The following is a 57671-nucleotide window of genomic DNA, read 5'->3' on the forward strand; positions in this document are numbered from 1 at the left end:
AAAAAATCATCAACCAAGAGATTGCTAAGATTGAAAAAGAAAACAGCGAAAACGGTAAATACATCGTTTCCGTCAAATCATTTTATAACGGTAACGAATATTACTACTTTGTCTATCAAGACTACGAAGATGTACGTCTAGTAGGTACACCTCCAAACAGTATTGGTAAATTCGGTGGTGACACTGACAACTGGGAGTGGCCGCGTCACACTGGCGATTTCTCCGTTTTCAGAGTCTATGCAGATAAAGACGGAAATCCAGCTCCTTACTCCAAAGAAAACGTACCGTTGAAGCCTAAATACCATTTACCGATCAGTCTAAAAGGTATTAAAGAAGGTGACTTCTCTATGATTTTAGGATACCCTGGCCGTACCAATCGCTGGATGCCAGCTGCCGGAATTGACCAAAATGTCAAATACGCATACCCTGCTTGGGTAGAAGCTTCCAAAACAGGTATGGATGCCATGAAAAGACACATGGAAAAAGACCAAGCTGTAAATATCAACTACGCTTCTCAATACTCAGGTGTTGCCAACTATTGGAAAAACCGTCAAGGTATGATCGATGCTTTGTCTAAACACAATACTGCCAATGCCAAACGCACGTTGGAAAGCAACTTTGAAAAGTGGGCCAATAAAAAAGAAAACAAAGAAAAGTACGGTGATGTTATCAAAACAATCAACGACTACTACACTGCTACCAACGAAAAAGCACGCCATGACAACTACCTAACTGGTATGATTCGTTCATCTACGTTTGCTTCGTTTCCTTATAGCATCGGTAGTGCATTAAAACAATATGCTGAAGCGAATGAGGCCGCACGCAAGCAAATGCGTCCACGCTTTGAAGCTGGTATCCAAGAAACTTACGAAAAGGCTTACATTCCACTAGAAATAGACGTATTAGCAGACGAGTTGAATCTCTACAGCGCAAAAGCTGGACAGATTGCACCGTATATCGCCGAATTAGCAAAACAAAACAATAGTAACTTCACTGCGACCATAAAATCTGCATTCGAGAATAGCGTTTTCGGTTCACAGTCAAAACTAGAAGCATTCTTGGACAACCCTTCCGCTTCTGTCATCAGCCAAGACCCGTTATTCAAAATATCGGACGCTTTAATGACTAAATACAGAGAGCGTACAGCTGAACAAGAGCAACGTGAAGATAATTTTCAAGCAGCTTTCCGCAAATATATTGCAGGTTTCTTAGAAATGAATCCAAAAGGCAAGTACTATCCAGATGCAAATAGCACCTTACGCCTTACTTACGGTACGATCAGAGCACTTCCTAGCGACCCTCGCAACGACGCTAAAGTAAACAATTACACCACTTTAAAAGGCACGATAGCGAAATACAAGCCAAATGATGAAGAGTTTGATTTGCCAAAAAGACTCATCGATTTGTACGAACAAAAAGACTATGGCCGCTATGCTGATAAAGATGGTTATATGCCTGTAAACTTCCTAAGTGACCAAGATATTACAGGTGGAAACTCAGGTTCTCCAGTATTAAATGCAAAAGGTGAATTAATTGGCTTGGCTTTTGATGGTAATATTGAAGCCATGGCTGGCGACGTGATCTTTGACCCTAAACTACAACGGACTATTTCGGTAGACATCAGATATGTCCTGTTTGTCATTGATAAATTCGCCGGTGCAAAAAATATCATAGACGAACTTACAATTGTAGAATAATCGCTATCAAATTGTTTTTTTCGACAAAAAAATAGGATTTAATTACTTTTGTATTTGTTGTTTTTGTATATTTATTACATCTTAGTGCAAATATTTAGAAACTAAATTATATTAATTAAAATGGAAAACTACACTAAATTAAAAGAACTAGTTGCTTCAATCGAAGCTGATGCTGAAAAATTCTTCAACAATGGTAACTCTGCTGCAGGTACTCGCGTACGTAAAGGCTTACAAGACATTAAGACTTTAGCACAAGACATCCGTAACGAAGTAACTGCAAAGAAAAACGACGGAAAAAAATAATCTATCTTAGATTATACAATAAAAAATCCCGTTCTGAACAACTCAGAACGGGATTTTTTATACCTAAACACTAGACTATCGCTACATCAGTGCCAACTTGATTACATAATCTACCGTCGCTTTATTTAGAAAGCTACCGAAAGTATCGGTCATCATTTTAGCGATTTCAGCCCTATTCATCCGCTTTGCCTTCGCATTATTAAACAGCTTCTTATCCAACACTAAATTATCCGTAACGTCTACTTTAGTCGCAAAGTAAGAGACATGTTGACTGGGCACTACCAAACCTAAGATCAGCCCTGGTAGACCGCTAATAGATTCTGGACCTCCATTGGTCAAAAGCTCATTGCTATAATAACCGATCACATATGTCGAATCAGGTGTAAAACCATTGGCACGTCGGCAGTTATATCCAGCGATCTCACGATACTCATCCGTAATCTTCCAATCAATCGCCTTGACCGTGTCTTCTACAATTATTTTTTGCCCTATGATATCATTATAACGCTTGTATTCTTTAGTTTTCAAGTCTGACAGGGTACTCGCGTCAAAATCCAAAGCCAGCATCATAATAAACTGCTTGATTTCCGCATCCAGATCCTGTTTAACAGGTTCGAACAAAGTCTCATCCCCATTAAACTTCAAGGTCTTTTTCAACACGAGATTCTCAGGGGCACTGGGTATCATCGACTCAAACTGAGCTCTAGAGCGATCATCCGATTTCTCTAGGTACTGCTTACGCATGATGTTCTTAATGTACATGGTTTTATCATAAGTCACCACTCCTGATTTTCCAAACATGGCAAACTGCGCTGTCGCTGTATGCCCCAATACAAAAAGAGTTAACAGCATCATTATATTCTTCATACTAATCATTATTTCACAAACATTTTATTAAAATCCCACGACAACTTCAACATGTAGTACCGTCTTATTGTATCAAAGCGTCTTTGTGTAAACACGGAATTTGATTGGGTTCTAGAGTAACCTAAGTTCTGATTAAACACGTCATTGATTGTAAAATCCAACATAAGCGATTCATTCTTAAAGAACTTCTTACTGACTCCTGGGTGCACCAAAAACCTTTCCAACTTCTGGTCAAATGCGTCCGTAGGTGCCTCGTACGAATAGTCATAATTAGTATATATTTTGAATGAGCTTGACAAGAAATACTCAATACCTCCAGATATGGCAAATACAAAACCGCTATTATCCCGTTCAGGACTCAAGTTGGATGTCATCTGTCTATACTGAGGACTTAGTTTCGTCACGAAATTCAAGCCTGTCTTTGTCTCCCTTTTTATCTCATAGCTTAGCGTATAGTTCTGCGATTTCACCAGATTCGCTTCACTATTAAAGAAGTTATTATTTCTATTGACTCCCAAAACCAAGCTAACTGAATTCTCCAACATCAATGCCTTGTTCAATCTAAAGTGATAGCCACCATACATCGACGCAGAAAAATCCTGCTTACCATTCATATTATCCCAACGATAATAATTGACACCATTATTGGTCGTGATATTCTGTGTGATTGGATCTTTCGTCAACGTAACAGTACCGCCCAAATACCTGAATTGATTTGACAATAGATTAAAACTATGATAAAACCCTTCAAATGTATTCGTAAAAGCCGGATTCAAGTCCTCGTTACCATTATAGATGTTCAATTGGTCCGAGTTATTCATAATCGGCTGTATCTGATTGAGAGATGGCAGTTGGTTTTGTCCTGAATACGACAATCGCAACGCTTTAGCCACAGAGAACTTATAGGTCGTTGTCAATCTAGGGTTATAGGTAAAGAAATTCCTATTCAGCGACCTATTGTCATAATTATTGATTTGTTTCAATCGGTCGTCATTAAACGTATTTGTTAGATTAGCCTCCCACTTCTCTCCCTGGTAAGCCACAGAGACATCGTAATTATTACTCAATCTATTAAAGTCATAACTACTACTATACTTCGGATCCAGAACATCATATTTCCCACTAGTCCCCTTGTTAAGAGACTCCAATAGCGAAGCATTCTTCACGCTGACGATACCATAAGCCACCGATAGGTTCAATTCCGATGTAAGAGGCTCTGTATAGGTAACCCTCCCCTCTACTTTATTTAAATCCTGTTTCGTGTTTTTGAATTGGTCTGTAGTCGGCAGTTTCCCTCCAGGCTCCTTACTCAATTCTGAAAATAAGGTACCTGTTCCAACAGTTTCACTCTTACTACCTACTGCATTCAAAGAGAACACCCGTCCTTTTTTCAGGAACTTCTTAGTGTATAAGACATCGAAGTCATAACTGTTGACTTTATTGTCTATATCTTCTTCACTATAGTTCTTCGTAACAGTGTCCGCATAGTTTTTAGAATTCGTGATTGTATTACTCCACAACTTCTTCCGGCTAGCCGATCCCGTAATTAATATCTCGTTCAGTGAATCGATCTTTGTTTCCAAACGCAGGTTGATACGATGTTGATCATTATCCGTGTCGACTTTCTTCGTAGTCTCACTATTGATGATACCGGACATTATCGTATTTTCCTCTCCATCGACGGCAATCTTTCCATACTTATAGTTTAGATTCAGACGGTATCTATCGCCCTTCCATCTATCCGTAAAGTTCACTCCTGTATTTATCACACGTGGTATCCCAGTCACTCCCTCTCCAGAAAATGGATCATTCACTTTCATCACTCCGCCTTCAAAAGAAGCATCGACCTCTACCCCAAACTTCTGTGCATCTTCCCAATTCATCGTGGTAGTCCCATTATTTCCCAGCAAACCATACACCGATATTTTTTGAGGGCCTTTGAATTTATTGAACATCAGTTGCCCCATATAGTACTTATCCGTACCACCACCGGCCAAGGCCTTTCCAAAGAAGCCATTTTTGGCACCGTCTTTCAGTTTTACATTGATAGTCTGCTCGCGCACCCCATCATCTACACCAGTGCGCTCTGTCCGATCAGATTTTTTCTCGTAGACCTGCACTTTGTCCACCATATCCGAACGGAGATTGCGGGTTACCAGTGTTGGATCATTACCAAAAAACTCCTCTCCATCCACGAGAACCTTTTTGACCGTCTTACCCTGGGCTGTAATCTTGCCCGAAGCGTCTACTGTAATACCAGGCAGTGCCTTAAAAAGGTCTTCTACTTTCGCATTTGCCTCCATCTTGAACTGGGATGCATCGTATTCTGTCGTATCCCCTTTGATCGTTATAGCGGCTCTTCGCTTTACTACAACCTCTTCAATCAGGTGAGCAACACTTGTCAACCCCAACTCACCGAGGTTCGAACTTGCGGTCCCACCCGTTACCGTCTCATAGAAATCGGCATACTTTGGATAGGAAACAATAACTAGGTACGAACCACTTGCGGGTCTTTTCAGTTGGAACTTACCCCCAACATCCGCCCGTCCATAGTCGACCAATGTGGAATCTTGCGTTTTCAGCAACATAATAGTTGCATTCTCTAGGCTTTTCTTATCTGTCGCATCGACGACCTTACCTGTAACTACATTTTGGGAATATCCTTTAAAATACAACCCGGACATGAACATAAAACAAAGAAGTATACTTCTCATAAAAGGATCTAATAAAACTAACTGTCAACTATTTTTCAGTATTAGTTGCACAAAAATGGAAAATGTTACACTTTTTCACTAAAAAGGTAGAAAAAGTCACCTTTTTATTACCGTTTAAAGAGCCTTCCAAAAAAGCAGGAATACCGTTTCAAAATACTTACCTTTGTAGTAAATCATTTTTTGACATGCAAAACATCAAAGATTATGTAGAAGCTAATAAAGAACGCTTCTTAAACGAACTATTTGAATTATTGCGCTTCCCTTCCGTAAGTGCTGACCCTCAATACAAAGAGGGTGTATTGAATACCGCAGAATTCGTGGCTAAAAAACTTCAGGATGCTGGCGCTGAAAATGTAGAAATATGCCCTACAGCTGGATATCCCATTGTATATGGTGAAAAAATATTTGACCCATCTTTACCAACAGTGTTAGTATATGGTCACTATGACGTACAACCTGCGGATCCTTTAGAGCTTTGGGATACTCCTCCATTCGAACCTACAGTCCGTGATGGAAAAATCTATGCTCGTGGTGCGGCAGATGACAAAGGTCAGTTCTACATGCACGTAAAAGCATTCGAATACATGGTTACAAATAACCAATTGGCATGTAACATCAAGTTTATGATTGAGGGTGAAGAAGAAGTAGGTTCTGAGAATCTAGGCATCTTCGTTGCAGCTAACAAAGAGCGTTTAAAAGCAGACGTTATTGTTATCTCTGACACCTCTATGATTAGCCTAGAAAACCCATCGATAGAGACAGGATTACGTGGTCTTTCTTACGTTGAGGTTGAAGTAACTGGACCAAACCGTGACTTACACTCCGGGGTATACGGTGGAGCAGTAGCAAACCCTGCAACTATTTTATCCAAAATGATTGCTTCTCTACATGATGAGAACAACCATATCACTATTCCTGGTTTTTACGATGATGTCTTAGAATTGACAGCAGAAGAGCGTAAAGCATTGAACGAAGCACCGTTTGACGTTGAGGAATACAAAACAGACCTAGGCGTGAGCGAATTGTGGGGAGAGAATGGCTATACTGCTATCGAGCATACAGGTATCCGTCCTACACTTGAAGTAAACGGTATCTGGGGTGGTTATATTGGCGAAGGAGCAAAAACAGTATTACCTTCTAAAGCCTATGCTAAAATCTCGATGCGTTTGGTTCCTAACCAAAACTCAGATAGAGTTACAAAGCTATTCAAAGACCACTTTGAAGCTATCGCTCCAAAATCTGTAAAAGTTGAGGTAAAACCACACCACGGTGGCGAGCCTGTAGTAACTCCAACAGATAGCATCGCTTATAAAGCTGCTGAAAAAGCGTTAGAAGTAACATTCAACAAAAAACCTATTCCTACGCGCGGTGGTGGTTCGATTCCAATCGTTGCTCTTTTCGAAAAAGAATTAGGTATCAAAACGGTATTGTTAGGATTCGGATTAGACAGTGACAACTTACACTCTCCAAACGAAAAATACGGTATCGAAAACTACTTAAAAGGTATCGAAACAATTCCTTTGTTTCACAAATATTACGCTGAATTAAGCAAGTAATTCGGTATAAAAAAATAAAAGGGTTATTTTTAAAAAAATAACCCTTTTTCTATGGATTTTGATTTTCGACTTAAGGTCTTTCATACTGCGGCTCAGCAACTCAATTTTACCAAAACAGCAGCAGTGCTCTACATATCTCAACCCGCAGTCAGCAAAAACATTATCGAACTAGAAAAGAAACTCGGTGTTTCCCTTTTTGAGCGCAAGGGCAACAACCTAATCTTGACGAAAGCAGGAGAAATCTTATTTCGTTATGCTGCACAGATCATACAACTGTACAACAAAGCAGATCAAGAAATATTCGATCTACAGTCCAACATGAAGGGACACCTGATACTGGGGGCTAGTACCACCATATCCCAGTACATCATTCCCTCACTATTAGCCAAATTCCTAAACGAACACCCCAATAGCCATATTGAAGTCTCTCAATACAATAGTCGCGCTATTGAAGAACTACTCATTGAAAACAAAATCGATCTTGGCATCACCGAAGGGGCTACAGACAATCGGGCACTGAAATATATCCCTTTCATGAAAGATGAACTCGTATTAGTAACCAATAGTCAAAACGCACTACTGAAACAGCTCAAAAAACCGGATGTCCTAGACCTCTACAGACTCCCATTGGTGGTGCGCGAATTAGGCTCCGGCACACGTTCCGTTATCGAAAATAAAGTGAGATGCCTCGGTATTGATTTTTCCAAACTCCATATCGAAATGGTATTGGCTTCGACGGAGAGTATAAAGCGTTATATTCAAGAACGCGATTGCTTCGCTTTCCTCTCCATTCATTCTATCCAAAAAGAAATCTTAGAAAACAGATTGACTATACTGGATATACCTGACTTACAGATCGAACGTTATTTCCATTTCACCCATGTATACGGAGGTCTTACGGGTATACCTAATCAATTTTTACAATTCTGTATGAGGTAATTAACTTTTGCAAATAACTTTTGGTTATGCCTTATAATATTTCCTTTCTTTTTGAATAATTCAAAAGCAAGTTTATTTGTACAAACAATTATTCTAAAAAATGGAGTATAAAAAACTAACCAATTATGTAAAAGCACTCGGCGGGATAGCCTTACTCTCTTTAGTACTATGCGTATTTCTTTTCCTATTTGCTTACCAACAGGGTACCTCAGCCAATACAGTCTCCGCTGCAGAAGCACAAAATGACAGCATCATCAATCATGTAGCAGACTATATCCCTGTTACTTTTAAAGACGATAACGAAGGTCAGCTGGCTAGCTATGGCGAGAAATTAATAAAAAACACATACGATTACTTCTACGAAGACGGCAAAAAAATCGGCAACAATCTAGCCTGTAGCAATTGTCACCTCAATGGAGGCACAAAAGCCTTTGCCGCTCCATACGTAGGCCTACATCAAGTTTTTCCGATGTATATCGGACGCGAAGACAAAATAGAGTCATTAGAAGAACGTATCAACGGTTGCTTCGAACGCAGTATGAATGGCCGGGCAATTGCCGAAAATGGCAAAGAGATGCGTGCTATCATCACCTATATCAAACAGGTCAGCGCCCGAACCCGCAATGACAAACGCTTAGAAGGCCAAGGTTTTGTCAAGTTAGAACTTCCAGACCGCGCCGCAGATCTCAAGCAAGGTCAGTTAATCTATACCAATAAATGCCTGAGCTGCCACGGTGAGCACGGACAAGGGCAGAAAAATCCAAATGCCGGAGGTTATCTATACCCACCGTTATGGGGCCCAGACAGCTACAACGATGGTGCAGGCATGGCACGTATGCTTACTGCAGCTCGCTTTATAAAGGGCAATATGCCACTAGGTGCAACCTACGAAGAGCCACTACTGAGCGACGCTGAAGCCTATGATGTAGCAGCTTATATCAATTCCTTCGATAGACCCAAGAAAGCAGACAAAGACAAGGATTATCCTAATCTCGCAAAAAAACCAAAAGACTGTGCTTACCCTCCTTATTCGGATCATATCAGTGCAGAACAACATAAATACGGACCATTTAATTTTTAAAAACAATAACATCCATATGAACAACAGCATCATTACAGCCTGCTTAATCCTATTTACGATAGCTTTTCAGGGACAGACTTACGCTCAAGAGAATGCACTTATCACAAAAAACAAAACATTCCAGGGCGCAGTAGCTAAAAAGAAAAGTTATAAAGCAATCTATCAGCTAGATAGCGACGATCCCAAGACAATTGCCAAAGCTTTCCGGAATATCAACAACGCCCTGAAAGATCCCCGTTTGCAAGGAAAACTAGAAATCGAACTGATTGCTTTCTCCGGCGGAACAGAGGCTTTCAAAAAATCGAATAGCCAGTATGAGGCTCCATTAAGGGACCTTATCGAAAAAGGTGTCCATGTCGTACAGTGCCTCAATACACTGGAGGAAAGAAAGATCGCTAAAAGCGAACTCTATGATTTTCTTGCTTATGTCCCTAGTGGCAATGGCGAGCTCATCTTACGAGCCAGTGAAGGTTGGATTATTGTAAAACCATAAAACATCAATACTATGAAATACTCGTTAGCGAATTACAAACACGAGTCCGCCAGCTGGCGGAGGACAGATAAAAAATTATACACATATGAATTGTAAGAACCTACTGATCTATCTTTTCTTGGCCATGGCTACCGTAGCGAAGGCACAAGACCACCGATTTGATCCACCTTGGAATACACCTCCTGAATCGGCCGTACATTTCACCGTACCTGGCATCAACAATGTACCCGACCTTTATGGTGACATTGTAAATCCACAGCTTACCATATTCTTTGCGGGCAATCAATTTATGGTTGTAGATGACCTTTTGGCCGCATTTAAAAAAGAATATCCACAGTACCAACGCATATTTGTCGAGACATTACCTCCCGGGATATTGGCCAAACAGATAAAAGGAGGATCATTGACACTTGGCAATCTTCGTATTGACCATCAGCCCGACGTCTACACCGCCGGCAAGCGCACTATTGAAGAGATGAAGGACTATTTCAGCCATACCCAGATTTATTGCTACAACAACATCTGCCTTATGGTACCCAAAGACAATCCTGCAAAAATCACATCACTCAATGACCTTAGTCAGGACCATGTACGCATCGCTATGCCCAACCCACTTTGGGAAGGTATAGGCGAACAAATACAGGCTTCCTATAAGAAAGCCGGAGGTGATGCCCTACTGGACAAAATAATGAAAGATAAAGTAGCAACAGGCCTCACCTATCTCACCAAGATACACCACCGCGAGAGCCCTATGCGCATCCTATATGGCGATGCAGATGTTGCCCCTGTATGGACTTCAGAAGTGGTCTATCAAAAACTAAAAGGACACCCTGTAGATGGTATAGAAATACCTGATAATCTCAATACCACTGCTACCTATATGGCGGCAAAGCTAAAGAAAGCCCCTCATCCAAAGGCTGCTGACGACTTTCTACGATTTATGGAAACCGAAACTGCCCAGAAAATCTACATGAAATATGGATTCAGCATAAAATAGAACTTTCTAAAAAAGGATACCGAGGTATCCTTTTTTCTTTTTAAATTCGATTTTCATTAATGTAAATCGTATGGTGCAACTCCTTAGAAAGATACACAGACTATGGTATTTCCTTTGTCTATTAACCTTTTTCATTCTATTATTCCCGTTCTTATATCTATTGACCCGCCGTCCTGAAAAAAACTATGCAGCTATTGCCCGAGTAAGGCGCGCCATAGCGCTATTAGCTTCCACTTTTTCAGGTATCTTTTTTAAGGTAGAATTTGAATCCGAAATCGACTGGTCTGTCCCTTATATTATCTGCCCCAACCATACCTCGATTTTAGATATTACCGCGATCATCTTTATGTGCCCACAGCCGTTTTCCTTTATGGGCAAGGTAGAGTTATTACGCAACCCTGTAACACGGATTTTCTTCAAAACCATAGATATTACCGTGGACCGAAAGAGCAAAATATCCGCATTCAGAGCGTTCAAAAAAGCTGACAGTTTAGTAAAAGAGGGAAAATCCGTCGTAATCTTTCCAGAAGGGAAAATCGATGACGAATACCCACCTCGGCTTCATGAGTTTAAATCAGGCTCATTTAAGCTTGCTATAGACAACCAGATCCAGATACTTCCTGTTGTCATACAGAATGCATGGCAGATCTTATTTGACAGCGGTGATACATTTGGTTCTAGACCTGGTATCATTCGAATCCTTGTTCTCTCTCCTATCCTCCCACAGATGAACCCCAACCAGCTATCAGAAGACATACAGCCCGACGACATACAGAAACTCGTCTACAACCGCATGAAATCTCATTGGGACAACGTCAACGATAGTCGGCAAAATGTCAAAAAAACAGAAACACAAAAAACAGATATAACTATCAATCAGCAAAATAACAAACACAAAAGCATTTAATATACAATTAACTTGCTTTTTTAAAATATAATACTATTTTTGCGGAAAAAGTAGAACTTAAATTGTAATACTATGTATTGGACTCTAGAATTAGCATCACACTTAGAAGATGCGCCATGGCCTGCAACTAAAGATGAATTAATTGATTACGCAATTCGTTCTGGTGCTCCAGTAGAAGTAATCGAGAATCTTCAAGCTTTGGAAGATGATGGCGAACCTTATGAAAACATTGAAGAGATTTGGCCGGATTATCCTACAAAAGATGATTTCTTTTTCAATGAAGACGAGTATTAATCCATTATAAAAATCGCACTTTTCTAAGTGCGATTTTTATTTTATCCTCCTATTCATCTTCTTAGCAACCTTTTCTATAAGTTGATGGTCATTAAAAATTAAATACAGATGAAAGTATTAATTAGTTTCTTATTGCTTATTCTATCCACTAGCTTACGCGCTCAGGAGTCCATCCCTAAAGATTATAATAAGGATATTAGGTACATTCAATCTTTTATACGGGATCTCGCCAATGAGAACAAGGCTGTAGACATTATACTGAGCCAATACCTGATTGTCGAAAATCCATCAGACGAAATCTACGATTACCTGGAAGTTTCGCTAGAGGAGGTGCGAATCAACCTCATGACAAAGAACTTAGAAGAAATCGACTATATACCGTATAGCAAAATGCCTAAAAAAGAAATTCGGGATATTGACCCCGAAGGGTTAGATACCGACAATATGTATTTTCTGCACTACCGCAAACGGCAAATGCTGGCGGTGTATCTGGAGAATGGCAAAATCGGCTCTTTTACATTAGTCTCTAAGGGCAACAACCTTGCACATTTTGTACTTTATTAAAATTTCAAAAAAAACTTGACATTTTTAAAAACTTATTTGATATTTGTACGTAACGACTAAGAAATGAACATTTTTGTAATCAATAACGCATGGTGGTGGCACGACAGTTAATGTTGTGGCAGACGTCTATTGCTTAAATTTGATACAATCAAAGAATAGTGAGGCTTGCCATATCGGCGAGCCTTTTTTTTGTGCTTTTTTTTCAACTACAATTTTTGACTTTTTACCTTAACAAATGAAAGAGATATTAACTCACCTATTCGAATACAAATCATTCAGCCGGCAAGAGGCTTATGATATCCTGACCCACATTGCTACAGGAAAGTACGACAGTCATCAGATTGCGGCTTTTATGACCACCTACGGCATGCGTAGTATTCGTGTCGAGGAACTGATGGGCTTTCGTGATGCCATGTATGACCTCTGTCTGAAAGTAGACTTCCAGGGCTACGACCTTATTGATATGTGTGGTACAGGCGGGGATGGTAAGAATACCTTTAATATTTCGACATTAGCGTCTTTCATCGTTGCAGGAGCAGGATATCATGTCGCCAAGCACGGGAATGTCGGCGTTTCCTCGGGCTGTGGCTCTTCCAATATCATGGAGCACCTAGGATATCAGTTTACCAATGACAAAGACAGCCTACAGCGTCAATTGGACGAAGCAAACATCTGTTTTCTCCACGCCCCTTTATTCCATCCGGCGATGAAAACAGTTGCCCCAATCCGCAAAGCATTAGGGGTCAAAACATTCTTCAACATGCTAGGGCCACTGACCAATCCAGCAAATCCAAAGTATCAATCTGTAGGTGTATTTAGTCTAGAGCTAGCCCGTCTATATACCTATCTCAGTCAAAATACAGACAAACAATACAGCATTATCCACGCACTGGATGGCTACGATGAGATATCTTTAACAGGTGATTTCAAACTGATAAACAATACCGGCGAGCATTACTACACCGTCGAAGAACTAGGTTTTGAACCTGTGACAGCAGAAGAATTGGCAGGAGGAGACACCGTAGAAGAAGCGTCAACTATTTTCAAAAACATCATCCAAGGTGAAGGTAACCGTACTCAAAACAATGTCGTGCTGACTAATGCGGCTTTTGCCATAAAGACATTCCATCCTGAAAAAAGCTTCGGCGACTGTTATTACGAAGCTGAAGAGTCATTAATGGGATTAAAAGCATTGAATAGTCTGAAGAAGTTAGTAGGAAATTAAGTGAATGTGTTAACAAGTGAACGAGTTAACAAGTTAACAAGACACTAGATAACTGGATAACTAGATCACATGATAACAAAAGAACAAACATGAACAACATTAAAATAAAGGTTTGTGGCATGCGGGATGCAGAAAATATAAAGCAGCTTATCGAGTTACCGATTGCTTATATTGGCTTTATCTTTTATTCCAAATCCCCACGTTTTGTACAAGAAGGCATCCCTCCCATTGTCCCAGACGGCATTGAAAAAGTCGGAGTATTTGTCAATGAGACATTCACAGGTATAATGGACAAAGTCAAATCTTACCAGCTCCAGGCCATACAGTTGCACGGTAGCGAACCTGCAACACTGTGCGCTACGTTAAAAGCAGAAGGGCTCACCATAATCAAAGCCTTTGGAATCGATGAAACGTTTGACTGGACCTCTTTAGAGAGCTACCTCGATGATGTAGATTTCTTTCTGTTCGACACCAAAAGTACACAACATGGTGGTACAGGCCAATCATTCTCTTGGTCAGAATTAGCACATTATCCCTATGCCACACCTTATTTCCTAAGTGGTGGCTTAGGCCTAGACAATATAAAAGACGCATTTAACATAAATGACAGCCGGCTTTACGCTTTAGATTTAAATTCAAGATTTGAAGAGCAACCTGCTGTAAAGAATATACACGCATTAACACAAGCATTATCAATCATACAACATGAGCAAGTATCAGGTAGACAATAGAGGATATTACGGACCATTTGGTGGCGCTTATATTCCGGAGATGCTGTTTCCTAACGTTGAGCAATTAGAACAGCAATATTTAGAAATCATGAATGACCCTTCGTTCCGCGCTGAATTTGACCAGCTACTCAAGGATTACGTAGGCCGTCCTTCACCGTTATACCATGCCAAGCGACTATCCGAGCGTTATGGAGCTACCATATTTTTGAAAAGAGAAGATCTGAACCATACCGGTGCACATAAAATCAATAACACCATAGGTCAGATATTATTGGCCGAGCGCTTGGGCAAGAAAAGAATTATTGCAGAGACTGGGGCTGGGCAGCATGGAGTTGCTACAGCTACCGTATGTGCCTTAAAAGGCCTAGAGTGTGTGGTATACATGGGCGAGATAGATATCGAGCGTCAAGCCCCCAATGTGGCCCGTATGAAGATGATGGGAGCTACTGTCGTACCTGCGACATCTGGCAGCAAAACACTTAAAGATGCGACCAATGAAGCATTGCGCGATTGGATAAACAACCCATTGGACACCCATTACATCATCGGGTCGGTAGTAGGGCCACATCCCTACCCCGACATGGTTGCACGCTTCCAGTCTATCATATCCGCTGAGACCAAAATACAATTGTTAGAAAAAACAGGAAAAGAGACACCCGATATTGCGATGGCCTGTGTAGGTGGAGGCTCCAACGCGGCCGGTATGTTCTACAATTTCGTAGATGATGACGTACGCCTTATCGCTGTAGAAGCGGCTGGACATGGTGTTGACTCCGGCGAGACAGCAGCCACAACAGTATTAGGCAAGGAAGGCGTACTGCACGGCAGCCGTTCTATCTTGATGCAGACCGAAGATGGACAGGTTATCGAGCCTTATTCCATCTCCGCAGGGTTAGATTACCCAGGTATAGGTCCCCAGCATGCTTGGTTATTCCAATCTGGCCGTGGCGAGTACGTATCAGCGACCGACGACGAAGCTATGCAGGCCGGCTTACGCCTGACACAGCTCGAAGGGATCATACCTGCCATCGAAAGTTCACATGCATTGGCACACCTCGAAAAGATGACATTCAAAGGGGACGAAGTCGTTGTAGTCTGTCTATCTGGTCGTGGCGACAAAGACCTGGACAACTATATGAAGTATTTTAATCTATAGTATTAGTTATCCAGTGAACAAGTTATCGAGTTAACAAGTTCCGAACACTCCTCGATAACAAGATCACTTGATAACCTGTTAACAAAACATAACATGCAACTCAACAAACACGCAAACGGACTATTGTCCATATATTTTACAGCGGGCTATCCGACTTTGGACAGTACGGTTACCATTGCCAAGGCATTGGAAGAAGCTGGCGCTGATTTCTTAGAAATTGGCTTTCCCTATTCAGATCCTGTTGCTGATGGACCTACCATACAGCGTAGTTCTGAAGAGGCACTCAAAAATGGAATGACCCTTCACGTTCTATTCGAACAGCTCAAAGACCTCCGCAAACACGTCTCTATTCCCGTATTTCTAATGGGCTATGTCAATCCGGTAATTCGTTTTGGGGTAGAGAATTTCTGTAAAGCCTGCAAAGAAGTGGGTGTCAATGGAACCATTATTCCAGACTTACCGATGTATGAGTACGAAGAACTCTATCAACATATTTTCGAGGAAAACGGTATCAGCAATATTTTCCTGGTAACCCCACAGACCTCAGAAGAACGGATACGCAAGATCGACAAGCTATCGAGTAGCTTTATCTATCTGCTCTCTTCTAATGCCACTACCGGTAAAAATCTGGAAGTAAAAGACCAAGCTGAGGCCTACTTCAAACGAATCAAGGATATGGATCTTGACAATCCCTTTATCATTGGATTTGGCATCTCCAATCAAGAGACATTTCGTAAAGCGACCACCTATGCCAATGGCGCTATAGTAGGCACTGCATTTGTCAAACTATTGGATGAGGCAGATTATTTGGCAAAAATCCCGCAGTTCATACAGAATCTGCGTTAAATAAGTATCAAAATGAATAACATTTTGTGCTTTTGTTGACGATTAGCAAATAATATAGCGTATTTTTGTAGTATTAGAAAAAGAAAAAATTCCCTTAACTAAAAATGGAACATACACGAATTAAAGAATTATTACAATCGGAAGATTTTGGAAAAGAAGTTATCGTAAAAGGCTGGGTTAGAACATTTCGTAATAACCAATTTATAGCTATCAATGACGGTTCTTCCATCAATAATATCCAAGCCGTAGTTGATTTTGAAAACACGCCTGATGCGATTCTAAAAAGAATCACTACGGGTGCTGCCGTTCGTGTAAAAGGTAATTTAATCGAGTCGCAAGGAAAAGGTCAACGTGTAGAGGTAAAAGCAACAGAGGTTTCTATTATCGGTGACTCCGATCCAGAAAAGTATCCTTTACAGCCCAAAAAACACAGTTTGGAATTTCTTCGTGAAATTGCACACTTGCGGGTACGTACGGGTACATTCAATGCGATATTCAAGGTACGCAATGCCTTATCATTCGCTATTCACAAGTTCTTTCAAGAACGCGACTTCCTCTATTTCCACTCGCCTATCATCACAGGTTCTGATGCCGAGGGCGCTGGAGAGATGTTTAGAGTTACTACGCTAGACCCTATCAATCCACCTTTGACTGAAGATGGAAAAGTAGATTTCAAGGAAGACTTTTTTGGTAAAGCGACAAATTTAACCGTTTCCGGACAGCTAGAAGGCGAACTTGCGGCTTTAGCTTTTAGCAACATCTATACTTTTGGACCTACTTTCCGTGCCGAAAACTCCAACACGACCCGTCACTTGGCCGAGTTCTGGATGATTGAGCCGGAGATGGCATTCTATGAATTGGAGGACAACATGGATTTGGCCGAAGACCTACTGAAATATGTCATCAAGTATGCGCTAGAGCAATGCCCTGAAGAAATTGAATTCTTGAAAAACAGATTGTTGGAAGAAGAGAAATCGAAACCACAAGCTGAGCGTTCAGAACTTAATCTTGTTGAAAAATTGAACTTTGTATTGGAAAACAACTTCGAACGTTTGACCTATACAGAGGCTATCGATATTTTGTTGCGTAGCAAGCCCAACCAGAAAAAACAATTCAAATACCTTATCGAAGGTTGGGGAGCTGACTTACAGTCAGAGCACGAGCGCTATTTAGTCGAAAAACACTTCAAGAAGCCTGTCATCCTTACAGACTACCCACGTGAGATTAAATCGTTCTATATGAAACAAAACCAGCCCGATGCGGAAGGTCGCCATACAGTACGTGCTATGGACATCCTTTTCCCAGGTATTGGCGAAATGGTTGGAGGCTCACAACGTGAAGAAGACTTACAGAAACTTTTGACGCGCATGGCCGAGGTAGGTATTGAAGCTTCAGAAATGGAGTGGTTCTTAGACACACGCCGCTTTGGTAGTGTCCCTCACTCCGGATTTGGTGTAGGCTTCGAGCGTTTGGTATTATTTACTACAGGCATGACCAATATCAGAGATGTCATTCCTTTCCCAAGGACGCCAAACAACGCAGAGTTTTAATATAAAGAACAACAGCCAAAACAAAACATTTTGGCTGTTGTTCTTTTAAGAGGAAGTAAGACCATACCAAATAACAATCGACATGCTACTAAAAATATATAACGACAAGCCAAACGAAAAATACATTGACCAAGCGGTAGAGATATTACGCAAGGGTGGAGTTATCATCTATCCCACCGACACCGTATATGGTATCGGTTGTGACATCACCAATCAGAAAGCAATAGAACGGGTATGTCAGATACGGGGACTGAAAACAGATAAAGCAAACCTCTCTTTTATCTGTTACGACCTTACTGATATCTCACAATACACCAAACCCTTCGACACAACTGTTTTCCGTGTTTTGAAGAAAGCACTACCTGGTCCGTTTACCTTTATCTTTAATGCCAGCGGGCAGGTTCCTAAGCTATTAAGCTCGAAAAAGAAAACAGTAGGTATCCGTGTTCCGGACAATAATATTGTACGTGAAATTGTCAAACAATTGGGCAATCCCATCGTGACAGCGTCCATTCACGACGAAGATGATATTATCGAGTACTCTACTGACCCCGAGTTAATCTACGAAAAGTACCAAGAACTCGTCGACCTCGTCATCGATGGTGGATATGGAGACAATGTCGCTTCTACTGTAGTCGATGTCACCGAGGGTGAATTTGAAGTCGTCCGTGAAGGAAAAGGAGACCTGGAGCAATACCTATAATCCAGGTCTTGGCTCCGGCCCATTAGTGCCTTCCTTCCACCTCGGCTTTCAGTGCAGCATTAAAAAGCACAAAGCCATTTTTTGTATCTACATCAATCATCTTCTTCAAAAAAGGAATCAATATCCCGGAAAACAATTCCCCCTGGATAAGCCGGGTCTGCCCATTAGCTACAGGCTCTACTATAAAATAATGCTCCCCATCAAAGATTCCATCTATCCAGAGCCTTCCCTTCCAGCGGATTTCCCTGTTTGTCTCCAGTTTTAGGAAAACAGGATTCATCGTTATCCGCATACCACCGGGCTGCTGTAACAACACTTTAGTACGTTGTCCAACCTTAGGTATACCGTCAAAATTCTGTATAGTAGGACTCCAGACAGGGTAGCTTGTAAAATCGATCAGCACCGACCAGACCGCCGCGATGGGCGCATCAATGAGAATTGTTGTTTCTATCTTCCGTTTCATAACACAAAGTTATCTCCGTTCAGAAACAACGCCCTTGACATTTATCAAGAAGATAAATTTCCGTTGTAGGTTCCTCAGCCTCCTACCTTACTTCGTATACGGCTAAGGGTTTCTGGTGTCATTCCCAAGACAGAAGCTATAAACTGCAAGGGCACCTGGTTAAAAAAAGCCTTATGCTGTTCAAAATACTGTAGATAGCGTTCTTCTGCCGACAACGATATAAAATCGAATACCCGGCTTTCCAACACCATAAAACATTTCGCTATAAAACGTTTCTCCACTACATTCCATTGCGGGAGCAAGGATTCGAAACGCTGATAGTCACTCCTGTATAATGACAATATCTTTGCATCTGTCAATGCCTGAATCTGCCAACGGCTGGAGTTATCAAACAAAAAAGAAGACAGATCTGTAATAAAGTATCCTTCGCCACCGATCCACTGTGTCACTTCTTTACTTTCAGTCTGGGCAAATACCCTAAATATCCCGGAAGCAATAAAACTCAAGCGGTCGGCTCGTTGTCCACTTGCCAAAAAGAACTCCCCTTTACCAACAGTCTCCTCAACAAAATATTGGCTTATCTCCCTAACCTGAGCAGGGGGAAGGTCAAAAACCTGTTGCAATTGCACCTCAATATCCATCGCTATGCAGTTAAAATTTTATCTCCAACAGCCTTACGCTGAGAGCGGATATAGGCCACATTAAAAATAACAACGGCCAGAAAAATAAGCCCATAGGCTACAATCTGTACTCCGTTTATTGGTTCTTCAAAATAAAAGACCGCTAATAAAAAAGCAATCGTCGGATTGATATACAGCAATATCCCTACCACCGAGGAATCTAGGCCCTTCAGCGCATACATATTTAGAAATAAGGGGATAATCGTAAATAACACTGCAATCAATAGCACATAACCGTAAAAATCGGCTCCATGTACCGTACCACTAGGTAAAATATACAACAGTGGGGTCAGTAAGATTGTACAGATAACAATATGTAAGTTTAGGGTAAAAAACTTGTCCAACCTATTATTCCGTTTTTGGAGTACCAGATAGGTCGCGTATGAAAAAGCAATCACCACGCTGTATATCATATCGATAAAATGTCCATAAGCCAACATCGCACAGGCGAGCACACTCAGCCCCACTGCCAGCCACTGCCCTTGGTTCAGCTTCTCCCGTAAAAACAGACTAGCCAATACCGTAGTTATAATGGGACATATAAGATAAGCCAGAGAGGTCGCATTCACACTGACATTATTCATCACATAGATAAAAAGGAACCAGTTGAGTGCCAACATCAGGGCACTGCACAGCGCATGTAGAAATACAGCCCCCTTTTCTCGAGCTGACATACTACGGATCAGTTGGATATTTTCTTTAGTTGCCTTCGGACGAATGAGAAAACTAGTAACCAGAATCGCGACAGAAGCAAATAAAACCCGATACAAGAGGATATCCAAAGAAGCATATGCACTCAATGGGCGTAACACCAGGCTGAACATTCCCCAGACAATAAAAGAAAATAATGCTGCAGCATAATACTTGGTTTGCATGTTAGGTTGTAATTGAGTTATCGTGTTATCCTGTGATCTTGTTATCGAGTTATCTAGTATCTTGTTAACTCATTCACTTGCGTAGTGAAACGAAGTCTTATAACTTGTTATCCTGTGATCTTGTTATCGAGTTATCTAGTATCTTGTTAACTCATTCACTTGCGTAGTGAAACGAAGTCTTGATAACTTGACAACTTGTTATCCTGTGATCTAGTATATTGTTAACTCATTCACTTGCGTAGTGAAACAAAGTCTTGATAACTTGACAACTTGTTAACTTGATAACTTTATGTCACAGAATAATGAGTTCTTCAACGAGCACCTGCCCAGCATGCTCATTGACACGTCCGATCACCTGCTTACGCATTAAGGTCAACTCGTGTTTCACCACTGCAGATTCCACCTTAACAAAAAGCTTCTTATCCTTCACAAAAATCTTTAGGGTACGTTTTTCGATATAGGGACCTATTATCTCCCCCCAGAAAGAAGCCACCGACGACTCGTCAAATTTACGTCGTAGACGGTATACCTCCAGCCATTTTTCAACAGCCTGCTTCATGCTGATATCATCCCGTGTGGGTATTTCGTCAAATTTTCTCTTATACATGGACCTCGCCTCCTTCAATATCAAAGATACGTATTGGTTGCGCTATTTCATCGAATATTTCCCGAATTCTCTCGGCATCAGTATCCGTTATAAAAATCTGCCCAAACTCGTCGTCCGAAACCATCTTCATCAGCTTCTTTGTCCTTCTATCATCCAGCTTATCAAAAATATCATCCAATAGCAACAAAGGTCTAAACTGCTTTTGCTCCTGTAGAAAAGTATATTGCGCCAATTTGAGGGCTATAAGAAACGATTTTTGTTGGCCTTGAGACCCAAACTTCTTGAGAGGCATCTCTCCATGTATCGTAAACAGGAGATCATCTTTATGTATCCCCTGGGTAGTCCGCTCGAGTACCCTATCCTTATCGAGACAGGTATTCAACAATGTTAGAAAATCATTTTGATGCAATGGAGATTCATAGACCAGGGATACCTCTTCCGCCTGGTCTGTTAGGTAGGTATAATGCCGTTGAAAAGCCAGTGTAAAATCTGTCATAAATTGCTTACGGCGCATATAAATACGCTCACCAACCTCTACCAGCTGCATATTCAACACTTCCAGCAACCCTACATCAAATACACCACGTTCCTTGATACTTTTCAGCAACATATTACGTTGCAATAATATCTTATTATATGCTATCAGTGTATCCAAATAGCGATTATCCGTTTGCGAGATGACATTATCTACAAAACGCCGGCGTTCTTCACTCCCTTCCGTGATTATCTCACTATCATTGGGTGATATCATCACCAATGGGAATTGTCCGATATGATCTGCTAACCTCGGATAATCCTTTTTATTACGTTTAAACTGTTTTTTTTGATTTCGTTTTAGGCTACAGGAAATAGCCTCTGTCCGTTCATCCCGTTCAAATTCCCCCTGCACCATAAACCATTCTTCCCCCTTTTTGATATGCTGCGAGTCAATAGGGTTGAAATAAGATTTGCACAACGAAAGGTAATGTATCGCGTCTAGAAGATTGGTCTTCCCTGCGCCATTATCTCCAGTAAACGCATTTACCTCGGGTAGGAAAGTCAGTGTCGATTCAGCGTAATTCTTAAAATTTAACAGCGAAAGTTGCTTGAGCCACATTTACTTTACTTCTTCAAAATCGATAAACTCACCAGCTGTCGCTGTTCCCTTACGCTTCGATTCTTGCGTAGGTACGTAATCCACCTTTATTTTCCCTTCTTTTGCATGCGTCCCTCTTTGTGATTGTTGCTGTGAAGCATCCCCAAAAGGGTTGCCGTTTCCAAAAGGATTACCTGCACCACCATAATTGTATTGTCCTTGAGACTGCTGTTGCGTTTTCTTTATCATCCGTTCCGTCAACTTGCGCATGGCAAATGGCAATAACAGACGCATTGAAAACTTAAATACATAGTAAAAAGCGATAACAAATAATACAAAATATACTACACCCATTTTTTTCTAATTCTATTTTATCAAACCTACATAAATTTGTCATCACGCACATCTAGTTGCTAGTTGCGCCCATAACGACTATCTTGTAGCTTTACTCAATCAATTTAAAACTTCTAACAACGTAAATATATCAAATTCGATACCAGACAAGGTCAAAGAAGTGTCAGACTGAAAACCTTAACATTTCATTAAGACTCCTTCTTCGCTTTGACTATCGCATTATAAAGTTCTTCTTGTTTATGCGTACCTATAATATACACCAAACCATCTCGGTCTGTAAGCCATACCGAATCTTTACCTCCAGCATAAAAGCGGATTTTTCCATTTTTATGTAAGTTGTAAACAGGATTGTTGAACACAAATTTGCTATAAGGCTTTTTCTCTACCTTCACCAATGCGGCTAGGTCTATTTTAACCAGGCTGGTTGTCCATAGCCCACTTAAAGTGATATTATTTGCGCTAACCGCAGTCTTGTAATGCACCAGATACATCATCACGACCGATACCACGATAATACAGCTACCTACAATAAAAAATAATTGGCTTGACACCAGGTGGTCCATATTTAAGTAATAGACGATAAAGCAAAATAGTGCTAAAACCATCCGCACGCTAATCCATGTCATATCCCTTCCTAGATACTGACGTTCAACAAATAGACTATTTGTATCCATATGTATATTACTTATTTTTATCTGTCAATTAACTATCCCGTCTGCCGGAGACATATCACCTCCACTCCCGCACCACTACAGGACTATTTCCTGTAAGGCTATATATTGCAATCTAATTTAAGGACTTTTTGTGTATTTTCTGTAATCTTATAGCGATCATCTATCTGATAGTTTGTAATCCACAGCACTTCCCCGTTACCATTCAGCCAAATAGGAATTTTCTTTTTATCAAAGAGACTGACTTTCCTTTGGATGAAAAAATCTGATATTTTCTTCTTCCCATTCATCCCCAACGGCTGAAATACATCTCCCTCTTCCCAGGCCCGCACCGTCAATGGAAAAACCAATTTATCGTAGTCCAAAAGCGCTATTGCAGGATTCTTCACAACTGTAAAATCCTCTGGGTAACTCACGGAAAACACATATTTCTGCCACCTTAACACCCTATCTTCCGCTCCTAATGCTACAGACTCACTCCCGCCCTCTATTTTACGCAATCGTAACACAGTCCGGTCCAATAACAACTCATGACTATCTGATCTAAAGACGCGTCCCGATTCTGCCGAAAATGCAGCAACAAGGTCTGTCAAAACGGGCTTTGAAAAACCAAAAGGCTCAAAAAGAAAATACAGCAGACCAATATCCAATCCTGCAATGGCGGTCTTCTGAATCTGCCATTCCTCTTCACCCATCGCTACAAACAGTCTTTTACGCTCTTGTTCCACGAAAACCTGTAGCACACGTTGAGTCTCTTTAAAACGTTCTATATTATCATCCATTACCTGTATAAAATCAGGATTCAGACGTTCAAATTCAGGAATGATATCAAGCCGGATTTTATTCCGCGCATATTTGTTTGAAAAATTGGATTGGTCATCCCTGTAAGGGACCTTCAACTCCTCTACCGCTTGTAGCACCTCGGCACTATTTAAAAACAACAGCGGTCTTATTATACCTTCTCTTTTGGGTAAGATCCCCTGTAAGCCAAGTAGCCCTGTTCCTCGCGACAGATTGAATAATACCGTCTCTACGTGGTCGTTCTTATGCTGCGCGATAGCGCTATATTGATAACCGTACTCAGCCCTTAACTTTTCAAACCAGGCATAGCGCAGGTCCCGAGCGGCCATCTGTATAGAGATTTTATGGCTTTCAGCATAAGCTTCGGTATCAAAATGCTGTACATAGAGTTTTACATCCAGTTGCTTGCAGTATTCCCGCACCAGCTGTTCATCCTTATCAGATTCTGCAGCACGCAACTCAAAGTTACAATGAGCCACCGCTATTTCGACCCCATACCGGGACAGCAAGGTCAATAACAACATCGAATCCCGCCCACCACTGACAGCAACGAGCAACTTATCTTCACGTGTAAATAACTTATGCTCTTCTATATACCGTTCAAAACGCACATCGATATTCATAGCCCAAACCTAAATAAATTCATTTTCATATGCAATGGGGATATTTCACAAAGTAGACTTTATCGTCATTGCGAGAGGTAAGTTTTTTAACAAAAATAACGGAGTTTTAATGACAGTATACGTCACCTCGACCTTGTGGAGAGGTCTATGGACTATATAGGAGTCATATATATCTTTTAGATTTCTCGACTACACTACGTTTCGCTCGGAATGACGACATAGTTTGTAAACCGAGCTTGCGAGCTCTCCGTAGGTAATCTGTCATTGCGAGGAACAAAGCGATCTGCAAATATCCAGATAAGGCTTCACTTCGTATCGCCAACCGCTATATTTTATAGCGAAAATGTGACCAATATTAGTTAATTTTATTTAGCATTAAATTTCACGTAATTAACATTTTTTTGCTATTAAAATCCATATTTTTGCCTCCGTGAGAAACTGGCTTATAATATTAACTTTTATGTTATCCTTAGCGTCTGCTTTTGGGCAAACGCCTATTGGTGGGACTCCGACACAACAGGGAGACCGTCTAAACCTGGTATCGTCCAATAGTGGTCGAATCAATGCCAAAACAGGACACATGGTATTTTATATTCCCGTTTATGAGCACAAAGGGAACACCCTATCTGCAGACAGTGGCTACATCTATGAAGATGAAGTAAAGAGACAGTTTTTCGAAGCTTTTGGCAATGTCGTAATCACACAGCCATCTGGAACCATTATCTATGCCGATTACCTGCATTATGATGCTGCAGCCCAACATGCGCTACTCACCAAAAATGTCAAGATGGTGGACAAAGGTTCGACTTTGACTACGAATCACCTGACCTATAACATGCGGTCCAAGGTAGGGACTTACACCGGCGGTGGAAGAATAATCTCTCAGGGCGACACCATTACCTCTAAGAATGCGTACTATTTTGAGAACACCTCAGATGCCTATTTTCGTCACAAGGTTGTCGTAAGAACGCCAGACGTAAAAGTATATACCGATACGATGCGCTACAACTCGTTGAGTAAAATGACCTACTTTTTTGGGCCTACAAATATAAAACCAACCAGTAACCAACAAGGTCAAAATGAAAATCTCTATACCGAACGGGGAACCTACAACACAGGAACCGGAATTGCTGACTTCAACAAGAACAACCTTTATACTGAAGGTTCAAAATTCCTAAAAGGAGACAGTCTGCACTACGAACGTGCAAAAGGTGTTGGTGAAGCTTTCAGAAATGTTGTTTTTGTAGACACCACGGACAAATTCTACGCCTACGGTGGGAAAGGACTGTATACACAATCCGAAGAGTCTATTTTAATGACTGAAAAGCCCTATATCATTACAGTTGTCAAGGAGAACAACGACCCCAAACCGGACAGCACGACAGCTCCATTAGATACAAAAGGGAAAGAAAAAAAGAAAAAAGAGAACAAGAAGGACGTAAAAGAACAAGAGGAAAACGCAAATCAATCAGGTCAAGAAACAGAAGACACAGAGTCCTCAAAATTGCATCTGCCTGCAGACAGCTCCTTACGTGTAGCCAAAATGGACTCGGTCTATATGACGGCAGACACGCTTTATTCCCGAATGATTCTGGTAAAAGATTACAAGCCCCTGCAACTCAATCTGAGTCGAGATGGTGGGAAATTAGAAGCCGATGAGGAAAAAGATTATGGTGACGACGAAGACGATCATGACTCCATAACGGACTCTACAACACTAAATCTTAAGGACAGCCTACAGCAACAGCTGGAAGAAGTTACTGAGATTAAGAAACAAAAAGATCCAGTCCCTGCAAAACCTACCATTAAAAAAGATAGTGTCAAAGCACCTGTTCCTTTAAAACCAAAGACCGTCGCTACAGAACCTAATCGAATTGGAGACAGACAAAACATAGGTTCAACCTTAAAAGCCGATTCTGTACTTCGGCAGAAGGCCGTTGTGCCCATTGCCAATCAGGCGGACACGCTCATTAATCAGGCTTTACGAATAGCCCAAACACCAGATGCGCCTCAGAAAAGTCCAGACACCCTTACTGCGGCCCAACTGGATACCGCCAAAACGCGAATTGTAAGGGCATACTATAATGTAAGACTATTCAAATCCGACCTACAGGCCGTCGCTGACTCCGTATATTATGGCATGGTAGATTCGATGTTCCGCTTTATGGGCCGACCGATGATTTGGTCTCAAGGCTCCCAGATATCTGCTGACACCATCTACATGCAGATTTTCAACCAACAGATGGACAATGCCCTTCTAAAAGACAATGCTTTCATGGTCAATGCCGTATTGGACTCCATCAAATTCAACCAATTGAAAGGGCGAAAGATAACAGCATTCTTCGCAAATAATAATATCGACAGATTGTTTGTAGATGGAAATGCCGAAAACTTAGTCTTCTCCGAAAACGACAAGACAAAGACCATCACGGAAATGTTCCACGACCGAGGGGGACGTATCAAGGTCAAGATGGAAGGTAAGAAAATCATTGATTATACCACCATCCGAAAAGTAGACCAAAAGGTTTACCCGTTCAAACTGGTCACCCAAGAGAATGAGATACTACCGGGATTCATCTGGCGCCCACAGGATAGACCAACCTCCAAGGAGGATCTTCTCAACCGAAAACGAGAAGCGCCAACGACTGTGGAAACTAAAGCTGATGAGAAGAATGGCGAAAAACCAAAGCCTGTTGACAGCAAAGAGAATATAGAGGAGACACCTAAAAAGGAAGAAGTGAAAAAAGAAGACAATAACCTTCAAGATATAAAACACGAGACTAATTAGTCGGTTAAGATTTCTATTGATAATAGAGAAGGTAAATTTTATCAAAGCAGAAACTTTTCATTTTAGAAAAGCTGTCGCCTAAGAAGCTTCTGGCAACAGCAGATGAATGCATTACCATACAGCCAAAAGGTTCAAGCGACGAGTTTTGGTTACTTTTTCGGAAAAAGTAACATGCCCGCGCCGGCAGAGAGGCGCAAATATTAATACCCTTTTAAGAACTCCGCCATTTTAGACACCGCAATGGAACGATGGCTAATTAAGTTTTTCTCCGCGGCAGACATCTCCGCAAACGTACGCGAATAACCATCAGGTATAAATATAGGGTCATAACCAAACCCTCCATCTCCCCTGCATTCTTCGATAATCTGTCCTTCGATGGCTCCTTCAAAAAAGTATTGCTTACCTTCTAAAAAAAGCGAGATAACGGTTTTAAAACGTGCCGTTCTGGAGGAAACACCATCCATCCGTGCCAACACCAAATCGATGTTCTGCACCATATCCCTAGAACCAGAATAACGTGCTGAATAAACACCTGGCTCGCCATTCAAGGCGTCAATTTCTAACCCAGAATCATCCCCAAAACAATCTACAGCAAAACGCTCAACCAGATAATCGGTCTTCTGCTGTGCATTCTCATGAAAGGTCACACCTGTTTCCGGGATATCATCATGACAACCAATATCCGTTAATGATTTCAAATTGAACTTATTTCCAATTATAGCCTGTACTTCTTCAAGCTTATGTGCATTATTTGTAGCAAATACGAGTTGTAGCATATATATTATATTTTTGTTATCCTGTTATCGAGTGATGTTGTTATCTAGTTCACTTGCCTAGTGAAATGAAGTCCCGACATCATCGGGAATAACCTGTTAACTCGTTCACCTGATAACTCTAACTTCCAATAAAGGTCTTAAATTCTCCCCAGAAAAGCTTTTTCTTTTCAACATCGGCAAACATCTCCTCAAAAGAAAAGGTATTAAAAACTGTGGCGATGCGTCCCCGCATGTACGAGTTATGTGCTATTTCAGGAAGCTTTAAAGAAGCTGGATCTACTCCCAACAAAGTAATCTTTGTCGGCTTAAAGAACTCCATGATTCTTTTAAACTCATTGGGATTTTGCGGATTGGCTAAATTAACGACCGCTACATTACGAGGAGTAAGCTGCAGCGCTCCAATAGTCTTTACAAACGCTTCTTCGGCCTGTGGCGAGAAATAGGGAAATTCGGGGTAACGAAGGATAAAAAGAACACCTGTCGTCTTATCTCCCTGAAAAACAAACTCCTCTGTAGAACTGTCAAAGGTCACTGCCTCGGATTGCACTGTTGCCGTTGGGACATTATCCACTGAAAAACCAGTAGAAAATATGGTTTCTGACATTAAGGCCTGCAACGCTACGGAATTGTCTGTAAGGAGATTGTGCATTTTTTTTGATTAAAAAAGAGCAAAGAGCAAGGATCACAGCGTTGTCTAAAAAGCTTGAACTTCTCGTCACTGCGAATGAAATGAAGCAGTCTCATTATTGAAAAGAGGTTGCTTCGTGCCTCGCAAAGACGACGACGTATTACTCCTTACTCTTTACTCCTTATTATTATTGTCCTAAAACATAAGCAAAGATCAACGGAGCGACGATCGTTGCATCCGACTCGATCATAAACTTAGGTGTATCGACATCTAACTTACCCCAAGTGATTTTCTCATTTGGAACGGCACCTGAATATGAACCATAAGAAGTTGTAGAATCTGAAATCTGACAGAAGTACGACCAGAAAGGAACATCAGTCCATTCTAAATCTTGGTACATCATCGGCACTACACAGATAGGGAAATCTCCAGATATACCACCAGCAACCTGGAAGAAACCTACACCTTTACCATCAGAATTAGCGCGGTACCACTCTGTTAGGTAAATCATGTATTCAATACCTGATTTTACAGTAGAAGCTTTCAAGTTACCTTTGATTACATTCGAAGCAAAGATATTACCTGTAGTTGAATCTTCCCATCCTGGACAGATAATTGGCAAGTTCTTTTTAGCAGCTTCAACGATCCAAGAATTTTTAGGATCAATCTCGTAGTACTGCTCCAATACACCAGAGTTTACAACTTGGTATAAAAACTCGTGCGGCAAGTAACGCTCACCTTTAGCTTCAGCAGCGTGCCACACATCTTCTAAGTGTTTTTGAAGACGACGGAATGCCTCTTCTTCAGGGATACAAGTATCCGTAACACGGTTGAAGTGTGTATCCAACAACTCACGCTCCTGCTCTGGAGTAAGGTCTCTCCAATTTGGAATACGTTTGTAATGCGAGTGTGCGACCAAGTTCATGACATCCTCTTCCAAGTTTGCACCTGTACAAGAGATAATATGTACTTTATCTTGACGAATCATCTCAGCTAGAGATACACCTAGCTCTGCAGTCGACATTGCCCCACCTAAGGAAACCAACATCTTTCCACCTTCTAATAGGTGTGTTTCATACCCTTTTGCAGCATCTACTAAAGCAGCTGCATTGAAATGACGGTAATTGTGCTCAATAAATTGGCTTATAGGCCCTTTTTGTGTACTCATCTTTTTTTACGTTTTAACAAGTCCAGCAAAGGTACTGAATATAATTTATTTTAGCCCCTCCAGTACTGCCAAAGCAGTGGTCACAACTCATTTTTTATCATTTGTTAAAAAATGAGTTATTTTCTGCGAATAAGATTTATAACAAAGAAAAACGCTGCAACCAAGATCAGCACCATCACTAGAAGGATAATCACCTCCGACATCCCTATACTCCACGTTGTATTATTCATATTTAATCAAGTTATGAGGTTATAAAGTTACAAGGTTATACCGTCTCCTTAATAACTTCAACAACCTCCTTAACTGCTATAACCTTTATCACTTTAAATAACCCACTTCTCGCATTTATCCAAAAACTCCTGTTTAATATCAGCACCGATACCTACCGCATCCGATATAGCAATGGTATAACCATTATACAGGATCCCTCCTTCTACAGGATCTTCGAGGTGCCCTACCATACAGGTATCCAGGTCGTAAAACTTAACATTAGGTGCTGCATAGGCAAAATGGACCTTAGCTGCCAGTGCCAATCGGGATTCTAACATCCCTCCTATCATACAGGCCACCCCGTATTCGGCAGCTACAGCCTGTATCTTTAAAGCCTCGTGTATACCTGAAGATTTGGAAAACTTAATATTAATATAATCACAGGCATCTGCCTTACACAGGCGCTCTGCATCACGATGTGTGTACACCGACTCATCTGCCATAATCGGCACAATAGTCTGCGTACGCAATTCAGGCAATAAGTGATCATTATACGTACGCATAGGTTGTTCGCAAAATTGAATTTTATAAGCCTCCAGCCCTTGCAATGCCTCTATAGCGCCTTCATAAGACCATCCCTGATTGGCATCAATACGGATAGGCAAATCGAAACCTACCGCCTTGCGGATAGCCTTGATCCGTGCGATATCATCCACAGGATTTTTACCCAATTTTACCTTTAGTGCAAATGCTCCGCCTTCTTTTAGCTTCAATGCCTTAGCGGCCATTTCCTCTGCCGAAGCAATCCCTAAAGTGATGTCTGTAGTAATCTCTCGCTTCTCTCCACCCAAAAAACGATATAGAGGTAGCCCTGCATGTTTGGCCGCAATATCATACAGCGCCATATCAAAAGCAGATTTTATAGTCGCATTACCTGCAATATAAAGATGTAGCTCCGCCAGACGATCCTCTAAAGCCAGCGCATCTTTGCCTTTCCAGATCTTTGCAAAGTCCTGTGCTACCGCAATACAGGTATTCTGTGTTTCGCCCACAATCATGGGAAATGCCGAACACTCGCCCACCCCATAGATACCTGAATCGGTATGTATACGAACAAACGTATTCTGCGCATAATCCATTGTCCCCGTTGCAATAACGAAAGGCTCCATAGGAATACTTAACCTGTATATTTCTATTTTAGTAATAATCATCGATGTACTGCTTAGGTTATTAAATGCTGTTTTATTTTATCGACGAAAGTTAAAGACTTTTGAAACAATAAGCAAGAAACAAAAGTAAACCCCTATTTTTGTCCAAAGCAGAACAGATTAAGCGTAAATAAACAATCAATATATCAGAATGACTTTACATAAAGCAGTAATTAAACTCGTACTCGTATACACTATTTCTCTATCCTATATTTCGGCAAAGGCTCAACAATTTGACGATTATTTCATCGAAAAAACATTAAGGTTAGATTATATTTTCGCAGGAAATAGCACCAACCAACATGCATATTTAGCTGATTTGGTCCAACTGGACCAATGGAATGGCAGAAGGGGTAATCTAAGCAAAACGCCGATTCAGGGAAATGGCCAGGTTAAGGTTTATGATGCTGCAACAAACCAACTGATTTACGTTTTACCTTTCAGCAGTCTTTTTCAAGAGTGGCTGACACAGGACGAATCGAAGAAGACAACGAAAAGTTTTGAAAACTCATATCTAATCCCTTTTCCAAAAGCAAAAGCCAAGATTGAAGTTTCCTTCTTCAACCACCAACACAAAGAAACCGTCCTCTTGACTCATGTGGTAGACCCAGGTGACATTCTAATTAGGAAAGCGACCAAAAACGATACTCCCTATGAAGTAATCCATAAAGCATCCATTGCAAACCCCATCACGATTGCCATAGTAGCAGAGGGATATAAAGAAGCAGAAATGGATGAATTCATGGATTATGCAAAGAAAACCGTTCACAGTTTATTCCAACATGGGGTGTTCAAGAAGCACGAAAATGCGTTTGAGATTGTTGCCGTAAAATCGCCTTCCAAGGACTCCAACGTCAGTGTTCCATCCAAAAACTTATGGCGGTCTACCGCTGTACAGTCCAATTTTGACACATTCTATGCAGAAAGATACTTAACAACCACACACACCAGATTATTGCACAATTTATTAGAAAACATCCCTTACCAGCACATCATTATTCTAGCGAATACGGATGTCTATGGTGGCGGCGGTATATTAAACTCCTACGCCCTTACGACCACAAAAAACGAGCAGTTTGCTCCCGTTGTAGTACACGAATTTGGGCACAGCTTTGCTGGGCTAGCTGATGAATATTTCTATGCTGTAGACGTATTTGAAAACAAAGCCGTCGAAAAGATTGAACCTTGGGAAAAAAACAACACCTCATTAGTTGACTTTAAAAGCAAATGGGCCGATATGGTTTCGAAAAACACGCCAATACCTACTCCTGACAGTATGTTGGGCAAGGTCAGGATCGGGGCATTTGAAGGCTTAAAAGGAAACGGGCTATATATCCCATCACACGATTGTAGAATGAAAGCAAATACGCCTAAAGACTTTTGTCCAGTTTGTAGCCGCGCGATAGAAGAAATCATTCTATTTTATACTGGTAAATAATCTTGGAAGGTGCAACGACAGGTTATAAACTGTATCGTCATTCCGCAAAAGCGGAACAGGCTCTCGCGAAGTCCCGAGTTTATCTCGGGAACCCTGTGGAGAGGTCTAGAAGCTATATATTAACCCTATACAGTTCATAGACCTCTCCTCTTCAGTCGAGTTAACGTTATAACTTAGTATTCTTTCGCCAATCGTACAAACTGCCGGAACCAATTGGCACTTACTTTATGTCCCAGGCGAACCATCACGAGGTTTTTATCCGGATTGACATAGATATACTGCCCCAAAATACCCTGTGCTGCAAAATCGCCATCCTCTGTTGGTAGCCACCATTGATATTGGTAGTGTTTATAGCTACCTTCTGTACTATCCACTTTAGTCGATTCCTTCACCCAGTCTTCAGGAACCAGTTGTTGTCCCTCCCAATTTCCTTTATGAAGATACAAACGGCCCAGCTTTGCAAAATCCCGTGCTCGTGCATTCAAACAGCAAAATGTTTTCTCGATTCCATCGTCTTTTCGATCGATACTCCAAGAGGCGTCATATTCCATCCCTATAGGTTTCCAGATTTTCTCATCCAGGTATTCTGTGATCGTCTTACCATTTAGAACACGCTCCAATATCAGTCCTAATAGTTGCGTATTACCACTGGCATAGGCAAAATCCTTGCCTGGCTCAGCTTCTAATTTTAACTTTTGGGTATCCTTGCGCAAATCGGTTCCATAATAAAATGAAGCTACCTCGCCAAATGGATTGTAATAACCTTCATTGAATTTAATGCCCGATGTCATCTGCAATACATGCGCTATCTTCACTTTGTCAAAGCCATTTTTGGCCATTTCTGGCAAATATTTACTTACAGGATCCTGCACGGAACCAATCAACCCATCAGCGATAGCGCATCCAATAAGCATAGAAGTTACCGATTTGGCCATAGAGAATGAAGGCACAATAGAGGCCTCCTCATATTTATCCAGATACCGTTCATATAGGATACTATCATTACGGATGATCAAGAAGGCTACTGATTTTGTCTCTTTCAGGAAATCATCAAAAGACAGCTCTTTATCCTCGTACGTAGTTCCAGTCGGCTTTGTCTCCACATCCACACGATGGAAAACAAACGGATCGTCCGAAGCCTTTAATTCACGCTTCGGAAAGATTTTGTAATCATTGAGATCTGCAAAATTATACCAGATAAAACGACCATACTTACAGGCGGACAGTAAACTTGCTGCAGCAATAAGAGCCACAACAAATAGAAAATGTATTCTCTTCATATCTATAAATTTCAGGCATAACAACGGTTATCTATCTAATATACAACTTATTTACTACTAATCCTGAATATCAACTTTTAAAAGCCACCTCCTATATTTAGGATATTCCGATTTACCTATTTATTATGCATCTTTGACATCTTGTCCAAGCACCTGGCGTAAAACATGAAAAGATTACTTTATTTTCTATTTTTCACTCTACTCAGCAGCAAGCTTTTCTCGCAGATTCAACCTCGTGACCAGTCAAGGAATGACAGTTTATTAATCATTCTAAGGCAGGGAAAAACCGACAGCATACGTGCGCGTGCAGCTTTTCACCTCTCCAAAATATGGATAAACTTAGACTCAGCACGCGGTTTAGAGTATCTTCAACAGGGCAATACCCTCTCCAAAGGCAACGAATATCTAAACGCCATATATCGCTATCAGGCTATACCATCTTACAGGGACGAAAAAGAAGTAAATGCCATTCTTGCCATATTTCGCAAGTACGACCATCCTGACGCATGGGATTACACCTATCGGGTAGCTATAAATCGGGTTAGGTGGCTTATCAATCAAGCCCTAGCGGACAAAGCATTAGCTATGCTACAAAGAGACATCATGCCACTCGCCCAGAAACTCAAGAACCCCGCATACGACGCAGAGATTGCACTAGAGATGGGGCGTTCCTTTGTCAATCAAAGCATGTACAACGAAGCGGTCCCTTACCTGGAAAAGGCCGTAGCACGCTACGAATCTATCCAACCCAAGGAGGAAAACCTATTGTACAACCACATTCATACCTTAGGTTCCTTGGCCAATGTCTATAATCTATTAGAGAGAAGTCCCAAGGCCGATTCGACCATCCGTAGAGCAAATGAGCTACTACTTATACAGCCCAATCTAGCCCAGAAACTACGTATTACCTCATTCGAGGCCATGCATCTCCTACAAAACGGGAACTATCAGAAGGCCGAAAAGTTGATCAATCACACCTTAGATAACGCTAAGGGTGTGCCACCACGTTATCTCCTCAATCTTCACTTTCAAGGATACAAAGCCCGTGCAGGCTTGGGCGACAAACAAGGCGCTTTAAGACTTCTAAAAAAGAGCCACCCTATCGACAGCATACACCTCAATCCCGAAAAATTCGGAACGGTAGACCTGAGCGAACTACTACCGACCTATGCATCGGCCTATGAACAAATAGGCGACCATAAACAAGCCACATTCTATTGGAAGCGCTATATCAAACACCGGGACTCCGTCAGTAAAGACCAGATCGCTACACAGATCTCTAAGCTCGAAGTTCAACTCCGCACACAAGAGAAAGACGCCGCTATCCAACATTTGAAGGCGGAGCAAAACGAAATCACATTACTTCTGAAAAACCAACGTATTTTCACGGGGCTCTTTACCGCAGCCGCCATCTTGCTGTTGACACTATTGGGATTCATCCTATATATTTACAAGAGCAAACAAAAAATCAATGCAAATCGTATACATCAGTTAGAAACCGATAACCAATTAAAGGTTACCAAAGCCCTGCTGGAAGGCGAAGAAAGAGAACGTCAGCGTATAGGTCGGGATCTTCATGATGGACTTGGTGGAACACTGGCCGGTATCCATATCCAACTTTCTGAATCCCAACAACAGCGACAAGGGCCAACCCTAGACCGTGCTATCACACAACTCGAAGGCTCTATAGCCGAAATACGTCGTATCGCCCGTAACATGGTACCTGAAAACCTCTTCCATAAAGGGCTCGACACCGCCTTGCGTGATCTTTGCATAAGCTTTTCGACGACAGAAACGCAGATTGAATACCAGTCTTCCGGCCTCTCTGACAATCTCTCCAATAGTATACAAACTAACCTGTACCGGATTGTCCAAGAACTGCTGAGCAATGCACTACGTCACGGCAAAGCGAAAAACATTATTGTACAATGTATACAAAACGAAGACACCTTACTACTCACTGTGGAGGACGATGGTCTGGGATTTGACACGCAGAATAAACAGAATTTCCAAGGTATAGGACTTAAAAACATACAAAGTCGCGTCAACTATATGCAGGGGCAATATGCCATAGAAAGTGCGCCAGGCCAAGGTACAACCATTAATATCGAAATACATGTCAGCTAGAAAAATAGACATCGTTATACTGGACGATCACCCTATTGTATTAGAAGGGTTGAAATCTTTGCTCCTGAATCACAGTGCAACTATTGCTGTGCAGACTTTCAGCAGTGCATTAAACTTTAACAAGTTTATGGAAGAACGACCTTCTGTTGACATCCTTCTACTGGACATCAACTTGCCTGATGGAAACGGTCTTGATATCTGCAAAAACCTCCAAGTGCAATCCCCATCGATCAAGGTCATAGCTCTCAGCAATCAAATCGAGCAGAGTATTATCCGCCAGATGTTCGACAATGGGGCTTGTGGCTTTTTACTCAAAAGCACTCCCTCTGAAAAAATAATATCCAGCATACTGGATGCACTACAAGGGCAGATCGTTATGGATCCCGAGGTCATGCGTATACTTACCACCCCCGTGCAGACAAAAACATTCCCGGCTCTCACCAAGAGAGAAAAGCAACTGATAGCGCTACTGGCACAGGGAAAAACAACTTCCACCATAGCCGAAGAACTATTCCTCAGCAAATTTACCATAGATACCTATCGTAAAAATCTCCTCCAAAAATTTAAAGTAAAAAATACGTCAGAGCTACTCATGCTTGTTATGCAAGAAAACCTATTGTAACCACCTCCTATTATTAGGAGGGTAAAAACCCCTAATAACGGGTATTCCAAATTATTGCATAGTCAACTACTTTTGTTAGAGAAAACAGCCATACCCATTTATACCTGGTCAGTTTTCACATTACACGATAAATAGTGGTTAATTACACAATATAACGCAATGAAAAAGAGCTTTTTTCTAATAGGAATATCTGCTTTGCTGGCCTGCAACAACAATACAAAGTATGGCCAGGAAATCCAACAAGACAGCACCTCCAGGAACTCACCGACGGAAAACATTGTTGCGCCCCCCGAGTTACAGCAGACATCAAGCTTTGACATCCAGCGTATCCCAGTAGCGACAGCCGATATTGGTGACTTCCCCTTCATAAAATTACCCCAAGGGCTAGAAGAAATGAACAAACCCATGCTGCGTAAATTTGATGTCTGTTTTTTTCCTATAGATGGCATCATGACTCCTTTTGAAGGCAGACTATATAAAACCTTTGTATCACCTTTACGTGGCGAAGATTTTTCGCAACACTTCTTCGAAAAGAGCATGGCAGAATACTTACAATCTGTAGGTGCTGTAAATGTATTTGACGGAGCGATTACTCGAGAAGAATATGACCGCTACCACAAACAAGATCCGAATAAAGGTGGTGAGGGCGACATGGGCTATGCAGGCCAAAACATAAAATTCTGGGCACTTCGCACAAAAGACAAGGGCAACATCTACATACAATACCTGTCAAACAATGCTGGAGCATCGCTCAATGTATTGCAAGAAGAATCTTTCGTACAAACGATGACCAAAGTTACTGCGGATCAAATCACCAAAGATCTGAATGAAAACGGAAAATCTATTCTATATATCAATTTCGACACAGACAAGTCCGAATTAACAAGCGATGGGACTGAGCTGGTACAGCAGATTGCCAAAGCATTACGAGAGGAAACTTCCCTTAAGGTCAGCATCGAAGGGCATACTGACAATACTGGGAATAAGACACATAATAAATCTTTATCCAAAGACAGGGCCAATGCTGTGCTACAGGCATTAACAAAAGATGGTATCGACGCATCTCGACTTTCAGCTACGGGTTTCGGCGCAGAAAAACCTCTTGTAACCAATGATTCGGAGGAGAACAAAGCTAAGAACAGACGGGTCGAACTTGTACGCACGAACTAAAACTCAAATACTATGAAAACAACAATCAGCTATTTTTTAACAGCGCTATTGCTCGTATTTACGGCCTGTAGCAAATCTAATGACAACGAGCCGGAAGAAGTCGGCGACGGTGGTTATGTAAGTGGCACCTACTGGCCTTATGCCATAGGCAACCAATGGAATCTTGTAAATACGGACGACACAGAAGACACGTATCAATATCTAATCCACAAATCATTAACGCATGAAGGCAAAACATACTTCCAGTTCAAACCTCTTGGAATCGATGCCGATGTAGAATTAAATGACGGCTTTCGTGAAGAAAACGGAGTATTTATCTCCCTCCATGGTGCGACTTCGCAAATGGGGATAAACACCTCAGCAGGTACCGCCACCTATATCAACACTAACCTGAAAGTAGGTGAAATATGGAAAGAAGAAGTATCTTTACAAATCTCTGGACAAGCTTCTGGGACAATCACACACTTTAATGAGGGCCGAATATTAGAAAAAGCCGCTAACGCCACCATCAATGGAAAAACGTATAAAGATGTTTTAAAGTCGGAACTCAAAAAAACGCTTCATAACAGCATAACGGGGCATACACAAAAAATAGTCTATGAAACCTGGCTTGCAAAAGGAATAGGTATTATTTACGAAAAAACAACCTATAACGATTCAGACAGCGAGAGCTACGGTTTGGTCAGTTACACGGTTAAATAAGAAAAATGAGATTTAGAAATATAATAAAAAGCGGCATTACAGTTGCCGCTCTCGCCTTATTTGCTAACTGCAGCAAAGACAAGAATGAAGAGATCGTCGATCAAAACATCAAAACAGAGACTTTTGACCAGGGCATTATTAAAATGGGTATCTATTCCCAAGAAGTAGAGTTGAGTAAGCTTGTCGATAAAATTGACTTTACACAGGCAGACCCCAAATCGCAATATCAAAATCTATTACAAAAAGACAAAGACGTACAGGCAATTGTTAAAACAGTGGAAGATATGGCATCCAAAAATCCACTCGCGGGTCTCGTTTTATCCATGAACACAACTTCTTGTGCCTACTACGTCAAGGACGACAAAGTGCTCGGCAAAGTGAAAGGATTTGGTTGGGAAATGGACAACTACCATGATGAACTTCAGGATAAAGGGAGTCTTTATCTCGAAACACTGACAAAAACAAATGAGATTGCTGAAAGTGATCGAAAAATTTACGCCCACTACATACCTAGTGAAAATCCTGGTGCAGGAGCAAACAGCAACATTGAACTCGAGAACTTCAACAGAACCGAACTCAATAAAACTGAGGTTGTAAATGGCTATCTGTGCAACGTATCTCAACTCACGCCAAAAACATTAGATACAGACACTCCTATCCAAATGCGCAAACTATTGGTATACACCTCTCCTTTATTCAAAAAGACAATCAATTTTACACATCCATTTTATCTGGATGAAAAAAACGGTATTCTTCGCATAGATATCTATTTTGTAGATGATAACACACCGACCTTGGTCATGAAGCCCAAATCCATAGAACGACGAGTGGTCAACGAGAATGAATTGAAAAGTCGTACAACTCAGCCTGGATATGAAGAGATCAATGCAGAATGGGCTTTCAAAGCATTACCAATCCTAACCAGTGGCTGGTCTGTACTCTCCAAATAGAAGATTCGTCCTATCAAGCCGTTTATTATAGACCTATTAGAGATATCGAGATCTATCAAATTAATAATTTAACTTGGTTTGTCCCATGATTTTACAGAAATTAGAAATCAATTTATATTGAAATCTATGACAAAGACCACACTATTGTTTGCTTCGGCAGCACTGCTTATCGCTTGTAATAATACCCCCAAGCAAGAAAACAACACTGCGCAGGATAGCGTATCATCCACGCAAAGTGCCGAGAGTGAAAATGCTTCAGCGACCCCTAACACGACATTGGATATTGTCAGTATCCCTGTAACAACATCTGATATAGGTACCTTTCCTTATTTTACCTTACCAAAAGGATTAAAACACAACAACAGACCTTTTCAAAAAGATTTTGATGTATGCTTTTTTCCAGTAAACGGTGTGATGACGCCATTCGAAGGGAAACTTTACAAAATCAATGTGGATGCTGAACAGGGAGAGCAATTTTCCAAACGCTATTATGAAAAAAGCGTAGAAGACTACCTACAGTCGGTAGGTGCTGTCAAGGTCTTTGACGGAACTATAGGCCGTGAGGAATATGACCGTTATAACAAACAGGATCCAAATAAAGGCGATGAGGGTGACATGGGCTATGCCGATGAAAATATCAAGTTTTACGTGATCCGTACCAAAGATCAAGGCAATATTTATATACAATTCAGTGCCAACAATGCTGCTGGAAAGCTAAACATCCTTCAAGTAGGGACAATGACGCAGACGATCACCAAGATTACGGCCGATGAAATTACAAAAGACCTTAACGAAAAAGGGAAATCGATCCTGTACATCAACTTTGACACCGACAAATCTAACCTGACCACAGACGGGAAGGAAGTCGTACAACAGATCGCGACTGCATTGAAAAAAGAAAGTACACTGACCATCAACATCGAAGGACACACGGACAATACCGGTGATGCGGCACACAATAAAAAACTTTCCGGAGAACGTGCCAACGCGGTGTTGAATGCATTGACTGCTGATGGTATCGACAAGTCTAGATTAAAAGCTCAAGGATTCGGAGCCGAACGCCCACTTGTCGCCAACGATAGCGAGGGCAATAAAGCTAAAAACAGACGTGTCGAATTGGTAAAGAGCAATTAGCTCATTTATTATTTAAACACTGATGCCGCAAGCTCCCTAAAGGGGATACTTGCGGCATTGTGCTTTTTCTCCACTAACCTACAAACCAAATAAATACAGCTGCAATAAAAAGAAACGCAGCAGCAACACCTATAATCAGATCTTCATTGACCATCATCTTCACCATATATTTCTTGTAATTGTTCAAGGCGCTCTGTTCTTTATTAAGTTTTATCACCTAGGCTTTTTCAATGCTCGAGACCATTTTGATCTGGAAATAAAAAATGGTAAAACATCACTACTGCTGATCGGACTAAAAGAAGAAATATATCGACGCGCAAAAATCGTCAATGACAGGCTGAGCGACATGAAGTAACAGAAGAGTAACAAGCTTAAATTGAAAAACCAATTTTATTTCCTACATTAGTATTGATTTGCAACTAATTACACCAAACAAAGCTTGCAGACAGGAGAAACAGCAATTATTACAACCACTTAGATTATAAATTATGGATACCCTGGCTACACAATTACACGGTATATCCAAAGGACTCAAATACGGTGACTTTAATATCCCTGACATTGGTGATATCGTACCCGCCTCACTCATGATTCAAGACCTGGATGGCCTACGCCCTATTGGCTGTAGCTATATGAACAATTGGGGTTGCGAAAAGCTAGGGACATCTGCAGATGAAGTCAATAATCTAGGGGAAGGCTATTACGACCGTTACTTTGTCAAAGAAGAAACCTATGGCATCTTCGAAGGCATGAACAATTACTTGGTATTAGGTGATTTTGACCAACAATATAACTTTTTTCAACGTGTTAAGCTTTATAAGGATAGCCACTACACCTGGTTCTACACAGTTTTAAAAGTAGTACAGGTCAAAATGTTCAATGAATTAGAATATAAAATCATCCTGCTCTCTTCGCCGGTCATTGGGATGGATCAGCTCATCTCACGGGTCAATAAGACACTCGATCAAGACCAGTACATCCGAAACAACTATAGGCGATTTGCTGAACTTACCACAAGGGAGAAAGAAATTATAACCCTACTAGCTAACGGCAAATCGAGTAACGAGATAGCGGACCTGCTCTTTATCTCCTCCCATACCGTATCGACACACCGTAAAAACATCATCCGTAAAATTGAATGTAGCTCCTTTGCTGAGCTATTAAGATTTGCCATGGCCTTTGATTTGGTTTAAGCACTATATATGGATTTATTTAAATACAACGAAGCGCGAGAAACATGGCAGGAGATCGCAAAATACGCTACTGAATCGGATATGCCCTTTTGCTTTGAACTAGAAGTCTATCAAAAACTATTAGCTAGATTTCATTTCGGTTCCTATTATTACTATATCTTCAATGTAGGGAATATTGAAATGGTGTTTGTAAGTGAAATGATCACTCAAGTCCTAGGCTGGTCTCCGCGAGATTTTTCGGCAGAATCGGTAATAACCAATATCCATCCTGAAGACGAAGCACATTTCATATCTTATGAAAAAGAGGTCACCTCCTTCTTTTCTAAACTCTCCCCAGAAGACATACTGAAATACAAGGTAAGTTACGACTACCGACTCCGATGTGCAGATGGAACCTACAAATGGATACTACAACAAGTCAGCACAATACAAACAAATACAGATGGAGCTGTCATAAGAGTAGTGGGAGTACATACCGATATCACACATCTCAAAACAGAAGATAGGGCAGTCGATCTTTCATTTATAGGATTAGAGGGAGCCCCTTCCTACCTTCATATTCTTTCTCCGGAAGGGAGGGACAATACAGCATCATCACTGCTCACCAGACGAGAAACAGAAATATTCAAACTTGTGCTTGCTGGAAATAGTACACCCGAAATTTCATCAATACTGCATCTTTCGGTTCATACAGTGAGTGTGCATCGCAAAAATATTCTTCGAAAATCAAACTGTAAGTCGTTCTTCGAACTCGGGAGCAAAGCACTCCAAGAGGGATGGATATAGCATAGAATAAGATCATTTTTTCTAAATCAAATTCAACCGCTGTCTTAACTCCAGAAAATTATCTGCACTAGTTTTTGACAAGATTCTCCTCCTGTGCGTATTCACAGTATGTTCGCTTATAAAAATTAAAGCAGCAATCTCTTTGCTACTCTTACCTTGGAGAATCAAATCTAAAACTTCAATTTCACGCTTAGAAAGGTCATAATGATTCTCCATATGAACAGGTCTGTTTTTCATACGGTCAATCATTATAAAATCATTCTCCTGCCTTTGAAAGCCATCCTCTGCAACATCATGAAAAACTAAAGAACGGTTCATATGCCCCCTTTCGTCAATTTCGATCGCTTGATAAGACTGCTTAATGAATATATACTCGCCTGTTTTTTTTTTGACCCTATAGGAATACTTGAAATAAAAGCGATAATGATCTTCGAAATACAACCTATCCATTAGCTCAATAACCTTACGCTCCGATTCCATACAATAATGAACATCATCAGGATGAATAATAGACATCAAAAATTCGGAAGTAAATACCTCTGGTTCGTAGCCCAAAATGTTTTTTAAGGACAAGCTTACAAACTCAAAATTATTACCAAAACAATTCATAATGAAATGATAACGTTTTAGATTTGTCACTCCCGGATTCACAACCGGTCTCTCCGAAAAAAGCTGACTATGGTCAAACCAAAAGTCCCAACCTTTATCAACCATACCACACATCGATTAACATAACCATCATAATAAGATCCTGTCTAGTATTAATAACTGCTTAGGTTACAAACTTAGGAAATTAAATGCCTCAGAAAAACAAAAACATTCTCCTAAAAGAGCACTTTCCCTTATTCTGCTATATTCTGAAATAACAGAATGATATTTTCAAATTGGCAACAAAAACCAAAAATAATACAAAATAGATCATAAAAAATCAATTAACTTAGTAAAACATCAATAAAATCAAAAAATAATTTGATTATTTGTAAAAATAAAATTGTTTTATTTATATATTTGTAATCGCAGGAGCTAACAATTCAAAAAACAGTAACCATTAACTGTTAATGGAACTCGGGTCAACTGAATCGGTGCTTACGGCACATATACACTCAACCAAATACCAAAGAAACAATGCAACAAGAAGGACTCTACAACCCCGAATTTGAACACGACGCCTGTGGCGTAGGCTTTGTAGCCCATATCAAGGGACATAAGTCGCACGCACAGGTAAAGGATGCGCTCACCATGTTAGAGAACATGGAACACCGTGGTGCTTGTGGTTGTGACCCCGAAAGTGGTGATGGTGCAGGAATCATGATACAACTACCGCATGAATTCCTATGGGAAGAGTGTATACAGCTCGGCATACAGCTACCAGAACCAGGCTATTATGGAGTAGGTATGGTATTCTTACCAAAAGACCAACAGCTCAATCAAGTCTGTCGTACCGTGATACAGGAGGTCACAGCTGATCGTAACATGGAGTTCTTAGGTTTCAGAACTGTCCCCGTTAATCGGGAAGGCATAGGTCCTACCGCTCTAAGTGCCGAACCCGAAATTGTGCAGTTCTTCGTATCTAGGCCACACGGAATAGCCAACACCGAAGATTTTGAACGCAAACTATACGTACTACGCAGACTCATCATCCAGAAAATAAAAACATTCCAAGCCTACCCATTACCACTTTATATCGCTTCATTATCCTGCAAGACCATCATATACAAAGGACAGCTGACCACCTATCAGGTAGGTTCTTATTACAAAGATCTACAGGAGCCTAAGGTAGTTTCTGCTTTCGGATTAGTACACTCCCGCTTCTCTACCAATACTTTCCCTTCCTGGTCATTGGCACAACCCTTTCGCTTGATAGCGCACAATGGAGAAATCAATACCCTAACGGGCAATCTAAATTGGTTTTATGCCGGTGTACGCTCCCTTTCGTCCCCTTATTTCAGTGAGGAGGAGATGGAAATATTACTACCTGTTGTCGATAAAGGCCAATCCGACTCGGCCTGCCTGGACAATGTAGTCGAACTATTACTACATTCTGGCCGTAGCCTGCCCCACGTCATGCTGATGCTGGTACCTGAAGCCTGGGATGGAAATACACAGATGGACCCATTGAAAAAAGCATTCTATGAATACCATGCTACTTTAATGGAACCATGGGATGGCCCTGCGGCCTTATGTTTTACAGATGGAAACACCATCGGCGCTACACTAGACCGCAACGGACTCCGGCCTTTACGGTATGCAATCACATCCGACGACCGGGTCATCGTAGCATCCGAAGCTGGAGCGTTGCCAATAGACGAGTCCACCATTATAAAAAAGGGTAGACAGCAACCGGGCAAGATATTCGTTGTCGATATGCAACAGGGACTAATTCGCTCAGACGAAGAGGTCAAAGGCGAATTAATCCGCCAGCAACCGTATGGCGACTGGATAAATCAGTACAAAATCAAACTGGAAGAACTTGCAGAACCTCGGGTAACATTTACCTATCTATCCAAAGAGTCAGTATTCAAGTACCAGCAGGCTTTTGGTTATTCCCGCGAAGACCTGGAGACGATCTTGACTCCCATGGCCCTGACAGGCTACGAACCGATAGGTTCGATGGGTACCGATGTTCCCTTAGCCGTACTATCGGACCAGCCACAACACCTGTCCTCCTATTTCAAACAATTCTTTGCCCAGGTCACCAATCCACCTATCGACCCTATACGTGAGCGGTTGGTGATGAGTTTGGCCACTTTTATCGGCAATGCAGGCAACATATTAATAGAAGACAAAAAGTTCTGTCATTGTGTGACACTCGAACATCCTATACTGACCTCCAGCGAATTGGAAAAACTACGTTCTATTGATACAGGCGTGTTTCAGGCCAAAACATTACAGGCCTATTTCCGTGCTGATGGCAAACCTGGCTCTTTGGAAGCAGGCATAGAGCGTCTATGCCGCTATGCTGATGATGCTGTGCGGGATGGATTTGAAGTCATCATCCTGTCTGACCGGGCGATAGATTCGCAGCATGCAGCTATCCCATCTATACTTGCGGTATCGGCTGTACATCACCACCTTATAAAAACAGGAAACCGCGGTGCTGTAGGCCTTGTTATTGAAGCTGGAGATGCACTCGAAGTACATCATTTTGCCTGCTTACTTGCCTTTGGTGCCACAGCAATCAATCCTTATCTGGCACTAGCAAGCATACGGACCTTAAAAGCGGAAAACCTGCTTGACACGGAATTAACTTGGGAGGAATTACGCAAAAACTATGTCAAAGCAGTATGCAACGGCCTATTGAAGATATTCTCCAAAATGGGAATCTCTACTTTACAGTCTTACCATGGTGCTCAGATATTTGAAGTGCTTGGTATTGACAAATCGGTAGTAGATACGTATTTCTGCGGTGCGGTATCCCGCATAGGAGGACTTAATCTAGATGATATTGCCAAGGAGGCGCTAGCTAAGCACAAGCGAAGCTTCGAAAGCTCACGCACACCTAAAAACCTATTGGCCGAAGGGGGTATCTACCAATGGAAGAGACGGGGGGAAGGCCACCTTTGGAATCCCCAAACGGTACATCTCCTACAACAGGCTTGCCGCACAGGTGACTTTGATACCTATAAAAAGTATTCGGCACTGATCAACAACCAAGAGGAACATCTGTTTACCTTACGGGGATTGCTCGATTTTGCTAAACACCGCACCGCTATTGCTATCGACGATGTAGAGCCTGCGAGCGAAATCATGAAACGATTTGCCACAGGAGCAATGTCTTTCGGGTCAATATCACATGAGGCACACAGCACGCTGGCCATTGCAATGAACCGCATCGGAGGTAAATCCAATACGGGGGAAGGCGGCGAAGATGAAATCCGCTATGAAAAACTGCCCAATGGGGACTCGATGCGCTCGGCCATCAAACAAGTGGCTTCTGCCCGTTTTGGGGTCACCTCCAACTACCTCAGCCAGGCAGATGAGATACAAATCAAAATGGCCCAAGGAGCCAAACCTGGTGAAGGTGGACAGCTCCCAGGCCACAAGGTAGATGAATGGATTGCCAAAGTGCGTCACGCTACACCAGGAGTGGGTTTGATATCTCCACCACCGCACCATGATATTTACTCTATCGAAGATTTAGCACAGCTTATATTTGACCTTAAAAATGCAAATCGCGATGCCCGAATCAACGTAAAACTGGTATCAAAAGCGGGGGTAGGCACGATCGCTGCAGGTGTAGCCAAAGCCCATTCAGATGTCATACTGATAGCAGGATATGATGGCGGTACAGGTGCCTCTCCTATCAGCTCAATCAAACATGCGGGCCTGCCTTGGGAACTGGGACTAGCCGAAGCACATCAGACACTCGTAATAAATAAACTACGAAGCCGTGTTGTGCTACAAGCCGATGGACAGATGAAAACCGGGCGTGATCTTGTTATCGCTACTTTACTCGGAGCCGAAGAATGGGGAGTAGCCACAGCTGCCCTTGTCGCAGGAGGCTGTATCATGATGCGCAAATGTCATTTGAATACTTGCCCTGTCGGCGTCGCCACCCAAGATCCGGAGTTGCGCAAACTATTCTCCGGCAAGCCGGAAGATATCGTACATCTCTTTCAGTTTCTGGCAGAAGAAATGCGCGAAATCATGGCCCAGCTTGGATTCCGAACGATAAATGAAATGGTCGGAAGAGCTCAGTTTTTGAAAAAGAAAGAAAACATAACCCATTGGAAAGCCAACAAAGTGGACTTCAAAGACCTACTCCATGTTGCTCACAACGACATGGGCGAAACCCTATATAATACCGAAGAGCAAGACCATGGCATGGCAATGATTCTAGACTGGGGCTTATTGAAGCAGGCGAAACCAGCGTTGGAAGGTAAAACACCTGTTTTTGGTACTTTCCGTGTCAAAAATACAGATCGCACGATAGGAACACTGCTTTCCAACGAAATATCTAAGGTCTATGGTTCAGAGGGACTTCCTGACAATACCATCAACTTTAAATTTGAAGGGTCTGCAGGTCAATCTTTCGGTGCTTTCAATACTAAAGGAATATCACTTGAGCTGGAAGGTGAAGCAAATGACTATGTGGGTAAGGGGCTATCGGGTGCACAGCTGGCTATTTACCCCGCAAAAGAAAGCACTTTGGTACCGCATGAAAATATTATCATTGGCAATGTCGCATTGTATGGTGCTACCTCCGGCCACCTGTTTATCAACGGAATGGCCGGAGAGCGATTTGCTGTCCGTAACTCTGGCGCCACGGCCATCGTAGAAGGCATTGGCGACCACGGTTGCGAATACATGACCGGAGGACGTGCGCTCATCCTCGGAGAGACCGGGCGCAACTTTGCTGCTGGCATGAGTGGTGGAATAGCTTGGATATATGATATCAAAGGAACCTTCCGCGACAACTGTAACCAGGAAATGGTAGACCTCGACCCATTGGAAACGGAGGATGAATCCGCGATTATCGCCTTATTGAAAAGACATATACACCTTACCAATAGCGAACGGGCATCCTATATCCTCCAGAACTGGGCATCAGAAAAAAACATATTTATCAAAGTATTCCCGCGTGAATACAAAAATGTAATCCGCAAACAATTGGTTGTAGCTTAAATAATCAACGAAACATGGGAAAAGCGACAGGATTTTTAGAATTTGATAGACTGGCTCCTCAGAAAGAGCCTATAGAAAGTAGAACAACAAACTATCAGGAATTTGTTCACAGCTACACGGACAAGCAACTTAATGACCAAGCGGCACGCTGTATGAACTGTGGGATTCCATTTTGCCACTCAGGCTGCCCTCTAGGGAATGTAATCCCCGAGTTTAACGATGCGGTATATGACGGAAAGTGGGAAGACGCTTACAACATATTGACTTCGACCAACAACTTTCCCGAATTTACGGGACGTATCTGCCCGGCACCATGCGAGTCGGCCTGTGTATTGGGTATCAACAAAAGCCCGGTTGCTATCGAGGAAATCGAAAAACATATTATTGAAATAGCCTATAAAAAGGGATATGTAAAGCCGAACAAATCGTATCTGAAAACAGGCAAAAAGGTCGCTGTAGTAGGCTCTGGCCCAGCTGGTCTAGCCAGCGCAGCACAATTGAACAAAGCAGGTCACGATGTAGTCGTGTACGAACGGGACGATAAGTTAGGTGGACTGCTACGCTACGGTATACCCGATTTCAAACTGGACAAATCAGTTATCGATAGGCGTATACAAATCATGAAAGAATCTGGAATCGAATTCCGTACGAATGCGGAAGTGGGCGTAAATACCCCTGTCTCCGAACTTGACCAGTATGATGCCGTAGTACTGGCTGGTGGGTCGACTATACCCCGAGACCTTAATATCCCAGGGCGAGAGCTGAAGGGGGTACATTATGCCATGGAATTTCTGAAACAGCAGAACAAACGTGTCGGAAATTCTCCAATCGACGTTTCTCAGATACACGCACAGGGCAAAAATGTACTGGTTATCGGTGGTGGTGATACCGGTTCTGACTGTGTAGGGACATCCAATCGTCATGGCGCTAAATCAGTTACGCAATTTGAACTCATGCCACAGCCACCGCAAAACCGTACTGAAGCAATGCCCTGGCCGACCTATCCCATGTTGCTAAAAACAACAACTTCGCACGAAGAGGGCTGTCAACGGCACTGGAGCATCAGTACCAAAGCCTTTCTCGGAGATGAGTCAGGAAACCTTCGCGCGGCACTGGTTGTAGACCTGGAATGGGAAAGCGACGCTTTTGGCAGACCGACTAAGTTTAAAGAAGTAACAGGTTCGGAGCGGGAAATTCCCTGTGAACTGGTAACATTAGCAATGGGATTCTTACACCCACAACAAGAAGGGTTGCTCCAACAGCTGCGTATCGAACGGGACGAACGGGGCAATGTAAAAGCTACGGAAAGAGATTACAAAACAAATACCGACAAATACTTTGTGGCAGGCGATATGCGCCGAGGGCAATCGCTGGTCGTATGGGCAATATCCGAAGGCAGAGAATGTGCGCGTAAGGTCGATGAGTTCTTGATGGGCAGTACCGAACTCGAAAGCAAAGAAGCAGTGCATCAATACGCCTAAAATAATAGCTACTAATTCATCAATCTATATTTTTCTTCTATTAGACCTTTGCGAGCAATCGGAAGGGTCTTTTTGTTGATAAAAACTATATATTAGCGGAAAATTAAAACCAATGAAACACCTTTACAATCTTACTTTTACGCTGTTATTGTTAGCCCCATTAACTACATTCTCCCAGAAAATGAAAATCGTCTCGGGCAACTTTGACTTTCTGAAAGACCAGCGCGAAATCAATGTCGAATTTGATTATCGGGGAATGAGGTTTTACAATGAGAATATTTCTGAAAATGAATATATAAAACGTCGTGAAAATGACATCACACAAAATAAAGGCAAGGCAGAAGCTCAACGCTGGCTTGACGACTGGCAGGATTCTAAAGACAGGGTATTCATCAATAAATTCTTGTCCTTGGTAAATGAAAGAGCACCACTCCAATTTGATAAAAACCCCAATGCTAAATATACACTAATCGTACAGACCGAGTGGATATATCCCGGATGGTTTGGAGGAGTGATGGCACAAAAAGCCAAAGTGAGTACACAATTGCGTTTTGTTGAAACAGCAAAACGCTCCAAGTCACTTTTAACCATAAGCAGCGACAAAGCTCCGGGCAACATTGCCTTTGTAGGAGTTCCAAATAATAACGACCGTATGGCTGAGGGTTACGCAAAAACAGGAAAGTCCCTAGGTGCGCTCCTTCAAAAAAAGCTTTAACATATATTCCACAACACAACAAAAAGACAAAATAATATTTCGGATAAAAAACGCATCGTAAAAATATATTTTACATAAGTGAATTTTTCGTACTTTTGCAGTCGATTTAAAAGATCAATTGTAAATAGGTTTTATGACTCGTACAGTCCACCATTTTTTTGGCAAAGAGTTTAGCAAAGATGCGCTAAGAAACATCCTTGTTATCCTGCTCCCTGCTATCCTACTCTTCTACACCGTAAGTTTAGATGTTGCCATAGCATTCGCCGTTGGCGTGATACTATCTTCACTAACCGATTTACCCGGGAATAGACAAGACAAAACGATGACGGCCATCTGGTGCACTCCCTTATTTGCTATCACGGCATTTTCTACAGCACTGGCGCTCCATTATCTATCATGGGGTATATTGCCGATTTTGGGAATCTGGGGATTTCTCTGTACGTTATTAATCACCCTAGGGCCTAGATGGGGCGTGATCGGCAACTTGACGCTAATCGTCATCAGCTTTACCATCGGACTCAAACCCCAAGACCCGGTTATTTTCGCCTTATCTTTTAGCTTAGGGACATGCTGTTTTTTTGCGGTCAGTCTCCTACAAGCTTACTTGTCTCCTTATCGCTCTTTAAAATATGCGATGAAAGAGGGGTTCGAACAAATGGCCACTCTCCTACAGGCGAAAATCAAATGTTATGACGAGAAGACTCCACTTGAGCAGGTCTACAGAGAACTCAGTCTACTGCACATCAAAATAAGTGAACAGTTAGAAAATATCCGCTCACTACTACTACGCGAGAAGGTATTAATTTCGTCCGGCCAACACGCTGACCTCATCTGGCTGAACAAAATCTATCGATTAATAGACCTCTACGAATTATTGATGGGGATAGATACCGATTATGAAACTATTCGGGAGAAACTGAAACATTCGGAAGTACTCCCTATTATACGACATATCCTCCTCCTTCTTTCGGACGAAATCAAGGTCCTGGAAAACATAAGGCTTATGGAGTTGAATAAAGATACTAAAAACTCTCGTCACCTCGACCTTGTGGAGAGGTCTATGAACTATATAGCAAAGACTATGTCAGTAGATCTCTCCACTACGGTCGAGATGACGGATAAAAATGTCGAAATAAAGATAAAAGAGAAGATCAGTACCGACATACAAAACCTAGAAGAAATACAGGCCAAAGCGAACAGCGAAACCAGGTCGCTAATCAATCCGATACTGATTCATATCAAGCATATTGTAGCTATCGTTCAACAGATTCAACAAGCGACCATTGTACAGGACCCTACATGGGTCAGCACCGCTGCGTACAAAAACTTTGTACCAACAACAAACAAACGCCAGATCATCACGAAACATATCAAAACGAGATCTCCTATATTTATCTACTCGCTACGTATGGCTACATTACTGGTGCTGTCGGGACTCGTTGGTTACACGTTGCCGGAATACCGGTATGCCTCTTGGATTATACTGACCGTTATCCTTGTAGCACGCCCAAGCTATGCCACCACCCAAAGAAGAAACTACCAGCGTATCGTCGGCTCACTGATAGGTATCGCCATCAGTTTGCTGATTACCCTACTCACACATGAGCCTATGCAGCTGCTCTCAATTGCGGTAATCACGCTATACGGCTTCTTCTTATTCAACAAACCAGACTATCTGATCTGTGTGATATTCATTACCATCGCTGCTATACTGGCCCTACATCTATACGAAGGTAATATCTGGGATTTACTCGGAAGCCGTCTGGCTTTTACGCTATTGGGGTCGACCCTAGCCCTGATAGGTTGCTTTGCCCTACCAGTCAATCATCAGAAAAACATGAAAAGCCTATCCGACACACTCATCGACAACTACCAAAACTACTATCAGCGACTTCGTGCCCGTCTTTGTGAAGATACGGTAGACCATCAGGAACTGCGACTGGTTCGGAAACATGCACAGACTTCGCTCGCACAGCTATACGACAGCCTAGACCAATTTCAAAAAGAACCCCGCTACAAAAAGCTGGACTGGACGGATCTGATTTCTTTCCAGACACTAGCCTACCGCATCAACGCACTATTGGTCGGCATCTCGGTCAGTATCACGAAATCAATTGAACAGGAAAATGATACAGCTCTATTACAGCGACTTCAGAATATCGAAGCGCTAATAAACGAATTGTATGAGTTGGGACAATCTGAAAAACTAGCAAATAAAGCACATAAAGCTCCAGCAGTAGTAAGCTAAAAATAATACTCTACTGATTTAGTATATTATTCCAAAGAAATAGTTTATTTTTGGGTGATAGAAAACCAAAATGGCCTGTTGACCTCATAATTGCACGTATGACATGCCTATGATAGTTTTTCTATGGTTCTTTTGCTACGTTTTGCGTATGTTTGCATCCAATTAAGAATTATTCTAAAGAGCTTTGTGAGCCAACTGTTTATCCATATCATTGTACCTGTAGCTATCTTTGGCTTCATCGCGCTATTTACATTATTCGCCGTATACGCGGAGCGTAAGATTGCGGGATTTGTACAGGACAGATTAGGCCCTATGGAAACCGGAAAATACGGACTTCTACAGACTATTGCCGATATACTTAAGCTTCTACAAAAGGAATTTATTACACCCAAAGCAGCCGATAGAATCCTATTTGCAGCAGCCCCTGTCATTATATTTGGCGCCGTGTATATAGGTTATGCTGTAATCCCTTGGGCACCGGATTTTCTACCTGCAAATACACATACAGGCCTTTTCTTCATTATGGCTGTTGTATCTATTGATGCAATTGGTATCCTAATGGCTGGCTGGGGATCAAACAACAAGTATTCTCTCCTAGGTTCTATCCGGGCTATAGCACAGATGGTATCTTATGAAATCCCTGTAGGTCTGTCTTTGATTGCTGCGGTCATGATCACACAGACGCTAAACTTCAACGAGATTGCATTGCAGCAGGGGGTGATGTCGCCAGAGCCTGTGTTCTTTTTAGGAATCTGGGATGTCTCCAATGTGGGTGGTTTTCTTGCTTGGAATATATTTCAGGCACCGCATCTCATCGTCGTATATGTTATCTTCTTCATAGCCTCCCTAGCGGAATGTAATCGGGCACCATTTGATATTCCCGAAGCAGAGTCTGAATTAATCGGTGGTTTTCACACCGAATATGGAGGTATCCGGTTTGCATTTATTTTCCTGGCAGAGTATGCTATGATGTTTTTAGTAGCGATACTTGGGGTGGTCCTATTTTTAGGCGGGTGGAATACGCTTTTACCAAATATAGGAGCCCTGAAACTGGCGGACTGGACAACAGGAATTGGGTGGGGAATATTTTGGACATTGCTCAAATCGCTGACTATCGTCGGCGTGCAGATATGGATTAGATGGACATTGCCCCGTTTTAGGGCAGACCAATTGATGAGCCTATGCTGGAAAGTAATGATTCCATTGGGTTTTGTGTGTATGGCAATATCGGGATTATGGCGAATTTTGGTAATGGTGTAATTAGTGAACAAGTTATCGAGTGAACAAGTTAACAAGCCAACTGGTTAACAAGATAACTAGATCACATGATAACTAGATAACAGGTTAACAACAAGAAATTGATATTAAAAACAACGATACAGGGCTTTTCTTCGGCCGTCAAGGGTTTATTCTTGACGTTCAGGCATCTCTTTGGTGCCCGTCGTTCCCGGCAGTCGGTTGATATCCGGAAACCAGAATATTTTGACCAACAAGAAGGAGTCACAACGGTACAGTTTCCAAAGGAGACCATGCCTATCCCTGAAGTCGCACGATACCAACTGGACGTAGATATCGACGACTGTATCGTGTGTGACCTATGCGCCAAAGCCTGCCCGGTAGACTGCATCACCATAGAAGCAGTAAAATCGCCAGAAGTAATCGGCAAAACTTCTGATGGTTCTGTAAAAAGACTGTACGCGGCCCAGTTTGATATCGACATGGCCAAGTGTATGTACTGTGGTCTTTGTACGGTGGTATGCCCTACAGAATGTATCACCATGACCAATAAATACGACCGTAGTACAACAAAACTAACGGATCTAATATATGGTTTTGGAGAAATGTCCGATGCTGAGATTGCCCAACGTAAAGCGGAATGGACCCAATACCAAGCTGAAAAGGAGGCAGCAAAGAAAAAGTAACGCCCATGGAAGAACTCGTCTTTTACGCATTTGCTATTCTCGCTGTTGGCTCCGCACTGCTCGTGGTTAATCTAAAAAATACGGCACGCGCCTTATTCTTGTTTTTTGTCACCCTATTTGCTATGGCAGGCTTATTCCTATTTGCCCTGGCAGACTTTGTAGCCATTACGCAGATTATGGTCTATGTAGGCGGTGTGTTAATATTGATGTTATTTGCTTTTATGCTCTCGAACAAAGAATTGCTAAAAGCGCTTCAACATATACCGGGTAGATTCCTGACCATGCCGAACTGGCAATCCCTAATATTGGCTCTTGGCTTCTTGGCCGTATTGCTTTGGGGTGTGGCCGAATGGCAACAACAGACCCCCGATTGGATTGTACAGAATATCAAGCAGGGGAATATAATACAGCCACACGATAATAATATACAGCAACTGGGCCTAAAATTCATGACACAATACATACTCCCTTTTGAGGTGATTTCTGTATTTCTACTCATGGTATTAATAGGAGCTGCCCATCTGTCAAGAAAGGAGGAACAGAAATGATTACATTAACTCATTTTCTAGTAGTCAGTGCCTGCATCTTTTGCATTGGTCTATACACTGTGCTGGCCAAAAGAAATGCAATCATGATACTGGTTGGCATCGAACTGATGATTAATGCCGCCATTCTCAATTTTGTAGCCTTTGGCCGTTATGACAAAATAAACTATTCAGGTCAAGTATTTGCTCTATTTGCGATTGTACTCGCCGCAGCCTCTGTAGCTGTAGGTTTAGCAATTATCCTTAATGTGTACCGTCATTATAAAACAATTAATCCCGACCAAATTACCGACTTGCGCGACTAATGGAGGAGCTGTTAAATATATCACCAATTCACGCCAGTATACTTGTAGTATTACTGCCTTTTGTGGCATTCTTAATACAGGCTATACGGGGTAAAAAGTCCAGCTCAGGGAATATATCGCTTATCGCTATTGTACTAAGCACGCTACTGTCAGCTATATTTGTCTTTGCTGAGATATGGAACTACCTCCCTATGCACAGTACCTACGACTGGTTCCGTATCGGAGAAAAAACATTTACGATCGGCATCCTACTTAATAACCTAACAGTACTGATGCTCTTTATTGTATGCATCGTTGCCTTGCCGGTGCATATTTACTCTCGGGCATATATGAAAGGGGACCCCGGGCTACACCGTTACTGGATGTACCTCAGCCTATTTTGTTTTGCCATGCTCGGCCTCTGTATCTCTAAAAACATATTAGTCTCTTATATCTTTTGGGAGCTTGTAGGATTTGCCTCTTACCTATTAATCGGCTTTTGGTTTACCAAGGAAAGCGCTGTACAGGCCAACAAAAAAGCTTTCCTGATTAACCGTATTGGGGATTTAGGCTTTTTAATAGGTATAGCCGCCGTCTTCACATCGTTTGGCACCTTAGACCTGGTCGAACTATTCGGCAAAGAAGGACTGATCTATTCCGAATTTGACAGAGACTCGGGACTGATGACGTTAGCCGGCTTAGGCTTCTTTCTAGGAGCGATGGCCAAATCGGCGCAATTCCCGCTACACATCTGGTTGCCCGATGCAATGGAAGGTCCCACATCAGTATCCTCGCTAATCCATGCGGCGACTATGGTTGCGGCTGGTGTATTTTTACTATGTACGATATTCCCCCTATTCAATGATACTGTTTTACTCCTAATCACCATTATAGGTACAATCACTGCTACGTTGGCTGCGTATTTTGCAGCGGGACAATACGATATAAAACGAGTACTCGCTTTTTCTACTATATCGCAACTGGGGTATATGATGGCTGCAGTAGGTATCGGTGCATGGGATGCGGCACTATTTCATCTGGCAACGCATGCCTTTTTCAAATGTCTCCTCTTCCTATGTGCAGGAGCAGTGATTCATGAAATCGCTCACGCCAAGACCTCCGCAGGACTGGATTTTGACCCGCAGGACCTTCGCAATATGGGAGGCCTCCGCAAGTATATGCCGAAAACCTTTGTGCTGATGAGTATTGCTTCTCTGGCACTAGCAGGATTCCCACTCACTTCGGGGTTTCTCTCTAAAGATGCTATCATCATCGCTACGTTCGAATGGGCATTCCATAAAGGCGGAGCATACTTTATAGTTCCTGTTTTACTCGTTCTAGTCAGTATCGTAACGGCATTCTATATCGGGCGCTTGATTTTCAAAGCATTTATGGGCGAATCACGTCTCCCCAAAGAAGTGGAGCCTAAGATACACGAAGCTCCCCCATCGATGTTGTACCCGATGTATTTCCTGGCTATCTGTTCGCTGTTCTTTGTATTTTCAATGAACCCTATATCCTATCACCAAGCAGGTATTCTATCTGGATTTTCGGTCAATTATACATTCAACGAAATACACAGCCTACACCTATTCGTCCCGCTGACTCTAACAGCGACTGCCCTTGTAAGCTGGATAATAGGCTATAAATGGTATGTATTGAACAAATACCCCTTAAATGCGGAGAGTGGCTGGATTAAAGCAGAAACCAATCAGCTCGGCATAAATAATTTTATAAATAACACCATTGTGAGGACGACATTGATTGTCAGCAGAGCGAGTGTCTGGCTGGACAAATATATTGTGGAAGGTCTCGTAAATTCGGCAAGCAAAGGTACTTTATACCTGAGCAAATCAGCAACGTTATTGGACCGGCATCTGGTCGATGGTTTTGTAATGG

At 41.8% G+C, this 57671-nt stretch carries 52 protein-coding genes (2 of these 52 running past the window's edge); 35 read left to right on the forward strand and 17 right to left on the reverse strand.

What is annotated here, in order from left to right:
- A protein-coding gene (locus JKG64_RS15845) for a S46 family peptidase (RefSeq protein ID WP_210355276.1) crosses the window boundary here: on the forward strand, positions 1–1697 show its 3' portion. Its footprint begins 442 nt before the window's first position; the window shows 1697 of its 2139 coding nt (coding positions 443–2139); its start codon lies off the left edge, out of view; it ends in the stop codon at positions 1695–1697.
- 120 nt (positions 1698–1817) lie between these two features.
- The gene (locus tag JKG64_RS15850) at positions 1818–2000 is read left to right on the forward strand and encodes a hypothetical protein (RefSeq protein WP_021068808.1); all 183 of its coding nucleotides are present in this window, start codon (positions 1818–1820) and stop codon (positions 1998–2000) included.
- 81 nt (positions 2001–2081) lie between these two features.
- Here the strand turns inward: JKG64_RS15850 and JKG64_RS15855 are convergent, their stop codons facing one another.
- Both JKG64_RS15855 and JKG64_RS15860 read right to left on the reverse strand, forming a co-directional pair.
- A complete protein-coding gene (locus JKG64_RS15855) occupies positions 2082–2867 on the reverse strand; it encodes a GLPGLI family protein (RefSeq protein ID WP_210355277.1) in 786 nt (261 codons plus the stop codon).
- An 8-nt stretch (positions 2868–2875) separates the two neighbouring features.
- Positions 2876–5581, reverse strand: a complete 2706-nt coding sequence (locus JKG64_RS15860; RefSeq protein WP_210355278.1) for an outer membrane beta-barrel protein — start codon at positions 5579–5581, stop codon at positions 2876–2878.
- 185 nt (positions 5582–5766) lie between these two features.
- Between JKG64_RS15860 and JKG64_RS15865 the strand changes: the two genes are divergently transcribed.
- The 14 genes from JKG64_RS15865 to JKG64_RS15930 all read left to right on the forward strand — a co-directional run bounded on the left by JKG64_RS15865 (position 5767) and on the right by JKG64_RS15930 (position 18623).
- Complete coding sequence (locus JKG64_RS15865; RefSeq protein WP_210355279.1) at positions 5767–7137, forward strand: dipeptidase; 1371 nt, start codon at positions 5767–5769, stop codon at positions 7135–7137.
- A gap of 51 nt (positions 7138–7188) precedes the next feature.
- Positions 7189–8076, forward strand: coding sequence for a LysR family transcriptional regulator (locus JKG64_RS15870; RefSeq protein ID WP_210355280.1), 888 nt, complete (start codon positions 7189–7191; stop codon positions 8074–8076).
- A gap of 100 nt (positions 8077–8176) precedes the next feature.
- The gene (locus JKG64_RS15875; RefSeq protein ID WP_210355281.1) at positions 8177–9157 is read left to right on the forward strand and encodes a c-type cytochrome; all 981 of its coding nucleotides are present in this window, start codon (positions 8177–8179) and stop codon (positions 9155–9157) included.
- 16 nt (positions 9158–9173) lie between these two features.
- Positions 9174–9650 (forward strand): DsrE family protein, encoded by a 477-nt coding sequence (locus JKG64_RS15880; protein ID WP_210355282.1) that lies wholly within the window; start codon positions 9174–9176, stop codon positions 9648–9650.
- A gap of 85 nt (positions 9651–9735) precedes the next feature.
- Positions 9736–10647, forward strand: coding sequence for a molybdate ABC transporter substrate-binding protein (locus JKG64_RS15885; RefSeq protein WP_210355283.1), 912 nt, complete (start codon positions 9736–9738; stop codon positions 10645–10647).
- A gap of 70 nt (positions 10648–10717) precedes the next feature.
- Positions 10718–11554 (forward strand): lysophospholipid acyltransferase family protein, encoded by an 837-nt coding sequence (locus JKG64_RS15890; protein WP_210355284.1) that lies wholly within the window; start codon positions 10718–10720, stop codon positions 11552–11554.
- A gap of 72 nt (positions 11555–11626) precedes the next feature.
- The gene (locus JKG64_RS15895) at positions 11627–11848 is read left to right on the forward strand and encodes a DUF2795 domain-containing protein (protein ID WP_002996718.1); all 222 of its coding nucleotides are present in this window, start codon (positions 11627–11629) and stop codon (positions 11846–11848) included.
- A 108-nt stretch (positions 11849–11956) separates the two neighbouring features.
- Positions 11957–12412: a hypothetical protein gene (locus JKG64_RS15900; RefSeq protein ID WP_210355285.1), complete on the forward strand. Its 456-nt coding sequence runs from the start codon at positions 11957–11959 to the stop codon at positions 12410–12412.
- Between the two features lie 235 nt (positions 12413–12647).
- Positions 12648–13637 carry an anthranilate phosphoribosyltransferase gene (gene trpD, locus JKG64_RS15905; RefSeq protein WP_210355286.1) on the forward strand — a complete coding sequence of 330 codons (990 nt, stop codon included), beginning with the start codon at positions 12648–12650 and terminating at the stop codon, positions 13635–13637.
- Positions 13638–13726: 89 nt separating this feature from the next.
- Complete coding sequence (locus tag JKG64_RS15910) at positions 13727–14368, forward strand: phosphoribosylanthranilate isomerase (protein ID WP_210355287.1); 642 nt, start codon at positions 13727–13729, stop codon at positions 14366–14368.
- A complete protein-coding gene (trpB, locus tag JKG64_RS15915; RefSeq protein WP_210355288.1) occupies positions 14343–15524 on the forward strand; it encodes a tryptophan synthase subunit beta in 1182 nt (393 codons plus the stop codon). Before JKG64_RS15910 ends, trpB begins: the two co-directional genes overlap by 26 nt.
- A gap of 93 nt (positions 15525–15617) precedes the next feature.
- A complete protein-coding gene (gene trpA / locus JKG64_RS15920) occupies positions 15618–16370 on the forward strand; it encodes a tryptophan synthase subunit alpha (protein ID WP_210355289.1) in 753 nt (250 codons plus the stop codon).
- Between the two features lie 104 nt (positions 16371–16474).
- On the forward strand, positions 16475–17920 hold the full coding sequence (gene asnS / locus JKG64_RS15925; RefSeq protein WP_210355290.1) for an asparagine--tRNA ligase: 1446 nt from the start codon (positions 16475–16477) through the stop codon (positions 17918–17920).
- An 82-nt stretch (positions 17921–18002) separates the two neighbouring features.
- Complete coding sequence (locus tag JKG64_RS15930) at positions 18003–18623, forward strand: L-threonylcarbamoyladenylate synthase (RefSeq protein ID WP_210355291.1); 621 nt, start codon at positions 18003–18005, stop codon at positions 18621–18623.
- A gap of 22 nt (positions 18624–18645) precedes the next feature.
- On the opposite strand, the gene JKG64_RS15935 is transcribed toward JKG64_RS15930, so the two are convergent.
- The 8 genes from JKG64_RS15935 to tilS all read right to left on the reverse strand — a co-directional run bounded on the left by JKG64_RS15935 (position 18646) and on the right by tilS (position 24772).
- Positions 18646–19086 (reverse strand): SRPBCC domain-containing protein, encoded by a 441-nt coding sequence (locus tag JKG64_RS15935; protein ID WP_210355292.1) that lies wholly within the window; start codon positions 19084–19086, stop codon positions 18646–18648.
- A 74-nt stretch (positions 19087–19160) separates the two neighbouring features.
- Positions 19161–19727, reverse strand: coding sequence for a Crp/Fnr family transcriptional regulator (locus JKG64_RS15940; RefSeq protein WP_210355293.1), 567 nt, complete (start codon positions 19725–19727; stop codon positions 19161–19163).
- Between the two features lie 2 nt (positions 19728–19729).
- Entirely contained in the window at positions 19730–20641 is a 912-nt protein-coding gene (locus JKG64_RS15945) for an EamA family transporter (protein ID WP_210355294.1), read from the reverse strand.
- A 292-nt stretch (positions 20642–20933) separates the two neighbouring features.
- Entirely contained in the window at positions 20934–21248 is a 315-nt protein-coding gene (locus JKG64_RS15950) for a DUF721 domain-containing protein (RefSeq protein ID WP_210355295.1), read from the reverse strand.
- Complete coding sequence (recF, locus tag JKG64_RS15955) at positions 21241–22344, reverse strand: DNA replication/repair protein RecF (protein ID WP_210355296.1); 1104 nt, start codon at positions 22342–22344, stop codon at positions 21241–21243. The genes JKG64_RS15950 and recF overlap by 8 nt, the downstream gene beginning before the upstream one ends.
- Complete coding sequence (locus tag JKG64_RS15960; RefSeq protein ID WP_210355297.1) at positions 22345–22677, reverse strand: DUF4834 family protein; 333 nt, start codon at positions 22675–22677, stop codon at positions 22345–22347.
- A gap of 188 nt (positions 22678–22865) precedes the next feature.
- Positions 22866–23351 (reverse strand): hypothetical protein, encoded by a 486-nt coding sequence (locus tag JKG64_RS15965; RefSeq protein WP_210355298.1) that lies wholly within the window; start codon positions 23349–23351, stop codon positions 22866–22868.
- Positions 23352–23449: 98 nt separating this feature from the next.
- Complete coding sequence (gene tilS, locus JKG64_RS15970; protein WP_210355299.1) at positions 23450–24772, reverse strand: tRNA lysidine(34) synthetase TilS; 1323 nt, start codon at positions 24770–24772, stop codon at positions 23450–23452.
- 460 nt (positions 24773–25232) lie between these two features.
- On the opposite strand from tilS, the gene JKG64_RS15975 reads away from it, so the two are divergent.
- Positions 25233–27560 carry an OstA-like protein gene (locus tag JKG64_RS15975; RefSeq protein ID WP_210355300.1) on the forward strand — a complete coding sequence of 776 codons (2328 nt, stop codon included), beginning with the start codon at positions 25233–25235 and terminating at the stop codon, positions 27558–27560.
- A 200-nt stretch (positions 27561–27760) separates the two neighbouring features.
- Here the strand turns inward: JKG64_RS15975 and rdgB are convergent, their stop codons facing one another.
- The 4 genes from rdgB to JKG64_RS15995 form a co-directional block, all read right to left on the reverse strand.
- Positions 27761–28336 (reverse strand): RdgB/HAM1 family non-canonical purine NTP pyrophosphatase, encoded by a 576-nt coding sequence (gene rdgB, locus JKG64_RS15980; RefSeq protein WP_210355301.1) that lies wholly within the window; start codon positions 28334–28336, stop codon positions 27761–27763.
- A 118-nt stretch (positions 28337–28454) separates the two neighbouring features.
- Complete coding sequence (locus tag JKG64_RS15985) at positions 28455–28985, reverse strand: hypothetical protein (protein ID WP_210355302.1); 531 nt, start codon at positions 28983–28985, stop codon at positions 28455–28457.
- Positions 28986–29151: 166 nt separating this feature from the next.
- A complete protein-coding gene (locus JKG64_RS15990; protein ID WP_133585397.1) occupies positions 29152–30132 on the reverse strand; it encodes a deoxyhypusine synthase family protein in 981 nt (326 codons plus the stop codon).
- A gap of 323 nt (positions 30133–30455) precedes the next feature.
- Positions 30456–31553, reverse strand: coding sequence for a mandelate racemase/muconate lactonizing enzyme family protein (locus tag JKG64_RS15995; RefSeq protein WP_210355303.1), 1098 nt, complete (start codon positions 31551–31553; stop codon positions 30456–30458).
- A 148-nt stretch (positions 31554–31701) separates the two neighbouring features.
- Between JKG64_RS15995 and JKG64_RS16000 the strand changes: the two genes are divergently transcribed.
- Positions 31702–32988: a M64 family metallopeptidase gene (locus JKG64_RS16000; RefSeq protein ID WP_210355304.1), complete on the forward strand. Its 1287-nt coding sequence runs from the start codon at positions 31702–31704 to the stop codon at positions 32986–32988.
- A 173-nt stretch (positions 32989–33161) separates the two neighbouring features.
- Here the strand turns inward: JKG64_RS16000 and JKG64_RS16005 are convergent, their stop codons facing one another.
- A complete protein-coding gene (locus JKG64_RS16005; protein ID WP_210355305.1) occupies positions 33162–34268 on the reverse strand; it encodes a serine hydrolase domain-containing protein in 1107 nt (368 codons plus the stop codon).
- Between the two features lie 165 nt (positions 34269–34433).
- Between JKG64_RS16005 and JKG64_RS16010 the strand changes: the two genes are divergently transcribed.
- The 6 genes from JKG64_RS16010 to JKG64_RS16035 all read left to right on the forward strand — a co-directional run bounded on the left by JKG64_RS16010 (position 34434) and on the right by JKG64_RS16035 (position 40973).
- A complete protein-coding gene (locus JKG64_RS16010; protein ID WP_210355306.1) occupies positions 34434–36395 on the forward strand; it encodes a sensor histidine kinase in 1962 nt (653 codons plus the stop codon).
- Entirely contained in the window at positions 36385–37017 is a 633-nt protein-coding gene (locus tag JKG64_RS16015) for a response regulator (RefSeq protein ID WP_210355307.1), read from the forward strand. Before JKG64_RS16010 ends, JKG64_RS16015 begins: the two co-directional genes overlap by 11 nt.
- Positions 37018–37176: 159 nt before the next feature.
- Positions 37177–38187, forward strand: coding sequence for an OmpA family protein (locus JKG64_RS16020; RefSeq protein WP_210355308.1), 1011 nt, complete (start codon positions 37177–37179; stop codon positions 38185–38187).
- A gap of 12 nt (positions 38188–38199) precedes the next feature.
- Positions 38200–38889: a hypothetical protein gene (locus tag JKG64_RS16025; protein WP_210355309.1), complete on the forward strand. Its 690-nt coding sequence runs from the start codon at positions 38200–38202 to the stop codon at positions 38887–38889.
- A gap of 5 nt (positions 38890–38894) precedes the next feature.
- Entirely contained in the window at positions 38895–39839 is a 945-nt protein-coding gene (locus tag JKG64_RS16030) for a hypothetical protein (protein WP_210355310.1), read from the forward strand.
- A 126-nt stretch (positions 39840–39965) separates the two neighbouring features.
- Positions 39966–40973 carry an OmpA family protein gene (locus JKG64_RS16035; RefSeq protein WP_210355311.1) on the forward strand — a complete coding sequence of 336 codons (1008 nt, stop codon included), beginning with the start codon at positions 39966–39968 and terminating at the stop codon, positions 40971–40973.
- 73 nt (positions 40974–41046) lie between these two features.
- Here JKG64_RS16035 and JKG64_RS16040 read toward each other — a convergent pair whose 3' ends face one another.
- Complete coding sequence (locus JKG64_RS16040; RefSeq protein ID WP_021068764.1) at positions 41047–41190, reverse strand: hypothetical protein; 144 nt, start codon at positions 41188–41190, stop codon at positions 41047–41049.
- 271 nt (positions 41191–41461) lie between these two features.
- Between JKG64_RS16040 and JKG64_RS16045 the strand changes: the two genes are divergently transcribed.
- Both JKG64_RS16045 and JKG64_RS16050 read left to right on the forward strand, forming a co-directional pair.
- Positions 41462–42166, forward strand: a complete 705-nt coding sequence (locus JKG64_RS16045; protein WP_210355312.1) for a response regulator transcription factor — start codon at positions 41462–41464, stop codon at positions 42164–42166.
- Between the two features lie 9 nt (positions 42167–42175).
- Complete coding sequence (locus tag JKG64_RS16050) at positions 42176–42952, forward strand: LuxR C-terminal-related transcriptional regulator (protein WP_210355313.1); 777 nt, start codon at positions 42176–42178, stop codon at positions 42950–42952.
- A 21-nt stretch (positions 42953–42973) separates the two neighbouring features.
- On the opposite strand, the gene JKG64_RS23200 is transcribed toward JKG64_RS16050, so the two are convergent.
- Positions 42974–43666: a LuxR C-terminal-related transcriptional regulator gene (locus tag JKG64_RS23200; protein WP_210355314.1), complete on the reverse strand. Its 693-nt coding sequence runs from the start codon at positions 43664–43666 to the stop codon at positions 42974–42976.
- A 411-nt stretch (positions 43667–44077) separates the two neighbouring features.
- On the opposite strand from JKG64_RS23200, the gene gltB reads away from it, so the two are divergent.
- The 9 genes from gltB to JKG64_RS16100 all read left to right on the forward strand — a co-directional run.
- Complete coding sequence (gene gltB / locus JKG64_RS16060) at positions 44078–48577, forward strand: glutamate synthase large subunit (protein WP_210355315.1); 4500 nt, start codon at positions 44078–44080, stop codon at positions 48575–48577.
- 14 nt (positions 48578–48591) lie between these two features.
- Positions 48592–50058 (forward strand): glutamate synthase subunit beta, encoded by a 1467-nt coding sequence (locus tag JKG64_RS16065; RefSeq protein ID WP_210355316.1) that lies wholly within the window; start codon positions 48592–48594, stop codon positions 50056–50058.
- A gap of 112 nt (positions 50059–50170) precedes the next feature.
- Positions 50171–50773, forward strand: coding sequence for a hypothetical protein (locus JKG64_RS16070; RefSeq protein ID WP_210355317.1), 603 nt, complete (start codon positions 50171–50173; stop codon positions 50771–50773).
- 133 nt (positions 50774–50906) lie between these two features.
- Complete coding sequence (locus JKG64_RS16075; protein WP_210355318.1) at positions 50907–53021, forward strand: FUSC family protein; 2115 nt, start codon at positions 50907–50909, stop codon at positions 53019–53021.
- A gap of 123 nt (positions 53022–53144) precedes the next feature.
- Positions 53145–54281, forward strand: a complete 1137-nt coding sequence (gene nuoH / locus JKG64_RS16080; RefSeq protein WP_262897774.1) for an NADH-quinone oxidoreductase subunit NuoH — start codon at positions 53145–53147, stop codon at positions 54279–54281.
- Between the two features lie 101 nt (positions 54282–54382).
- Complete coding sequence (locus JKG64_RS16085; protein ID WP_210355442.1) at positions 54383–54943, forward strand: NuoI/complex I 23 kDa subunit family protein; 561 nt, start codon at positions 54383–54385, stop codon at positions 54941–54943.
- 5 nt (positions 54944–54948) lie between these two features.
- Positions 54949–55491, forward strand: a complete 543-nt coding sequence (locus tag JKG64_RS16090; protein WP_210355320.1) for an NADH-quinone oxidoreductase subunit J family protein — start codon at positions 54949–54951, stop codon at positions 55489–55491.
- Positions 55488–55793 carry an NADH-quinone oxidoreductase subunit NuoK gene (gene nuoK, locus JKG64_RS16095; protein ID WP_210355321.1) on the forward strand — a complete coding sequence of 102 codons (306 nt, stop codon included), beginning with the start codon at positions 55488–55490 and terminating at the stop codon, positions 55791–55793. The genes JKG64_RS16090 and nuoK overlap by 4 nt, the downstream gene beginning before the upstream one ends.
- Positions 55793–57671, forward strand: partial view of an NADH-quinone oxidoreductase subunit 5 family protein gene (locus tag JKG64_RS16100; RefSeq protein WP_210355322.1) — the 5' portion only. It continues 206 nt past the right edge of the window; 1879 of the gene's 2085 nt are visible here — the first part of the coding sequence; it begins with the start codon at positions 55793–55795; the stop codon falls past the right edge of the window. The genes nuoK and JKG64_RS16100 overlap by 1 nt, the downstream gene beginning before the upstream one ends.

Source organism: Sphingobacterium tabacisoli, from assembly GCF_017908035.1.
GTDB lineage: Bacteria > Bacteroidota > Bacteroidia > Sphingobacteriales > Sphingobacteriaceae > Sphingobacterium > Sphingobacterium tabacisoli.

Bases quoted from the DNA above. Each gene is read 5' to 3' on its own strand.
- JKG64_RS15875 (WP_210355281.1), top strand. From the start codon at position 8,177: ATGGAGTATAAAAAACTAACCAATTATGTAAAAGCACTCGGCGGGATA.
- JKG64_RS16020 (WP_210355308.1), top strand. From the start codon at position 37,177: ATGAAAAAGAGCTTTTTTCTAATAGGAATATCTGCTTTGCTGGCCTGC.
- JKG64_RS15950 (WP_210355295.1), bottom strand. From the start codon at position 21,248: ATGTATAAGAGAAAATTTGACGAAATACCCACACGGGATGATATCAGC.
- JKG64_RS16030 (WP_210355310.1), top strand. From the start codon at position 38,895: ATGAGATTTAGAAATATAATAAAAAGCGGCATTACAGTTGCCGCTCTC.
- asnS (WP_210355290.1), top strand. From the start codon at position 16,475: ATGGAACATACACGAATTAAAGAATTATTACAATCGGAAGATTTTGGA.
- JKG64_RS15885 (WP_210355283.1), top strand. From the start codon at position 9,736: ATGAATTGTAAGAACCTACTGATCTATCTTTTCTTGGCCATGGCTACC.
- JKG64_RS15935 (WP_210355292.1), bottom strand. From the start codon at position 19,086: ATGAAACGGAAGATAGAAACAACAATTCTCATTGATGCGCCCATCGCG.
- JKG64_RS15890 (WP_210355284.1), top strand. From the start codon at position 10,718: ATGGTGCAACTCCTTAGAAAGATACACAGACTATGGTATTTCCTTTGT.
- nuoK (WP_210355321.1), top strand. From the start codon at position 55,488: ATGATTACATTAACTCATTTTCTAGTAGTCAGTGCCTGCATCTTTTGC.
- trpA (WP_210355289.1), top strand. From the start codon at position 15,618: ATGCAACTCAACAAACACGCAAACGGACTATTGTCCATATATTTTACA.
- JKG64_RS15995 (WP_210355303.1), bottom strand. From the start codon at position 31,553: ATGATTATTACTAAAATAGAAATATACAGGTTAAGTATTCCTATGGAG.
- JKG64_RS16025 (WP_210355309.1), top strand. From the start codon at position 38,200: ATGAAAACAACAATCAGCTATTTTTTAACAGCGCTATTGCTCGTATTT.
- JKG64_RS15990 (WP_133585397.1), bottom strand. From the start codon at position 30,132: ATGAGTACACAAAAAGGGCCTATAAGCCAATTTATTGAGCACAATTAC.
- JKG64_RS15880 (WP_210355282.1), top strand. From the start codon at position 9,174: ATGAACAACAGCATCATTACAGCCTGCTTAATCCTATTTACGATAGCT.
- trpD (WP_210355286.1), top strand. From the start codon at position 12,648: ATGAAAGAGATATTAACTCACCTATTCGAATACAAATCATTCAGCCGG.
- recF (WP_210355296.1), bottom strand. From the start codon at position 22,344: ATGTGGCTCAAGCAACTTTCGCTGTTAAATTTTAAGAATTACGCTGAA.
- JKG64_RS16015 (WP_210355307.1), top strand. From the start codon at position 36,385: ATGTCAGCTAGAAAAATAGACATCGTTATACTGGACGATCACCCTATT.
- JKG64_RS16005 (WP_210355305.1), bottom strand. From the start codon at position 34,268: ATGAAGAGAATACATTTTCTATTTGTTGTGGCTCTTATTGCTGCAGCA.
- JKG64_RS23200 (WP_210355314.1), bottom strand. From the start codon at position 43,666: ATGGTTGATAAAGGTTGGGACTTTTGGTTTGACCATAGTCAGCTTTTT.
- JKG64_RS15870 (WP_210355280.1), top strand. From the start codon at position 7,189: ATGGATTTTGATTTTCGACTTAAGGTCTTTCATACTGCGGCTCAGCAA.
- rdgB (WP_210355301.1), bottom strand. From the start codon at position 28,336: ATGCTACAACTCGTATTTGCTACAAATAATGCACATAAGCTTGAAGAA.
- JKG64_RS16035 (WP_210355311.1), top strand. From the start codon at position 39,966: ATGACAAAGACCACACTATTGTTTGCTTCGGCAGCACTGCTTATCGCT.
- nuoH (WP_262897774.1), top strand. From the start codon at position 53,145: ATGGTTCTTTTGCTACGTTTTGCGTATGTTTGCATCCAATTAAGAATT.
- JKG64_RS15855 (WP_210355277.1), bottom strand. From the start codon at position 2,867: ATGAAGAATATAATGATGCTGTTAACTCTTTTTGTATTGGGGCATACA.
- JKG64_RS16090 (WP_210355320.1), top strand. From the start codon at position 54,949: ATGGAAGAACTCGTCTTTTACGCATTTGCTATTCTCGCTGTTGGCTCC.
- JKG64_RS16070 (WP_210355317.1), top strand. From the start codon at position 50,171: ATGAAACACCTTTACAATCTTACTTTTACGCTGTTATTGTTAGCCCCA.
- JKG64_RS15900 (WP_210355285.1), top strand. From the start codon at position 11,957: ATGAAAGTATTAATTAGTTTCTTATTGCTTATTCTATCCACTAGCTTA.
- JKG64_RS15975 (WP_210355300.1), top strand. From the start codon at position 25,233: ATGTTATCCTTAGCGTCTGCTTTTGGGCAAACGCCTATTGGTGGGACT.
- JKG64_RS16075 (WP_210355318.1), top strand. From the start codon at position 50,907: ATGACTCGTACAGTCCACCATTTTTTTGGCAAAGAGTTTAGCAAAGAT.
- JKG64_RS16065 (WP_210355316.1), top strand. From the start codon at position 48,592: ATGGGAAAAGCGACAGGATTTTTAGAATTTGATAGACTGGCTCCTCAG.
- JKG64_RS16050 (WP_210355313.1), top strand. From the start codon at position 42,176: ATGGATTTATTTAAATACAACGAAGCGCGAGAAACATGGCAGGAGATC.
- JKG64_RS15985 (WP_210355302.1), bottom strand. From the start codon at position 28,985: ATGCACAATCTCCTTACAGACAATTCCGTAGCGTTGCAGGCCTTAATG.
- JKG64_RS15965 (WP_210355298.1), bottom strand. From the start codon at position 23,351: ATGGATACAAATAGTCTATTTGTTGAACGTCAGTATCTAGGAAGGGAT.
- gltB (WP_210355315.1), top strand. From the start codon at position 44,078: ATGCAACAAGAAGGACTCTACAACCCCGAATTTGAACACGACGCCTGT.
- JKG64_RS15895 (WP_002996718.1), top strand. From the start codon at position 11,627: ATGTATTGGACTCTAGAATTAGCATCACACTTAGAAGATGCGCCATGG.
- JKG64_RS16010 (WP_210355306.1), top strand. From the start codon at position 34,434: ATGAAAAGATTACTTTATTTTCTATTTTTCACTCTACTCAGCAGCAAG.
- trpB (WP_210355288.1), top strand. From the start codon at position 14,343: ATGAGCAAGTATCAGGTAGACAATAGAGGATATTACGGACCATTTGGT.
- JKG64_RS15940 (WP_210355293.1), bottom strand. From the start codon at position 19,727: ATGGATATTGAGGTGCAATTGCAACAGGTTTTTGACCTTCCCCCTGCT.
- JKG64_RS16000 (WP_210355304.1), top strand. From the start codon at position 31,702: ATGACTTTACATAAAGCAGTAATTAAACTCGTACTCGTATACACTATT.
- JKG64_RS15960 (WP_210355297.1), bottom strand. From the start codon at position 22,677: ATGGGTGTAGTATATTTTGTATTATTTGTTATCGCTTTTTACTATGTA.
- JKG64_RS16045 (WP_210355312.1), top strand. From the start codon at position 41,462: ATGGATACCCTGGCTACACAATTACACGGTATATCCAAAGGACTCAAA.
- JKG64_RS15850 (WP_021068808.1), top strand. From the start codon at position 1,818: ATGGAAAACTACACTAAATTAAAAGAACTAGTTGCTTCAATCGAAGCT.
- JKG64_RS15865 (WP_210355279.1), top strand. From the start codon at position 5,767: ATGCAAAACATCAAAGATTATGTAGAAGCTAATAAAGAACGCTTCTTA.
- JKG64_RS15930 (WP_210355291.1), top strand. From the start codon at position 18,003: ATGCTACTAAAAATATATAACGACAAGCCAAACGAAAAATACATTGAC.
- JKG64_RS15945 (WP_210355294.1), bottom strand. From the start codon at position 20,641: ATGCAAACCAAGTATTATGCTGCAGCATTATTTTCTTTTATTGTCTGG.
- JKG64_RS15910 (WP_210355287.1), top strand. From the start codon at position 13,727: ATGAACAACATTAAAATAAAGGTTTGTGGCATGCGGGATGCAGAAAAT.
- tilS (WP_210355299.1), bottom strand. From the start codon at position 24,772: ATGAATATCGATGTGCGTTTTGAACGGTATATAGAAGAGCATAAGTTA.
- JKG64_RS15860 (WP_210355278.1), bottom strand. From the start codon at position 5,581: ATGAGAAGTATACTTCTTTGTTTTATGTTCATGTCCGGGTTGTATTTT.